The following is a 55,249-nucleotide window of genomic DNA, read 5'->3' as shown; positions in this document are numbered from 1 at the left end:
GCCAGTCTCGCGCACCCGCGCGGAACCTGAAAGGGGCGCAGTGCAAGGATCGACTGACGCGGTGTACTGGACGTACACGAGAAAGGAGAGGCGCCGCAATGCGCCCCTTTCAGGCTCCGCCCTTCGGGTTGTTCCGGGAAGAACGCCATGCGGCGTTGCTCTGGGCTTGCTTGCAATCAGCAAGCCGCGCCCCTCGCGCCTGGCCTGGCGTACTTTCCGGAACAACGCGGGTGCGCGAGACTGGTTCAGAGGTTCCCCAGGCGCTCGACCGGCACCGCCAGCAGATAGCCGCCGTTGCGCACCGTCTTGACGATTTGCGGATGAGCCGGATCGGCCTCGATCTTGCGCCGCAGCCGCGACAGCGCGACATCGATCGATCGATCGAAAGCTTCCCAGCTGCGGCCGCGCGTGAGATCCATCAACTGGTCGCGATTGAGCACGCGCTGCGGATGACGCACCAGCACCGAGAGCAGGTCGTAGTCGCCGGCCGAGATTTCGATTTCGCTGCCGTCTTCGCGCTTGAGCTGGCGCGACGACAGGTCGAACTCGAAACCGGCGAAGCGCACGCGCTCGGCCGGCATCGCGCTGGCCGCGGCGGCACTAGCCGGCGCGGTACGGCGCAGCACCGCGCGGATGCGCGCCAGCAGTTCGCGCGGATTGAACGGCTTGGGCAAGTAATCGTCGGCGCCCATTTCCAGGCCGATGATGCGGTCCAGATCGTCGGCCTTGGCGGTCAGCATCAGGATCGGAATGCCACTGCCGGCGCTCAGCCGCCGGCAGATCGACAGGCCGTCTTCACCGGGCAGCATCAGGTCGAGCACCAGCAGATCGGCGCGACGCTCGCTCAGCGACTGGTCCATCTGCAAGGCCGAGCGCACCCACACCACGTCGTAGCCTTCGCGCTGCAGCAGGCCCTGCACCAGCGGCCCGATTTCACGGTCGTCCTCGACGATCAGGATGCGGCTGGCGAGCATGACGGTCCCTTGTGTGATCAACAGCAGTTTTATAAGTGCATTTCGCGCGATCACGCGCGTCGGTTACATCGTGTCACACGAAACAACTCCGCAACCACCGCAACGGCAGGAGCGGGCTTGCCCGCGATTGAGGCCATCAGCAGCACAGTCGCGGGCAAGCCCGCTCCTACAGCTTGGCTTGAATGCGCAGATCAATCTCGACGCGAACACTATCCGGTTCGTCATACGGTCCGCGCAGCACGAAGCCGAGGCTGCGCGCCAGGCCCAGCATCGGGGTGTTCTGGCGCAGCACGTCGCCGTGGATGCTGTGCAGACCCTGACGTCGTCCATGCGCCAGCAGCTGCTGCATCAGCAGCCGGCCGAGGCCGGAGCCGGCGTGATCGTGATGCACCAGCAGCGCGAACTCGCCGCTGTCGCCATAGGCATCGATGACCAGATGCGCGACCGCGCTGATCAGGCCTGGCTCGGCTTCGGCCTCGGCCACCAGCACCAGCTCGCGGTCGTAGTCGATCTGGGTCATGCGCGCGGCCATTTCGTGCGAGAAATAACGGATCGCGGCGAAGAAGCGCATGCGCACGTCGTCGGGCCGCAGGCGCTGCAGCAGGGTCAGCAGCGCCGGCTCGTCTTCGGGACGGATGGCACGCAGCCGGTAGCTGCCGCGCCGCGACACGACGACGCAGCTCAGGTCCTCAGGATACGGCGCCAGAATCAGGCGCTGCCGCTCGGGCGGCGGCTGCGCATCGACTTGCACCGCGCCACTGCCGACACGATGCAAGGCGCCGTCGGCGTCGAAAGCCAGCACGATGCGCAGCTGCGCCAGCATCGGCAGATCCAGCGCCATTTGCGACAGCGCGGACAGCGCCTGCAGCAGAGGCGGCCGCATCGCGGCCGGTAGCGTCAGCTCCAGGGCCTCGAGCATGCGCTGCGCCAGCAGACCATCCAGCGGCGGGAACGCACGGCCAGTCGTCGACTGCAGCAGGCCGCTGACCGCGGTGATGGTCAGATGCGTGCCGATCTCGGTGTGACGCTCGATGCTCAGCACGAAGCGCTGCGCCAGCACCACGGCTGCCGATGAAGGCGGCAGCCGGTACAGCTGCAGCAGCGCGTCGGCGCCATCGGCATCCAGCACGCCGTGCTCGCGCGCGATCGCCGCGGCCAGCAAGGCGCGCGCCGCTTCGCAGTCGACAGCAGCGCGCTCCGACGGCGGCGGCGTCTGCATCAGCAGCTCGCGGGTGCGGCCGTGCAGCCAGCGATAACGCAGGGCCCGCGCCGCCTGGCCGGCGGTGACGAAGGTCGCCAGCCCGGCCTCGGTGCTGCGGCGCCGCGCGTCGATCGCGGTCTTCATGCCCAGCCACACCGTGACCAGTTTCGAGCCGAGTTGCGCGGCCAGCAGCGCGTCGACATGCAGCCGGTGCGCGGCGTCCAGCTGCGGGCTGTGCACCAGCAGCACGTAGTCCGATCGACCATCGGCGAGCAGCGCGCGACACAGCTCGGTCAGCGCCTGCGGATCGGCCGGGCCGGCGTCGATGGCGCCCTCGAGCCGGCGCGCGCGCGGCGCATGCTGAGCAATCTGCGCGAAGGTTTCGTCACTGCAGCTGCCGAGCGCAAGCTGGTACCGCAGCACCGCATCGACGCCGAGCGCGCACAGGCCGGCGCCGTTGCCGATGGTGATCACGCGCACCGGCTCGCCGCCGCGGTCGACGGCGGGAATGCGCGCCAGCGCGGTCAGCGCGTCGAACATGCCGTCGAGCGTCAGGCATTCGACCAGGCCGGCACGCTCGAACGCCGCGCTGCGCACCGGATCGGCGCCGCTGAGCGCTTCGCGGCCGCCGAGGCGGCTCTGCAACACCACAACCGGTTTCAGACGCGCGCAGGCGCGCGCGGCCGACATGAACTTGCGGCCGCCGCGCACCGCGCCGACCTGCAGGATCACCGCGCGCGTATTCGGATCCAGCGCGGCGACGTCGAGAAAATCGGCGATATCGGCGTCGGCTTCGGCACCGGTGGTGACCGCGAACGAGAAGCCGATGCGGCGGCCGTTGGCCCAGTCGATCGCCGCCGCCGCGATCGAGCCGGACTGCGTGATCAGCGCCAGCGAACCCGCCGCCATGTCCGGCGGAAATTCGCCGGCCGACAGGCCATTGCCCTGAAAAAAACCACCGGAACGCGGGCCGAGAAAACGCAGGCGATGCGGGCGCGCCGCCTGCAGCACCAACTCCGGAATCGGATCGGCGCTGGGCCAGACCAGACCACGACAGCCGGACTCGGCCAGGGCCGCGATCACGCGCGGACCGATCAGCCTGGCATCGAACACCACGACCAGACGCTGCAGCGCGGCGAGCTTGAGCTGCGCATGCAGCTGCGCCTTGGAATGCACCTGCTCCAGCGATTCCGCGGTCGCGCCGAGGCGCCGCAACAGGCTCTGCTCCTGCGGCGTGCCGGGCTCGCCGACCGCCAGGACCGCACGACTGCGCAACAGCCTTTCGAGGTTCTGCGCGCTCATGGGCGGCTCACCGGCTCACGCGCCGACGAAGGGCCGCACGAAAGCCTCGACGCAACGCGCCAGCGCGTGGCCGTCGTAGCCGCCTTCGAGCATCGCGACGACGCGGCCCTTGCAGCGGCGCTCGGCAAAGTCGCGGATCAGGGTCGCGGTCCAGTAATAGTCCTCGTCGGTCAGGCACAGGCCGGCCATCGGGTCGCGCACATGCGCGTCGAAACCGGCGGAGACGAAGAGCATCTGCGGATCGAATTCCTCCAGCGCCGGCAGCCAGTGGTTCTGCAGCGCGTCGCGATACGCCTTGCTGCCGTCGCCTTCATGCAACGGCGAATCGATCAGGCCCGGCGCGTCCGGATCGCCGGCCCAGTCCGGATACAGCGGATGCTGGTAGGTCGAGCACAACAGCACGCGCGGCTCGTTGCGGAAGATATCCGCGGTGCCGTTGCCGTAATGCACGTCGAAATCCAGCACCGCGACGCGCTCGATGCCGCGCGCCAGCGCCTCGGCCGCGGCGACTGCGATGTTATTGAAGAAGCAGAAGCCCATCGCGCGATCACGCTCGGCGTGATGCCCCGGCGGCCGCACGTTGCAGAACACGAAGCCGGCGCGCTTCGATAGCGCCAGCTCCACCGCGAGCACGCCGGCACCGGCCGCGTGCAGCGCCGCATCCGCGGTATGCGCGTTCATCGACGTATCCGGATCGATGTGCACCAGGCCTTCGAGTGGCCGCGTCCCCAGCACCGCCTCGACGTGCGCGGCGGTGTGTACGCGCAGCAGCGCCTCGGCGCTGGCGGCGGGCGCGTCGGCGCGGTGCAGGAACAGGTCCAGGCCGGTGGCCAGCAGCCGGTCCTCGATCGCGGCGAGACGCTCGGGACATTCCGGGTGCCCGTCTTCCATCCGGTGCAGACGGCAGCTGGCATGCGTAATCCAGAAGCTGGGCAGTACGGCAGCCATGTAGTCGCAGGTTTCTCAGTAGGCGGACCGGCGCAGACTGCGCCGCCACCGCCAGATCAGCAACAGGCCGCCGACCAGGCCGCCCAGATGTGCGAAATGGGCGACGCCGGCGAAAGTGCCGGTGACGCCGGAATACAGCTCCACGGCCGCGTACAGCACGACGAACACCGGTGCCGGCATCGGGATCGGCGGAATCAGCAGGATCACCTTGCGCCGCGGAAAAAGCCAGGCGAACGCGGCGAGCACGCCGAACAGGCCGCCGGATGCGCCGACGGTCGGCACCGGATCGCTTGCGAAAAACGACGAGAACGCGAGCTGTGCCAGGCCCGCGGTCAGCACGCTGGCACCGTAGAGCTGCGCAAAACGCGCCGAGCCGGTCGCGCGCTCGACATCGCGGCCGAACATCCACAGGCCGAACATGTTGGTCGCCAGATGCATCGGGCTGCCATGCAGGAACGCGCACGTCACGAGTTGCCACGGCACGAAGCCATGCTGCAGCGGCCACAAAGCGAAGCGCTGCAGCATGACGTCACCTAACAGCAGCTGCAGGCCGAAGATCAGCAGGTTGGAAACGAGCAGAACGTAGGTGACGGGGGTCATCGGGCTGGATGGTGGAGACGCGACGAGTAGAACAAACCCCGGTTCGATGAACAGGGGGCAGTTGATGCGGGATGGAACCGCATCTTAACCGCAGCCGACTATTTCGATCCGTCGGCCTTATCGTCCACGCCCTTGTCCTTGCTCTCTTCCAGGTGCTCGAAGTTGGGTTTATAGGCCTTAATGAAGGCATTTTTCAGGATCGACAGAATCGCCTCGACCGGATGGGTTTCGGTGGCGCCGATGTCGCCGCTGATTTCGATGCGCGTCGCGAACTGGTCTTCGCGATGATTCTTGAACAGCTGCGTGAACAGGCCGGCCGTTGCCTCCCAGGCCAGGCGCAGCGGATTCTCCTTCTCCTGCTCGACATCCTGCTTCCAGCTGAAGACTTTCAGATCCTTGAACAGCGGCTTGGCGTAGCCGCGCAGATGGCCATCCTTGGCGTCGAGCTCGGTGACGAATTCGCCGTGGCCGGAGGCGAAATCGAGCTTGGCGTAGGCGCGCGCGAAGTCGTTGGCGTCGACGACATCGAAGTCGAGAATGCGCAGCCGCAGGCTGAAATCGCGCGACTCGTTGAATGGATCGAACTCGGCGTGCGCCTCCGCCGGCGCATCGCCCAGCATCTGTGCATGCGCGTCGAACACCGCGACACGCTCACCGTTGGCGTCCTCGACATTGGTCAGGTTGCGCACGTAGCCGTTGACCTGGGTCGCGCGCAGGTCCACCGGCGGATCGGAGACGAAATTGCGGAACACCAGCGTGCCGTCGATGAACTGGATCTCATCGATCTGCACCGGCATCAGCTTCTCCAGCTGCGCGCGCCAGTCGACGCCCTTGCCGCTCTGGCCATCGGCTTCGCCGCGGCCGTCGACGAAGTTCAGCTCGGTGTCGTAGAACTCGATCGTCGCCACGACCTTGCCTCGCGCCAGATCGGCCCAGCGTATCGCCAGCTCAGTGCGCGGCGCCTTCAGCAGCGGCAGCGGCACCTTGCCGGTGTTCTTGACCACCTGCAGCTGGTGGATCGTGTAAGCGCCGCGCCACAGATGCAGATCCACCTCGGCGACCTGGCCGTGATAGCTGCCCATCGTCGCCAGCCGGGCATTCAGATAATTCGTCACCCAATGCGGCAGCGCCATGCGCAGCAGCACCAACAGCGCCACGACGACGGCGAGGACCAGCAAGGGCAGGCGCATCCTGCGGACCATAAAAGCGGGACTCCCAGACCAAAACGGCTAGGCCGTAGCCGTGTCGTCGTTCTTCCTCACGCCGCGAACGTTCATCACCGCCAGGCCGATCTGCAGCGCGAGCAGCGCATAGGCCCGATCATGCACGGCCCAGGCCACCCACAGCACATTGCTGCCCAGATAAACCCAGAAGCCCCAGCTGCGCTTGCGCGACTGTTGCGATGCCACCAGCCAGGCGGCGCCCAGCGTGGCCAGCATCGCCGGCCACTGCAACGCATCCATCCATTGCATCAGCCGATCGCTTCAAAGCATTGCAGGCTGAACAGGTCGCCATCGTCGATCCACAGCTCGCGGCGGCCCCAGCCGGCGCTCAGCGCCAGCTCGGCGAAATCCGCCGGCGTGTACTTGTAGGAGTTCTCGGTGTGCAGGGTTTCGCCGGCGGCGAACACGAAACTGCGACTGCCGATGCGCACGCGCTGCGGGCGCTTGCTGACCAGATGCATCTCGATACGACTGAGTTCGTCGTTGAAGATCGCGCGATGCGCGAAGCCATCGAGATTGAAGTTGGCGCCGAAGTCGCGGTTCAGATGCTCGAGCATGTTGAGATTGAATGCCGCGGTGACGCCGGCCTCGTCGTCATAAGCGCGTTCCAGAATCGCCCGCGGCTTGCGCAGATCCACGCCGATGATCAAGGCGCCGTGCGGGCCGGCCAGCGCCTGCCATTCGGCGAGCAGGCGGCGCGCCATCAGCGGCTCGAAGTTCCCGATGGTCGAGCCGGGCACGAACACCACGCGGCGCCGCCAGTGCGCGTTCTCGATGCGCGGCAGACCGAACGGCCGGGTGAAATCCGCACATACCGGATGCACCCGCAACCCCGGCATCAGGCTGGCGAGATTGTTCACGCAGATGTCCAGCGCGGTTTCGGAAATTTCGATCGGCATGTAGGCCGCCGGCTGGTCCAGCGCACCGAGCAGGATCGGGGTTTTCTCCGCCGTGCCGGCGCCGGGTTCGAGCACGACGCAGCGCGGCCCGCAGAACGCGGCGAGATCGGCCGCGTGGGCGCGCAGCAGCGCGGTCTCGGTTGCCGGGATGTAGTACTCGGGCTGCTCGCAGATGAGCTCGAACAGGCGTGAGCCGCGCTCGTCGTAAAACAGTTTCGGCGGCAGCGCTTTCTGCGGCCGCGACAGGCCTTCGAGCACTTCGCTCATCAGCGCCGGATCGACGGACGGGATATCGAAGGCGGAGGTGCCGGCGTCACGTGCCATGTTCAAAGCTCCTGGGCCAGGCGCAGGCCGCTGAACTGCCAGCGCGCATCGGCGGGAAAGAAATTGCGATAGGTCGAACGTAGATGAGAGCGCGACGACGCACACGAGCCACCGCGCAATACCCACTGGTTACTCATGAATTTGCCGTTGTATTCACCGACGGTGCCCGGGTCCGGCCGATAGCCCGGATAGGCAACGTAGGGGCTCGCAGTCCAGCACCAGACCGAACCATAGAGCGGCACCGATGAATGCTCGGTGACGATGCGCGGATGGATTTCGCCGTCGGGCTGCTCGGCGAACTGGCCGCTGACTCTCTGGTCGGCGGCGGCGTGTTCCCATTCGAATTCGGTCGGCAGCCGCGCGCCGGCCCAGCGTGCATAGGCATCGGCTTCGAAGAACCCGATATGGCAGACCGGACGGTTCGGATCGATCGCGTGCACGCCATGCAAGGTGTATTCGGCGTCGCCGGCTTCGCTCCAGTACAAAGGCCGCTGCCAGCGCTGCGCCTCGACCTGCGCCCAGCCTTCGGACAACCACAGCCGCGCATCGCGATAGCCGCCGTCGCGTATGAAGTCGGCGTACTCGGCGTTGGTGACCACGCGCGACGCCAGCGCGTAAGGCCGCAGCAGCACCTGATGGCGCGGGCCTTCATTGTCGAAGGCGAAGCCGCGGCCGCCGTGACCGATGTCGACGATGCCGCCATCGAAACGCATCCACTGCAGCGCCGGCGCCTCCGCCGCCATCAGGTTCTGCGGCCGGTATTCCGGCATCAGCGGGTTCATCGAAAACAGATGCTTGATGTCGGTCAACAGCAGTTCCTGATGCTGCTGCTCGTGATGCAGGCCGAGTTCCAGCAGATCGAGCGCGGCCTCCGGCAAGGCATCGCGCAACAGCGCGTCGAGCAGCAGCCGGTCGACATGCGTGCGATACGCCATCACCTCGTGCACCGAAGGCCGCGTCAACAGGCCGCGCTGATGGCGCGGATGCAACTCGCCCACGCCACGGTAATACGAGTTGAACAGGTACTCGAAGCTCGGATGGAATACCTCGTAGCCGGCGCGATGCGGCTTGAGGACGAAGGTTTCGAAAAACCAGGTCGTATGCGCCAGGTGCCATTTCGCCGGGCTGGCGTCGGCCATGCTCTGCGCGCTGGCATCTTCGCTGGACAGAGGCGCCGCGAGCTCGCGGGTATACGAGCGCACTGCAGCAAAGCGCGCGGCCAGCGCCTCGTCGCGTGCGGCGAAGTCGACGCGATCGACCGCGGCCGCCGACACCGGCGACATCAGCGCGCGCTCCGCGATCGGCAGATAGGCGGCGTCGATTCCGGCACTTTGCACGGCCTGGCCCCGGCGATCGTTTGAATTACCTGCCTGCGCATTGTCGCTCTCCTCATCAACGCGTATTTGCTTATTCGCGTTCGACGAGACGAGCAACCAGCATGCCGACATCGGCCTTAGCTTGCGGCCGCAGCCTGCGCGTGCGTGCGCCATGTTTCGTTAGGCTTACGTTTGGATTGGTTCGCTACTGTGTAACCGGAGCCGGCAGCATTGTTGCGGTGCAAGGTGGCATTGCGGCAACGGCAGGCAAGCTTGAGTACGCTGTCCGGACTTCGCTACGCCGACACTGCACACGCAGGCCGGTAAATCACTACAAGCCACAGGAGAGTCCCCATGAAGAATCCAGCCTCCAGCATCGATGTCGGCGCGGCGCGCGAAACCCTGACCAGCGATTTCCAGTCGCTCGTCAGCCACGCCGAAGACCTGCTGCACGCGACCACCTCGCTGTCCAACGAAGGCGTCGACATTGCGCGGCAGAAACTGGGCGACAGCCTGCGTCAGGTCAAGGCACAGATCGGTCCGGTGCGCGATGCGGCGCTTGAACGCGGCAAGCTCGCGGTCGACACCGCGGTGACATTCGCACGCGACAAACCCTGGCAGACCGCGGCGGTGGTGTGCCTGGCCGCGCTGACCATCGGCTTCATCGCCAGCCTCGGCAGCAGCAAGAAGTAATGCCGCAGGCGCAGGTGCCTCACGATCAGGCGCAGGTGTCGGGAAAACTGCAGGGCCTGGCGCAAGCCTTCCTGCAGTACGTGCGCGCGCGCGTCGACCTTTTGCAGCACGAGTGGCGTCAGGAACAGGCGCGCGTGCTTGCCAAGCTGGCGCGCGCCGGCATTTTCGCCATCGGTGCGCTGATCACGCTGCAGCTGATCTGCGCTTTCGTGCTGATCGCGTTCTGGGATACGCCGTATCGGCTGTGGTCGGCCGGCGTGCTGGTACTGCTGTTCAGCGGCGTCACCTGGTTCGCCTGGCGCGGCATGCAAGGCAAGGATGATCGCGACGAGAAAGCGTTCAACAGCACCATCGCCGAGTTCGACAAGGATCGCGAGATCTTCGAGCGGCTCGCTGAGTTGCGTGAAGAAGCCAAGCACACCGATGCACACGGTGCCGCGTCCGCCGCGAAGCCGATTCCGCAGCCGCAGCGTCACTCCGACACCGGCAGCCTGCATGCGCCCAAAGCCGTGCCGCCGGTTGCGCGCAGCAACGGCGCCGCGCCGCCACGGCCGTCCAATTAACGAGAGGACATCATGAATCCCGCAGCTTCGGACACAAAGCAGCACAGCAACGGCGCGGCCAAGCCCAATAGCGACGCCGAACTGATCGCGCGGCTGGATCGCAGCCGCACCGAATTGATGGACGCGGCCGGCGTGCTGCAGAAACCCTTGCATGCGGTACAGCGCGTCGAGAACGTGATGCGCACGGTGTTGCCGGTGCTGCCCTACGCCATCGCCGCGATCACCGTCGTCGGTGTCGCCAGCTCGCTGTTGTCGGGCCGCAAGGTGCGCCCGGCGCTGCTGATCGCGACCGGCCTGGACGTGTGGCGGCTTTGGAAGAGCTACAAGCTGACCGCGAGCCTGCCGTCGCCGCAGCGCGTCAGTACTCCAGTCACGCGCCGGCCGCCGGCCGCCGCACCGCATGGCACCGGCCATCCCTGAGGAGATCGAGCGATGAGCTTCTGGACCCCAATCAAGACCACGTTGGCGCTGGCGTCGATCGGCATTCTGGCGACGCCGTGGCTGCGAAAGCTCGGCGTGCTGCCTGGCGCGCAACCGGCGGCGACCAATGACGGCGGCGACATCGGCGCAACCGGTGCCACGGCCGACAACGCGCCGCCGGAGATGACGCTGCCTTATGGCAGCAACGGCGGCGGCGAGAGCTTCTCCCGGCATTGAACGTAGCCCGGGCGAAACCCGGCTGCCGGTAGCGACGCAATCCCGGGTTTCACCCGGGCTACGTCAAACTTCGCCGTTGTCGAAAGCCTTGCGCTTGCGATACAAGGTGGAGCTGTCGATCTTCAGCAGTTTCGCCGCGGCCTCGAGACTCGCGGTATTGGCGACGACGGCCTCGATATGCGCACGCTCCAGCTCTTCCAGGCTCACCGGATCGCCAGCGCGCAAACCGTGGCCGACGCTGGGCGCGACGCGGCCGAACGGCAGATGCTCGGGACCGATCGCCTCGCCTTCGCAAATGATGACCGCGCGCTCGACCGCGTTGCGCAACTCGCGCAGATTGCCGGGCCAGCCGTGCAGCGCCATCAGTGATGCCGCGTCCTTGCTGAAACGGCGCGACGGCCGGTCGTAGCGCGCCGCCAGCTGCAACAGGATTTTCTCGGCGATGCTGAGCACGTCCTCGCGACGGTCGCGCAGGGCCGGCAAGGTCAGCGTCACCACGTTCAAACGGTAATAAAGGTCTTCGCGGAAACGGCCTTCCGCGACCATCTTCTTCAGGTCCTGATTGGTCGCGGCAATCACGCGCACATTGGCAGTGCGGGTATGCGGGTCGCCGACGCGCTCGTATTCGCGGTCCTGCAGGAAGCGCAGCAGTTTGGGCTGGAGCGCCATCGGCAGATCGCCGATTTCGTCGAGGAACAGCGTGCCGCCTTCGGCGATCTGCACCCGGCCCTGGCGATTGTCGGTGGCGCCGGTGAAAGCGCCGCGCACATGGCCGAACAGCTCGCTGGCGAGCAGCTCGGCGGACAGCGACGGACAGCTCACCGTCGCGAACGCGGCGTCGCGGCGCGGGCTCATGTCGTGAATCGCGCGCGCCAGCACGGTCTTGCCGGTGCCGCTTTCGCCGAGCAGCAGGATCGTTGCATCGGTGTCGGCGACCCTGCGGCCCATTTCCAAAGTCGCGGACAGAGCCGGATTGGCGGTGCGCAGGTCGAGCTGGCCTTCGCGGCCACCGCGATCGTTTTCCAGTGCGAGCACGCGCTGCTCCAGCCGCCGCGCCTCGACCTGCTGCGCGACCGCATGCGACAGCTGGCTGGGATCGCAAGGCTTGACCAGATAGTCGGCGGCGCCGACACGGATCGCGGACAAGGCGGTGGCGACATCGTCGGTCGCGGTGGCCATGATCACGCGCATCCACGGCGCCCATTCGCGCAGCTTCGGCAGCAACTCCAGGCCGGAGTCCTCACCCAAATCCAGGTCGAGCACGCAGGCGTCGAATACGTTGCGGCCCAAGGCGGCTTCGGCCTCGGCGGCGGACCGGGCGGTGCTGATGCGATGGCCGTCGCCTTCCAGGCAGCGGCGGAACAGCCGCAGGATGCCGCCGTCGTCATCGACCAACAGGATATTGGCGCCCCCAACCTCGACACTCATCGTTCTGCGACTCCCTGGTTACGCTGCCGGCATTATGTCATTGGCCGGGAGCGGTCCCGCCTTCCCCCCGGCGCTGCAAATCAGCTTGCGCTCAATTGTGACCCTGCAAGCTGCACGCCGGATGAAGCCGCGCGAAAACAGCACCCGAACAACAACAAGCACTTAGTGAATGCATCGGGCTGGCACAAAGCGTGAAACATGGAAGGCGTAGTTTCTCCCCCAGGTCGTGTCCCCCGACCCGTGCACGACCTACCCCGCTAAGGGGCAGAGCCCGCTCTCTGCCCCTCTTTTTTTGCCTGCGGAAACGGGCCCGGCATCCCGGGCTTTGCCCGGGCTACGGCAAGCGCGTAGCAGTAGCCCGGGTGGCAACCCGGGACTGGGTCAATGCCCGACGGCCAACGTCGGCTGCGCGGCCTTGGCCGCCTGCAGCTTGGCGTAGTCGCGGCCGATGTAGAGATAGGCCGCGGGCACGATATACAGCGTGAACAAAGTGCCGATGAACATGCCGGCCGCGATCACCAGGCCGATGCAGAAGCGCGAGGCCGCACCGGGGCCGCTCGCGGTCAGCAGCGGCACCATGCCGATCACCAGCGCGGCGGTGGTCATCAGCACCGGGCGCAAGCGGATCGACGCCGCCTCCTCGATCGCCTCACGCTTGGCCATGCCCCGTTCCTGCAGCTTGTTGGCGAACTCGACGATCAGGATGCCGTGCTTGGAGATCACGCCGATCAGCGTCACCAGTCCGACTTCGGTGTAGATGTTCAAGGTCATGCCGGGAAAATTCGTCAACTGCATGCCATTGGTGACCGAGAAGATATTGATCAGCAGCAGCGCGCCGCAGATCGACATCGGCACCGTCACCAGCATGATCAGTGGATCGGTGAAGGACTCGAACTGCGCCGCCAGCACCAGGTAAATCACGATCAGCGCGAACACGAAAGTCAGCGCCAGCGCCGAGCCTTCCTGCTTGAACTGGCGCGAGGCGCCGGCGAAGTCGACCTGGTAGGTCGCCGGCATGATTTCCCTGGCGGTCTTCTCCAGATAATCCAGCGCCTCGCCCTGGGTCACGTCGGGCCGCGGCACGGCGATGATGTTGACTGAGTTCAGCTGCTGCGAATGCTCGATCGAGCGTGGCACCACGTGCTCACCGACTTTGACCAGCGTCGAAATCGGCACCAGGTCGCCATTGGCGGCGCGCGTGTAGAAGCCGTCGATCTGGTTGGGGCTGAGGCGACCGGCGCGCTCGACCTGCTGGATCACCTTGTACGAGCGGTTGGCATACGAGAAGCGGTTGACTTCACCACCGGCGAACAACGCCTGCAGGTCGGCACTCAGCTGCTGCATGCTGACGCCCATCAGCGCAGCCTTGTCACGATCGATCTGCAGCAGCGCTTCGGGCTTGTCGATGCGCAGGTTCGGCGCGGCGTAGAAGAACTTCTTCGACGCCATCGCGCGCGCCACCAGGTCGTCGGCGATGCGCGACATCTCGATCGGGTCGGCGGTGGACTTGAGCACGAATTCCACCGGATAACCCTGGCCCGGCGTCGGCAGCGGCGGCGGCTGGATCGTGGCGACGCGTACGCCGGAAATCTGCTCGAGCTTCGGCGACAGATCGGCGATCACGCCGCTGGTGGATTGCGGCTTCTGCGTCCACGGTTTCATCACCATGCCCATGAACGATTGGTTGGAGTTGCCGGCGCTGCCGACCGCGAACGTGAACAGATGATCGACCGCCGGGATCGACTTGGCGGCTTTCTGCACCGCGATGAAATAGCGGTCCATGTATTCCGAAGTCGAGAAGCCATCGGTCTCGACGATGCTGAAGGCGATGCCGAGATCTTCCTGCGGCGCCAGTTCCGATGGCGTCGAGCGTGCCAGGAAGAAGCACGAAACCAGCACGATCAGGCCGAACGCGCCGATCACGTGCACGGTGTCGAGCGAGCTGTGCAGGCGCTGCTTGTAGGACTGGCGCCAGCCTTCGAACTTGGCGTCCAGATACAGCGCCAGGCGATTCGGTTTGACGCCGTTGCCGCCATGCGTGGAGCGCAGCAGCTTGGCGCACATCATCGGCGTCAGGGTCAGCGCGATCACGCCGGAGATGAACACGCTCGCCGCCAGCGTGAACGCGAACTCCGAGAACAGCTTGCCGGTGATGCCGGTCAGAAAGCCGATCGGCGCGTACACCGAGATCAGCGTGATGGTCATCGCGATCACCGGGCCAACCAGTTCGCGCGCGCCCTTGATGCTGGCGTCCAGCGGCGTCAGGCCGTCTTCGATATGCCGGTGGATGTTTTCCATGACGATGATCGCGTCGTCGACGACCATGCCGATCGCCAGCACCATCGCCAGCAGCGTCAGCAGGTTGAAGCTGTAGCCGAGCACCAGCATGAAAAACACGCCGCCCATCAGCGACAACGGTACCGTCACCGCCGGAATCATCGAATTGCGCATCGAGCCGAGGAACAGGAAGATCACGACGATGACGATGATCATCGCCTCGACCAGGGTCTTCTGTACTTCCTTGACCGCATCGCGCACATAGTCGGTGGCGTCGTAGCCGATCTTGCCTTCCAGGCCCTGCGGCAGGCCGGCGAGCATGGTCGGCCAGGCATCGCGCACCGCCTTGGTCACATCCAGCAAGTTCGCATCAGGACGCGCCTTGATTGCAACGAACACCGCTTTCTGCAAGTCCCAGCCGGCGCCGCCGTCGTAGCTTTCGGCGCCGAGCTGCACTTCGGCGATATCGGACAGGCGCACCACGCCACTGCCGTCGGTCTTGACCACGAGCTGCTTGAAGTCTTCGGGCTTGCGCAGGTCGGTGCGCGCCGAAATGCCCATGCGCACGTCGGCGCCCTTGGTCTCGCCAACCGCCGCGAGCACGTTCTGCGAGCGCAGCTGCGTCACCACTTCGCCGGCGGTGAGGTTATGCGCGGCCAGGCGATCGCCTTTCAGCCAGACGCGCAGCGCGTAGTCGTAACCGCCCTGCAGGTCGGCGCGCTGAATGCCCGGAATCGACGCCAGCTGCGGCTCGATGACGCGGTGAAAGTAATCGGTGATCTGGCTGGAATCGAGCACCTGCGAGAAGAACACCAGATACATCGACGCGGTGCCGGTGGCCTCGTTGAGCTCCACCACCGGGTCGAGCGCATCCTGTGGCAACTGGCTGCGCAGCTTGTTGACCTTGGCCGAGATCTCGGTGATCGCCTCGTTCGGATTCTTGCTCAGGCGCAGGTTGGCGGTGATCACGCTCGAGCCCTGGCCGGTGCTCGAAGTCAGGAAGTCGATGCCGTCGGCAGTGGCAATTTCCTTTTCCAGCGGCGTCGTGATGAAGCCTTCCATCAGCGAGGCATCGGCGCCGGGATAGGCGACCGACACCAGGATCTGCGCGTTCTGCAGATAAGGATATTCGCGCACGGTCAGCGTCGTCGCCGCGCGCAGGCCGAGCAGCAGGATCGTCAGGCTGATGACCGATGCGAGCACCGGCCGCTTGATAAAGATATCGGTGAAATGCATTCAGGAGCCTCTGATCATGTCCTGCGCGTTCGCGCCGGCAGCAAAACGGGCGCTGTGCAAGGAAGGAGTGACGATGTGTATTGGATATACATGAGGAACGACTGACGCCGCACAGCGCCCGTTTTGCTGCCGGCCCTTCGGGTTGACAACGCGGGCGCGCAGGACATGATCAGAGGCTCCTTAGCTCTCCGCCGGCTTCGGATTCAGATCCTGCCCCGGCTGTATCGAGTTATCGATGACCACCGGCTGCTCGTTGCGCAGTTTCAGCAGGCCGGAAGTGGCAACCTGCTCGCCAGGCTTGAGGCCGTCGAGCACCGCGACGAAGTCGCCGCGCACTTCGCCGAGCTTGACGAAGCGCTGGGCCACCATCAGATCGGTCTTGGTCATCGGCGGCATGCCCGGCATCGGCTTGCTCTCCGCTTCCGGCTCGCTGCCCGCCGCCGGCGGCGGCTTCTTGACGATGACGAACACGGCGCTGCCATAGGAGCTGTAGCTGATCGCGGTGCGCGGCACCACCAGCAGATGGCGCTCGCCCGGCAGCTCCAGCTTGACGCGGCCAAACTGGCCCGGCGTCAGCTTGCGATCGGGGTTGGGCATGCGCGCGCGCAGCTTGAAATTGCGCGTCGCCACATCCACGCGCGGCTCGATCGCGAGCACCGCGCCGTCGAAGGCGATATCCGGATAAGAATCCACCGACACCGCGACCTTGAAACCCGGCTGCACCACGCCGACGTACTGCTCGGGAAGATCGAAATCGAATTCGATCGGATCGACCGACTGCAGGGTGACGATCGCGGTGCCCGGCTGCAGGTACTGGCCGACGGTGACTTTGCGAATACCCAGCTGACCGGCGAACGGCGCGCGAATGTCCTTCTTGGCCAGCAGCGCGGCCTGCGACTGGATCGCGGCCTTGGCGGCATTGGATTCGGAGACCGCGGCGTCGTAGTCGGACTTGGCGATCGCCTCGAGCTTGAACAGTTTCTCCCGGCGCTGCCGGTTCAATTCACTGAGTTCGGCGGTCGCCTTGAGCCGGTTCAGCTCGCCGAGTTCGCTGGCGGAATCCAAGGTCACCAGCGGCGCGCCCTTGTCGACTTTCTGCCCGGACTCGAACATCAAGCGGGTGACGATGCCGCCGACTTCGGCGGTGACGTCGGCGCCGTTGACCGGCACCAGGGTGCCGATCGCCTCGAGCTTGTTGTCCCAGGTCATCTCGCGCACGGCGCTGGCCGAGACCGTTGCCGGCGGCACCGGCATCGCGTCGACGAACTTGTTCATCTGCACGTTCATGAAGGCCTTGCCGCCGAACACGGCGCCGAAGACCAGCACGCACAGCGCCAGCACGATGATCATTCTCTTGGTCATATCCGCTTTCCAGCCCTTGGTTCTTGAGTCGCTACTAACTAGTTCTTCAGATCGTCTTTCTGCTGCGACGACGGCGACAGCAGCAGCGCGTCGATCTCGACGAAATCGCGCTCGCTGAGGCGGCCGACGGTTTGCTTGAGCTGCAGCAGGTTCAGCAGCAGGTTGTAGCGCGTGGTCGACAGATCCAGCTTCGACTGCACCAGCCGGCTGCGCGCATCGAGCACGTCGGTGATGGTGCGCGTGCCAGCCTCGTAGCCATAGCGCGTCGCCGCTTCCGCGGCCTCGGCCGACACCACCGCGCGCTCGTAGGCGCGGTTCTGGATGTAGGCGGTCTCGACGGTGCGGAACAGCTGTTTGGTTTCGCGCTCGGTTTCGAGCTTGATGCGCTCGAAGTCCGCCTGGGCAACGCGCTGCTGCGCGTCGGCCTGGCGCAGGCCGGCCAGGATCGCGCCGCCGCCGTACAGCGGGATGTTCAGCTCGACACCGATGCGCGCGTCGTCGGTGCGCTGGCCGAACACGTAGTGGCTGGTGTCGTCGCGGCCGGCGCTGCCGACCAGATCCAGCGTCGGATAAGCCTGCGCGCGCGAGCTCTGGGCACGAGTGCGCGCAATGTCGTAGCTCACCTGCGCGCTGGCGATGCGCGGGCTCGCGGCGCGTGCGGCGGCAACCCACTCCTCGGCGGTCGCCGGGTTGAGCGCCGGAAAGCTCACGTCCGGCGGCAGCGACGGCAGCACGGCCTGGCCGTCGCCGGTGGTTTCCTGCAGCTCATCGCGCGCGTTTTCCAGATTGCGCCGCGCGGTCACCAGTTGCGCCTGCGACAGATCCTGGCGAGCCTGCGCCTCTTTCAGATCGGTACCCGGCACCAGCTCGACTTCGTAACGCTTGCGCGTATCGTCCAGCGACTGCGACACCAGCCGCGACTCGGCCTCGGCGCGATCCAGCTGCGCCTGCGCGATCAGCACGTTGAAATAACGCTCGGCGACGCGACGCTGCAGATCCAGCCGCGCGGTGCGCAGGTTCAGATCGGCCTGGCTCTCCAGCGCGCTGGCGCGGTCGCCGATCGCAAACCAGTCCAGCCGGAACAGCGGCTGACGCCCCTGCACGGTCGCGCTCCAGCCCGGATAGTCGTCCTGGCTGTCGCCGAACACACCGCTGGACTTGGTGTTGGCGTAGGTGCCCTTGCCCTGCAGGCCGATGTTCGGACGGATGCTGGCGCGCTCGATGATGCCGCTCTCGCGGTCGGCGTCGAACTGCGCCTGGAATACCGCGGCGGTCGGGTCATGCGATTGCGCGGCGACGTAGGCCTCGCTCAGGCTCATCGCGCCGGCCTGCGCGCTGGCACACAAGGCGGCGGCGGCGATCGCGCGGCGCATCAGTCGCCGCAAGGCCTCAGGCCTCGCTGCATTGTTCATTGAACACCTCGGTGAATATTTTTTGAATCAGCGCATCGAGCGCGGCGTCGTCGGACGTGTCGACGTGCGGCGTCCAGCCCTGGCCATTCAATAGCGACTGCAGATGACGGCACATCAGGCGGTAGGGATCGGGCACCGAGAACGCCGACATCACGCCCTCGGCATGCACCATGTCGTGCATGCCGATCACCAGCGCCCACAGGCCCAGGCACAGCTGCTCGGGCGGCATGCCCTTCAGATCGAGTGAGCCGCTGGCGACGGCGTCGTTGACGATGCCGACCGCGGCGGCCGCGATCGGCGCCTGGGCGTCGATCACCGCCTGACGGCGTACCGCGGAGGCGGCGTTCCAGACCACCTCGCAGAACACGTACTGCGAGATGCGGAAGTGATCGGGGCTGCGGCGCACGAACATGATGTCTGCAACTGCCAGGCCGAAGATGCGATCGCGAGGCGAGCCCGGCCATTGCGCGACGCGCTGGATCAGCTCGGCATGCTCGACCACGTCCTGCCGGGTGATCTCCAGCAGCAGGTCTTCCTTGGACGAGAAATGCTGGTACAGCGTGCCGACCGCGTACTCGCACTTCTCGGCCAGCCGCGCCATCTGCAGGTTGAGCAGGCCCTCCGCGCGGATCAGCTCGCGCGCGTTGTCCAGGATCAACTGCTCCCGGTTGCCCAGCTCCCTCTGGCGACGCTCCCTGGTGCCCACGACCCTACCCGTTCTTTTTTTGAATTATGTTCATAAATAGAGCGCGAATCAAGACGACGTTCATCTGCCGTGAACAACACCAGGGCTGCCAGAACGAAGCACGGTCGCGCTCGCCTGGAACGGCCGATAGCCCCGGCGACCAGGGATTCCAAGCATGCGTTGACCGCGAACCCCTCACGATGCAAGGATTCGGCCCAATAGCCGACTAGGGTTCCGGCCGCAGCAGCATGCGGCGCAGCGACCGAGAGTCGGCGACCTCGAGCAGCATGGCCAGGCCATCGGCAACCGAACGGGGTTACACGGCGGGATAAAAGCCCGGGAGATCACGTTCGATTCTTGCGTGAAGTCTGCCGCCCGCCGTTGTATCGCTGCCGAGGTTCCCATGCACTGCATCATCCTGACTGCCATTGCCCGCGGGCTTCCGCCATGCGGCTGATCAACCGCGTGCCGACGCCCGGCCTGCGCATCGGCCTGGCGCTGTTGCCGCTGCTGCTGATGGCGCTGATCTATCTGGGCGCGTCCGGCCAGCGCCACGCGATCAATCCCGACGACAAACTGCTGCCCAGCGCCTCGCAGATGGTCGCGGCCGTACATCACATGGCGTTCGAGCAGGACGCGCGCAGCGGCCGCTATCTGCTGTGGGCCGACACCGGCGCCAGCCTGCGGCGGCTTGCGCTGGGACTGGGTCTGTCGGCCGCGATCGGCCTGGTGCTGGGCATCGCCGCCGGCACCCTGCCGCTGTTCGCGGCGCCGGTGTCGCCGCTGGTGGCGGTGCTGTCGATGATTCCGCCGCTGGCGGTGCTGCCGATCCTGTTCATCGTCTTCGGCCTCGACGAGCTGAGCAAGGTCATGTTGATCACCATCGGCGTCGCGCCGATGCTGGTGCGCGATCTGGAGCATCAGGCGCTGCAGATGCCGCGCGAACTGCTGATCAAGGCGCAGACCTTGGGCGCCAACACCTGGACGACGATCACGCGCGTGGTGCTGCCCCAGCTGCTGCCGCGGCTGCTGATCGCGCTGCGCCTGCAGCTCGGCTGCGCCTGGCTGTTCCTGATTTCCGCGGAAGCCATCGCCTCCACCGACGGCCTCGGCTATCGCATTTTTTTGATGCGCCGCTATCTGGCGATGGACGTGATCCTGCCCTATGTCGCCTGGATCACGCTGCTCGCGTATTCGATGGACTGGGCGCTGCGCCGGCTGACCACGCGCGCGTTCCCGTGGTTTGCGGAGAGCGGCAAATGAGCGCGCCGGAAAAAGACGCCGACAAGGCCACGGCGTTTCTGCAGTTCCGCAACATCTGGCAGGAATACGGCGCGCACGTGGTGCTGGAGAACGTGTCGCTGAGTGTCGGTCGCGGCGAATTCTGCACGCTGGTCGGCGCGTCCGGCTGCGGCAAGTCCACGTTTCTGCGCCTGCTGCTGGGCCAGGAAGCACCGAGCCGCGGCCGCATCCTGCTCGATGGCGCGGCGTTGTCGCCCGAGCCGGACGCGACGCGCGGCATCGTGTTCCAGCGCTACTCGGTGTTCCCGCATCTGAGCGTGCGCGACAACGTGATGCTCGGCCTGGAGCTGCAAGGCTCGCGCATCGGCGGCCGGCTATTCGGCAGCGCCAAACGCCGGGCGCGCGAAACCGCAGAACAGATGCTGACCTCGGTGGGCCTCGCGCATTCGATGAACCTGTATCCGTCGCGGCTCTCCGGCGGCATGCAGCAGCGTCTGGCGCTGGCGCAGGCGCTGGTGATGCGGCCGCGCGTGCTGCTGCTCGACGAGCCTTTCGGCGCGCTCGACCCGGGCATCCGCCGCGACATGCACGCGCTGTTGCTGGATCTGTGGAAACAGACCGGCGTCACCGTATTCATGGTCACGCACGACCTGAGCGAAGGCTTCCGCCTCGGCACGCGGCTGCTGGTGTTCGACAAGCTGCGCGTCGATCCGCAGCACCCGCAGGCCTACGGCGCGCGCATCACTTACGACATACCGCTGAACCAGGACCGGCGCGCCGCGGTGCTCGACGCGCTGCCGCCGGCCCTGGTCACGCAACTCAGCACACGCGAGGTTTCCATTTCATGAGCACGCAGCTTTATAGCGATCTGCTGCCCGGCGGCGCGCATTGGTCGGCGATCATCAGGCGCGGCCAGAGCCTGCGGATCAGCGACATCGACGGCGGCGCCAATGTCGCGCTGCTGGCCTACGCGGCGAGTGAGAAAACCGAGCGGCTGAATCTGCCGGACACGCTCAAGTGCCAGCACACCGCCAGGCTCGGCGCCGGGCATTGCCTGTACTCGGACATGGGCCACGTGCTGCTGTGCATCGTAGAGGACACGCTGGGCTGGCACGACGCGATCGGCGGCGTCAGCAACGCGGCCGAAGTGCTCACGCAATTCGGCGCCGGCGATTTTCAGGATCTGCGCAACGGCTTTCACCGCAACGGCCAGGACAACCTGCTGGTCGAGATCGGCAAATGGGGGCTGGGCCCGCGCGACCTGGCGATGAACGTGAATTTCTTCTCCAAAGTCGTTGCCGACGACGCGGGCCGCTTCGCGTTCGTCACGCCGCATTCCAGGGCCGGCGACAGCGTCGAACTGGTCGCGCCGATGGACACGCTGGTGGTGCTGACCGCGATCCAGCATCCGCTCGATTCGTCCACCGCCTACGCACCCAAGCCGGTGAAGCTGAGCGTGTCGCGCGTCGACGATCTGGACGCCGCGATTTCGCTGTGTCGCACATCGCGCGCCGAGAATGCGCGTGGCCTGGAACTGACCGCGAGGCTGGCACTGTGATGATCCACTACGTCGAAAGTCCGCTGAAAGCCGAGCAGGCAGTGCGCCGCGACATCGTCCGCGCCGGCGAGCCGCACCTGAGCGAGATCCGCGCAGGACAGACCCTGCGCATTCTCGATCTGGCCGGCAACCAGGCCGTCGATACCTTGTTCTACAACGCCCACGATCCCAGCGAACGCTACGACGCACAGGCGACGTTGCGCGCTCAGCGGCAGGTATATCTGAGCACCGGCTCGAAACTGATATCGACTCTCGGCCGCACCATGCTGACGATCACCGCCGACACCTGCGGCCGTCACGACACGCTCGGCGGCGCCTGCGCGCAGGAGTCGAACATGGTGCGCTACGCCCTCGACAAGCGGCACATGCACAGTTGCCGCGACAGCTTCCTGCGCGCGATCGCGCACGACGGTCGACTGAGCAAGCGCGATCTGACCGCCAACATCAACTTCTTCATGAACGTGCCGGTCACGGCGCAAGGCGGGCTGACGTTTGCCGACGGCGTGTCCGCGCCTGGCAAATACGTGGAGATGCGCGCCGAGATCGACGTGCTGCTGCTGATCTCGAACTGCCCGCAGTTGAACAATCCCTGCAATGCCTACGACCCGACACCGATCGAGGTGCTGGTGTGGGATTGATTTCGCCAAAGACCCTCTCCCGGCGCTGGCGCGCCACCCTCTCCCGCACGCGGGAGAGGGGACCAACCAGCGTGCTCCGCGCTTCCCCTCTCCCCCGTGCGGGAGAGGGTGGTCCGAAGGACCGGGAGAGGGCCTTTGCAGCGAGGACGACCTCGCGAATTTTTCTGGAACCGGGACGACCCGGCCTCTGCAAGGCTCGCCCATGTTCGACACCGTCCTGATCGCCAACCGCGGCGCCATCGCCACGCGCATCCTGCGCACCCTGAAAACACTGGAGGTACGCGGCGTCGCCGTCTACAGCGAAGCCGATTACGCCAGCCTGCATGTCGAGCGCGCCGATGTCGCGATCAGCCTGGGCGACGGTCCGGCGGCCGCGACGTATCTCGATGTCGACAAGATTCTCGCCGCCGCGAAAGCCAGCGGCGCGCAGGCCATCCACCCCGGCTACGGCTTTTTGTCCGAGAACGCGGCCTTCGCCGAAGCCTGCGAAGCCGCCGGCATCGCCTTCATCGGCCCGACACCGCAGCAGATGCGCGCGTTCGGCCTGAAGCACACGGCGCGCGCGCTGGCCAAGGCCAACGGCCTGCCCTTGCTCGAAGGCACCGAGCTGCTCGAATCGCTGGAGCATGCACAACGCGAAGCCGGGCGAGTCGGCTATCCAGTGATGCTGAAAAGTACCGCCGGCGGTGGTGGCATCGGTATGCGCGTGTGTCGCGGCGATGATGAACTCGCGGCGCAGTTCGACGCGGTCAAGCGGCTTGGCGAAAACAATTTCCGCGATGCCGGTGTATTCCTGGAACGGTACATCGAGCGCGCCCGGCATATCGAGGTGCAGGTCTTCGGCGATGGCGCCGGCGGCGTGATCGCGCTGGGCGAGCGCGACTGCTCGGTGCAGCGACGCAACCAGAAAGTCATCGAGGAAACGCCGGCGCCGGGATTGAGCGATGCCTTGCGCGCCGAGTTGCAGGCCGCCGCGATCAGGCTGTGCGCGGCGGTGCAGTACCGCAACGCCGGAACCGTCGAATTCGTCTACGACGATCAGGCGCAGCGTTTTTATTTTCTGGAAGTGAACACGCGCCTGCAGGTCGAGCACGGCGTCACCGAGCAGGTTTATGGCGTCGATCTGGTCGCGTGGATGCTGCAGCTCGCGGCCGGCGATCTGCCGCCGCTGACGCAGCTCGCTTCTGCACTGAAACCACGCGGGCACGCGATGCAGGCGCGCGTCTACGCCGAAGATCCGGGCCGCGACTTCCGGCCGAGTCCGGGGCGCTTGAGCCAGGTGCGCTTTCCGGCTGCCGATGGCGCCGCGCTGCGCATCGACACCTGGGTGCGCAGCGGCAGCGAGGTGCCGCCGTGGTTCGATCCGATGATCGCCAAAGTCATCGTGCACGCGGATACACGCGAGCAGGCGCGCGTCGCGCTGGACGCGGCGCTGGCGCAGACCGAGTTGTACGGCGTCGAAACCAATCTCGACTATCTGCAGCGGATACTCGCGTTCACGCCGTATGTCGAAGGCCGCGCGTGGACGCGCTGCCTGGAGACGCTGAGCTACCGGCCGCACACGCTGGAAGTGCTCACGCCGGGCACGCAGACCACGGTGCAGGACTGGCCCGGCCGCCTGCGCTACTGGGACGTCGGCATTCCGCCTTCGGGGCCGATGGACGATCGCGCGCTGCGTCTGGGCAATGCGCTGCTCGGCAATGCCGCCGATGTGGCGGCGCTGGAAATCACGCTGGCCGGGCCGACGCTGCGCTTCAACACCGACGCGGTGATCGCCATCACCGGCGCCAGCCTGCCGGTGACGATCGACGGCGCCGCCGCGGCGATGAACACCAGCCTGCTGATCGCAGCCGGCTCGAGCCTGAGCCTGGGCCGCATCGCCGGCGCCGGCGCGCGCGCCTATCTGTGCGTGCGCGGCGGCCTGCAACTGCCGCCCTATCTGGGATCGCGCAGCACGTTTACCCTCGGACAGTTCGGCGGCCACGGCGGCCGCGCGCTGGCCGCCGGCGACGTGCTGCATCTGCTGCCGCTGCAGGATCGCCGCAGCGGCGCACAACTGGCGCTGGAGCATGAGCTGCCCGCGATTCGCGAGCTGCGCGTGCTCTACGGCCCGCATGCGGCGCCGGAATATTTCACGCCGGCCTACATGCAGCGCTTCTTCGACGCCGACTGGGAAGTGCATTTCAACTCCTCGCGCACCGGCGTGCGCCTGATCGGGCCCAAGCCGGAATGGGTGCGCGACGACGGCGGCGAGGCCGGCCTGCATCCGTCCAACATTCACGACAACGCCTACGCCATCGGCGCGGTCGACTTCACCGGCGACATGCCGGTGATCCTCGGCCCCGACGGCCCCAGCCTCGGCGGCTTCGTCTGCCCGGTGACGGTGATCGAGGCGGACCTGTGGCAGCTCGGGCAGTTGAAGGCGGGGGACAAACTGCGCTTCGTCGAAGTGGCTTACGACGAGGCGCGGCGGCTTTCTGCGCAGCGCTTGAGCGAGATCGAAAGTATTGCCCCCTCCCCCGCGAGCGGGGGAGGGCTGGGGTGGGGGCGCGAAGATCAGAGCGGTGCCGCGACGAACGCCCCCACCCTGCCCCTCCCCCGCTCGCGGGGGAGGGAATCCAATCGGCAATCGCCGATCCTGCTCGAAACCGGCACGGGTACGGCGCGACTGGTCGCGCGGCTGTCCGGCGACACGCATCTGCTGCTGGAATTCGGCGACGCCGAACTCGATGTGGCGCTGCGCTTTCGCGTCGATGCGCTGATGACCGCGTTCATCGATCGCAAGCTCGATGGCGTCGTCGACGTGACGCCGGGCGTACGCAGCCTGCAGATTCACTATCAGCCGTCGATGCTCGCACTGAAGACGCTGCTCGATGAAGTCGCCGCGCTATGGGAGCGATTCCAACACGCGCGCGACATCAAACTGCCGTCGCGCATCGTCCATCTGCCGCTGAGCTGGGACGATCCGGCGACCAGGCTGGCGATCGAAAAATACATGACGACGGTGCGGCCGAACGCGCCCTGGTGCCCGTCGAACCTGGAGTTCATCCGCCGCGTCAACGGCCTCGCGTCGATCGACGAGGTCAAGCGCATCGTGTTCGATGCGAGCTATCTGGTGCTCGGCCTGGGCGATGTGTATCTGGGCGCGCCGGTGGCGACGCCGCTGGACCCGCGCCATCGGCTGGTCACCACCAAGTACAACCCGGCGCGCACCTGGACGCCGGAAAACGCGGTCGGCATCGGCGGTGCTTATCTGTGCGTCTACGGCATGGAAGGCCCCGGCGGCTACCAGTTCGTCGGCCGCACCCTGCAGATGTGGAATCGCCACGATCCGCTGCCGTCTTTCGACGGACAGCCGTACCTGCTGCGCTTCTTCGACCAGATCAAATTCTTCCAGGTCGGCGCCGAAGAACTGCTGGATATTCGTCGGCGTTTTCCGCTGGGCCGCTATCCGCTGCGCATCGAGGACACCACGCTGGACCTGGCCGAATACGAGGCATTCCTGCAGAACCATGCGGCGTCGATTTCCGGCTTCCGTGATCGCCAGCGGGCCGCTTTCGGCGACGAGCGCGCACACTGGGCCGCGACCGGCCTCGCTGACTTCGAGAGCCAGGAAGCGCAGGCGGCGCCGGCCGCGGCGCTCGAGCTCGATGCCGGCGAGCAGGGCGTGTATTCGCCGGTCGCCGGCAACCTGTGGCAGCTGCAGGCGCGGCCCGGCCAACAGGTCGCGGCCGGCGATGTCGTCGCCGTGCTCGAGGCGATGAAGATGGAAATACAAGTGGTCGCGCCCTGCGCCGGCGTGCTGCGGCGCTGCTTCGTCCAACCCGGCTCGTCGCTGCAGGCCGGAACGCTGATGCTGACCATCGAGGAAGCGGCATGAACGAAATCGATCTGTCTTTCGACGCGCTGCGCGCCGCGTATCGCCAGCAGCGGCTGACGCCGCGCGCGCTGATGGCGCAGCTGCGCGAGCGCGCCGCTGCGCTGGCCGATTACCACCTCTACATCCATCTGCTCGACGAGGCCGAACTCGAGCCGCTGCTGCTGGCGCTGGAACAACGCAAACCCGAAGAACTGCCGCTGTACGGCCTGCCGTTCGCGATCAAGGACAACATCGATCTGGCCGGCATACCGACCACCGCGGCCTGCCCGGCTTACGCGTACACCCCGGGCGAATCGGCGAGCGTGGTCGCGAGGCTGATTTCACTCGGCGCGCTGCCGACCGGCAAGACCAATCTCGACCAGTTCGCGACCGGCCTCAACGGCACGCGCTCGCCCTATGGCGTGTGCCGCAACTCGCGCGTCGATGAATATCCCAGCGGCGGTTCCAGTTCCGGCTCGGCGCTGGCGGTTGCACTGGGTCTTGCGAGCTTCGCGCTCGGCACCGACACCGCCGGCTCCGGCCGCATTCCGGCGGCGCTGAATCATCTGGTCGGCACCAAGCCGACGCGCGGCATCGTGTCCACGCACGGCGTGCTGCCGGCCTGCCGCAGTCTCGACTGCGTGGCGCTGCTGACGCGGCATGCGCGCGAAGCCGCCGAGCTGCTGGCCCTGACCGCGCGCGTCGATGAAGCCGACGCCTACAGCCGGCGCAATCCGGCATGGAATGCGGCGCCGGTCGCCGGCGCTGGCGGCGCATTTCGCTTCGGCGTGCCGGCCGCGCCGGAATGGCTGGGCTGTGCCGAAGCGCCGCTGTTGTTCGCGCGCGCACGCGCCGCACTGGAAGCCCTCGGCGGCACCGCGGTGGCGATCGACTTCGCGCCGTTCATGGCCGCGGCGCGGCTGTTGTACGAAGCGCCGTTCACCGCCGAGCGCTACGCCGCGTTCGGCGACATGCTGGAACGCGATCCGCAGGCGGTGCTGCCGGTGATCCATCAGATCGTCGGCAAGGGCCGCGACGTCAGCGCGGCCGCGCTGTACCAGACGCAGCATCGTCTGCAGGCGCTGAAAGCCGAGTGCGATCGCGCGATCGAGGGCCTCGATCTGGTGATGACGCCGACTTATGCGCGCGCACCGACACTCGCTGAACTGGAAGCCGAGCCCATCCTGCGCAACAGCGAGCTGGGCCTGTACACCAATTTCATGAACTTGCTGGACTACGCCGCGGTGGCGACGCCGGCCGGGTTTCTGGCCAACGGCTTGCCCTGGGGCGTGACCCTGTTCGGACGCGCCTTCACCGATCAGTACCTGCTCGGCAGCGCGGCGTCGTTGCATGCGGCCTTGTTCGGCCCGATGCCGGCGGCAACGACCACGGCGATCGCCAGCGACCGCGCACGCATCGTCGTCTGCGGCGCGCATCTGCAGGGTTTGCCGCTGAATCATCAGCTGCTGACGCGCGGCGCGACGCTGATCGAGAAGACCCGCTCGTCGCCGGACTATCGGCTGTATGCGCTCGCCGGCGGCGCGATCAGGCGGCCCGGCATGGTGCGCGTTGACCAGGGCGGTGCGGCGATCGAAGTCGAAGTCTGGGAATTGGCCAGCGCCGAAATCGGCTCGTTCCTGACCGGCATAGCGGCACCGCTGGGCCTGGGCAAAGTGCAGCTTGCCGACGGGCGTTGGGAGACCGGCTTCATCTGCGAGGGTGTGGGATTGAACGGCGCCGAAGACATCACCGCATTCGGTGGCTGGCGCGGGTGGATGGCGGCGAAATAGCGCCTGGAAATGGCGCCTGGAAATGGCGCGTATTGGAGCCAGGGCGGCGCGTCCTCGCCTACCGCCTTTCAGTGTCCGCTAGCGTCGCCGCAGCTCATTCAGCTGCTGCGAAAACTCGCGCATGCTCGCCGGCTGCGAGACCACGCTGGCGCCACTGAGTGCGAGCGACACGCCGCTGTGGAAAATCGCGGGCGAAGGGCCCAGTGCGGAACGCAGCGCCGTCAGGGCCGACTCGATCGCACTGCTGTCGGCACCCGCTGCCGAACTCAACAGCACCGCGTTGGCGGCGCGCTGCTGCACGATGAAGGCGAGTTCCGCGATCGGCATCGCCGGGCCGGCATAGATCACGTCCCAGCCGGTGCGGCTGGCGGTGACCGCGGCCATCATCGCGCCGAGTTCCTGCAACTCGCCCGGGGGCGTGGACACGACGATGCTCGACGACCACGGCGCCGCGCCGCTGCTGGCGAGCAGATCGCCCAGATAACTGCGCAGATAAGCCGAGGCGAAGCGCTCGTGGGCGACGCGTAGCGTCTTGGCCCGTACCTGAGAGCTGATCTCGGCGGCCAGCACAGAAACCAAATCATCGAACAGGTCCGGCACGGTCAAGGTGCGTGTTGCCTGCAACAGCGACTGCGCGAAACCGGCGCCGTCGAGCGCTCGCACCGCATCCAGCGTGACTTCGACCAGACGCGCGCGCGGGAGCGGAATGCGCGGTGAAGCTTCGACGCCGGGAACGGTGTCGCGGCCGACCAGGGCCCGTAGCTCTTCCATCGGCAGCCGCGCGATCTCGCCGATGCGATGGCCGAGTTCGACCGCCTGGCGCAACAGCACCAGGCGCCGCACTTCCCAGTCCGAATACAGGCGGCGCGATTTGGAGGTGCGGTCCGGCACGATCGCCGAATAGCGACGCTCCCAGGCGCGAATGACGTGCGCCGACAGGCCCGAGCGCCGCGCCGCGACATTGATCGGGCAACGCGGCACTTCGGTCGGCAGCTGCGCCATCAGCCCTCTGTGTTTATCGTCGTCCAATGGAACCTCGTGTCTAACTTCTGGACAGAGTCTGACAAGGCAAGCTGAACCTAATTTGAGTCGGAAACGTCGAAGCTCTGGGCCGCGATCGGTACGTAGCGCACGCTCAAACGGATGCACTGCGATCGCTGCGCAGCGTGCCGGTTTGGCCGGGCTTCAGCTGCCTGACACGAGATGCGGCGGCGGCTATGCTCGCGCGCTGTCCTGCTTCACCTGCCTCACCAGCTCCCGCGAGGGAAAGGCTTGCCGATGGCATCGAGCGCTGCCGAATCGCGACTGACCCGCCTGCGCGAGGCGCTCGAGGCCGGTCGTCTGCTGCCGGTCAAGCGCTCGCTGGCGGCGCTCAATCCCGCCGAAATCGCCGACCTGCTCGCCGCGCTGCCCTGGGCCGAACGCAAGCTGGTCTGGGACATGGTCGACCCGGAAGACGACGGCGAGGTGCTGCTGCACCTGCCCGAGGGCGTGCGCGACAACCTGATCCGCGACATGGACACGGCCGAGCTGGTCGCGGCCGCCGGCGAGCTCGACATCGACGATCTCGCCGACTTCGTCGAGCACCTGCCGGAGACCGTCGCGCAGCAGGTGATGCTGGCGCTGGACGCCGACGATCGCACGCGGCTGGAATCGGTGCTGGCGTTCGAGCCGGATACCGCCGGCGGCCTGATGAACACCGACACGGTGACGGTGCGGCCCGACGTCGCGCTGGAAGTGGTGCAGCGCTATCTGCGCCGCCGCGGCGATCTGCCGCCGCACACCGACGCGCTGTTCGTCGTCGACCGCTACGGCGGCTATCTCGGCACGCTGAGTCTGGACAAGCTGCTGACCCGGCCCGAGGACCATCTGGTGGCGCAGGTCATGGATCGTTCGCGCGAAGCCTTGCCGGTGTCGATGAGCGACAAGGAAGTGTCGCAGCGTTTCCAGAATTCCGACCTGGTGTCGGCGCCGGTGGTCACGCCCGGCGACGGCCGCCTGGTCGGCCGCATCACCATCGACGACGTCGTCGACGTGATCCGTGCCGGCGCGCAGCACGACTGGCTGTCGATGGCTGGTGTCAGCGAAGAGGAAGATCTGTTCGCACCGGCGCGCCCGGCGGCCAAGCGTCGCGCGGTGTGGCTGGGCATCAACCTGATCACCGCGTTCGCGGCGTCCTACGTCGTCGGCCAGTTCGAGGCGACGATCACGCAGATCGTCGCGCTCGCGGTGCTGATGCCGGTGGTCGCCAGCATGGGCGGCATCGCCGGTAGCCAGACGCTGACGCTGATGGTTCGCGGCTATGCGCTCAACCAGATCGGTCGCGGCAATACGATGTGGCTGCTGCGCAAGGAGATCCGCGTGGCGCTGATGAACGGCGTACTGTGGGCCGCGGTGGTGGCGGTGATCGCCTACTTCTGGTTCCACAGCTTCATGCTGTCGGTGGTGGTCGGCCTGGCGATGCTGGCGAATCAGGCGATCGCAGCGCTGGTCGGCGTATTCGTGCCGGTGACGCTGAAAAAGCTGGGGGTCGACCCGGCACTGGCCGGCAGCGTGGTGCTGACCACGTTCACCGACGTCTGCGGGTTTTTCTGCCTGCTGGGATTGGGGACGCTGATCCTGATGTGAGCGCGGGCTCGCGGGCGCCACCCGCGCGACGCTACCCTTGTAGCCCGGGTGCAACCCGGGGCTTTGCCCGGCTACTCGCCCGCCAGCTGCAAGCCGTCGATCAGCACCGAGCCGCAGCGGATGTTCGATCGCGTATCCACGTCCGCGCCCATCGCGCGAATGCGCTGGTACATCTCCAGCAGATTGCCGGCGATGGTCGCGTTCTCGACCGGATAGGCGATCTCGCCGTTCTCCACCCAGAAACCGGCGGCGCCGCGCGAATAGTCGCCGGTGACGCCGTTGACGCCCTGGCCCATCAGCTCGGTGACGATCAGGCCCTCGCCCATTTCCCTGATCAGCTGTTCGTAGCCGAGCGCGCCGTGACTGGCGACCAGGTTGTAGACGCCGCCGGCATTGCCGGTGGTTTCCAGGCCGAGCTTGCGCGCCGAATAACTGCCGAGCAGCCAGCTGCGCAGCACGCCTTTCTCGACCAGATGCCGCTGCGCCGTGGCCACGCCTTCCTGATCGAATGCGCTGCTCGACGAGGCGCCGGGAATGAACGGCTGCTGCTCCAGCGTGACGATGTCGGAGAACACCGGCTTGTCCATGTGATCGAGCAGGAAGCTGGCCTTGCGATACAGCACGCCGCCGGAAATCGCGCCGATGAAATGGCCGAACAGGCCGCGCGCCTGCTGCGGCACGAACAGCACCGGGCAACTGCGCGTCGACAGGCGCCGCGATCCCAGCCGCGCGATGGTGCGCTCGCCGGCGCGGCGGCCGATCGCCTCGGAGGTATCGAGCAGGGCAGCGTTGCGCCCGCCGTCGTACCAGTAGTCGCGCTGCATGTTGCCGTCCGGGTCGGACGCGATGACCGCGCAGCTCAGCGAATGCTGCGTGCCGCTGCGGCGTCCGATGAAGCCGTGGCTGTTGGCGTAGATCGACACGCCGCGCTGCGTCGACAGGCCAGCGCCTTCGCTCTGCGTGATGCGCGCATCGACGCTCATCGCCGCGGCCTCGCAGGCACGCGCCATCTCGATCGCCTGGTCCGGCGTCACGTCCCAGGGATGATCCAGCTGCAGGTCGGGGAACCGCGTCGCCAGTCGATCGCGATCGGCCAGGCCGGAGAACGGATCTTCTTCGGTGACCGTGGCGATCGCGCAGGCGGCTTCCATTGCCTGCCTGATGCCGGAGTCCGACAGATCGCCGGTCGAGGCGCTGCCCTTGCGATGGCCGAAATAAACCGTCAGCGACAAGCCGCGGTCGCGCTGGAATTCCAGGCTCTCGACCTCGCTCTTGCGCACGCTGACCGACAGCCCGCGCGAATGCGACAAGCTGGCTTCCGCCTGCGTCGCACCGGCAGCCTTGGCCGCATCGAGCACGCGCAACACCAGCGGCTCCAGATCGGTGGAAAGCGGCAGGCCATCGGAGTGCTTGGGAGCGGGCGACATGTTCGGCGGTTTCTCTAAGGAGCAGCGGGCCAGGTCGCAGCTTATCACCGGCGCCGGTTCAGCCTTCAGCAAGCATGGCGGTCCATCTTGTGGCGGCGCCCCGGTCTGCACCGATCGGGCCTTGTCGCGCCACCTTCCCAACAGGAGCACTCACATGAAACATCGCAGCGCTATCACCCTTGCCGTTCTGAGCCTGATGGCCGTATCCGCCGGCTCCGCGTTTGCCGGCGACGACCGCGCCGAAAACCAGGCCGAAGCGCGCAAGGATCTGCGCGATCAGCAGCAGCAGAATCGTAAGGATCTGAGCCAGAAGATCCAGGAAGAAAAGAAGAACGATCCGAACTTCGGCCATGAAGACGCCGTCGCCGCCAAGCGCGCGCAGGACGAGCGCATGCAGGACAAGCGCCAGGACCTGAAAGAAAAGCAGAAGGACGCGCGCCACAAGGATCACCAGGAAGCCAAGGACAAGAACTGATAGCCGCCGGCTGGCCCGGGGTTCAGGCCCAGGCCAGCCGCGCAGTTCAAGGTGGACCAGTGCCGAGGACAAGGCACAGCCGGCACCGTAAACCACCGGCACAACCCCAAGGAAAGGAGATTCCATGAACAAACCCCTCAACGTCGCCGCAATCACCGCGATGATGATCGCCGCCTCTGCCGCCGCTACCGTCGCGCGCGCCGAAACGCCGCTGGAGCACCAGGCCGACGTGCGCCAGGACGTACGCCAGGATCAGCGCGAAGACCGCAAGGACCAGCGCCACGACGCACGCGATTCGCGTGAAGACAATCGCCGCGACACGCGTGACGACCGCCAGGATTCGGCCCGCGACAAGCAGGATCTGCGTCAGGATCAGAAGGACAAGCGCGAGAACGTCCGCGACAAGCAGAAGGACGCTCGCGAGGACCGCCGCGACAACAACTAGTCGCGAAACTCAGTTTCGATCGTCAGACAGGGCAGGCCACGAGCCTGCCTTTTTTTGCGCTATTTCTTGTAGAACTGCTTCTGCCAGTTCTTGTGCCGCGTGCCGGCGCGACGCATCAGCGGCAGCAGCGCGCCGGCGCCGACGAAGGCGCGGTTCATCGCGTGAAACGGCTGCTTCAGCGGCCGCGCAAAATCGACGAACAGCACCACGCGCCAGCCGTCGGTGCAGTTCCAGGCCTCGTGATTGAAGCTATCGTCGAAGATCAGGCTACGGCCTTCTTCCCAGTTGCAGATGCGGTCGGCAATGCGGATGCCGGCCATCCAGTTCGGCTCCGGCACTTTGACGCCGAGGTGATAACGCAGGATGCCGTTGTAGGCGCCGCGATGCGCCGGGATGATCTTGCCGGGCGCGAGAATGCTGAAAAACGCATTGATCACGCCGGGAATCTCGGCCAGCGCCTTCATCGTTTGCGGGCAGCGCTGCGCGTTCTCACGCGTGTCCAGCCCGGCGCCGACCAGCCAGTAGGTCTTCCACTGATCGTCGGTGGTGATGGTGCGCACTTCGTCGAGAATTTCGTGAAAGCTCGGCAAGCGGCTGCGCTCGGCGAGTACCGCTTCGAGTTCGCCGCGAATCTGTGGCCAGTAGGCTTCCACTGCCGGCGTCCACGCGAAATCGGCGTTGTCGTATACCGGCGTATCGTCAATGCGCGAGACTTTCGCGATCGCGGTCTCGAGCAGCGTCTGCGCCCGAATCGCAAGCTTGCCGAACGCGGTCGGCGTGGTGCCGAGCCGGTGCGCACGGCCGATCTCGTAACCGGGCGCGGGCGTGTACGGCGGCAGTGAAGGATGCGGCTGGTTCATCGCCGGATATTTCCTCTTGTGTTTGACGATGCGGCTAGCAGGTTTTTTGCCGCGACCTTGAAGGCCACGCGGTGAATCATCGATGAACATTGAAGCAGGCGAATCAGGTGATGCGCTACGACGCGGCGAGCGCATCCAGCAGCCGTGCATGCACGCCGCCGAAATCACCGTTGCTCATGACCAGCAAACGGTCGCCGGGTTCCGCCTGCGCGACCAGCGCACTCACCAGGCTGTCGATCTGCGCATGCACCGACACCGGCGCGCGCGCCGCGGCCAGCGCGGTCTGCGCGTCCCACTGCAGATCGGGCCGCGCGTAGACGTAGACCGCGTCGGCACCGTCGAGGCTGTGCGCGAGTTCTTCGGCGTGATGGCCGAGGCGCATCGTGTTCGAGCGCGGTTCGAGCACGGCGATGATGCGGCCACCGCGCTGGCTGCGCAGCGCGGCTATGGTCACGCGGATCGCGGTCGGGTGATGCGCGAAGTCGTCGTAGACCTGAACGCCGCGCACTTCGCCGCGCAGCTCCAGCCGGCGACGCACCGAGACGAAAGCCGGCAGCGCGGCAATGCTGGTCGCGATCGGCACGCCGACATCGGCGGCAGCGGCGAAGGCGGCGAGCGTGTTCGAACGATTGTGCGCGCCGGCCAGCGGCGTGCCGACGATGCCCTGCGATGCGCCATCGACGAACAGTTCGAAAGCGTCCAGCGCCCCGCACGGGTCTCGCGCTTCGGCGCGCCAGCCGTCGTCGGCATCGAACTTGATCACGCGGCTCCAGCAACCCATCTTCAGCGTGCGTTGCAGATTCGCGTCCGCACCGTTGACGATCAGCGCGCCGCTGCGCGGCACCGTGCGGATCAGGTGATGAAACTGGCGCTCGATCGCGGCCAGGTCCGGAAAAATATCGGCGTGATCGAACTCGAGATTGTTCAGGATCGCGGTGCGCGGCCGGTAGTGCACGAACTTGCTGCGCTTGTCGAAGAACGCGGTGTCGTATTCGTCGGCTTCGATGACGAAATGCTGGCCCTTGCCCAGGCGCGCCGACACGCCGAAATTCAGCGGCACGCCGCCGACCAGAAAGCCGGGCGCAAGGCCCGCGGATTCCAGCAACCAGGCCAGCAGCGACGTCGTCGAGGTCTTGCCGTGCGTGCCGGCGACCGCGATCACGTGGCGTCCCTGCAGCACGTTTTCGGCCAGCCACTGCGGGCCGGATACATAGGGCAGGCCGACGTCCAGCACATACTCCATCGCCGCGTTGCCGCGCGTGACGACATTGCCGACGACGACGATGTCGGGCGCCGGATTCTGCAGATGCGCGGGCTCGTAGCCCTGCATCAGCTCGATGCCGAGCGCCTCCAGCTGCGTCGACATCGGCGGCCAGGCGTTGGCATCCGAGCCGGTGACCTTGTGCCCGGCTTCGCGCGCGATCGCGGCGATGCCGGCCATGAAAGTGCCGCAGATGCCGAGGATATGGAGATGCATGACCTGCGCCTCAGCCGCCGACCGCGGGCACGCCGCTGCTGCCCGCCAGCGGCAGCAGGCCGAGCAGGCTGCCGAACACCGAGGTCGTGGCGCTGACGAACAGCTGCAGCGCCACCGATATCAGCATCGCCACCGCGATCGAGGCGAAGCTGCTGAGCTCGGCCGCCTGGCGGTAGATATGCGCGCTGACGACGAAATTCCACAGCATCAGCATGCCCAGCAGAAACATTGTGCCGGACGGCAGATCCAGCGACTCGGGTTTCTGCTCCAGCAGTTCCGGATGCTGGAACAGCTTGATCATGTCCGGCATCACCTCGGACAAGGGCGCGATCGTCGCCAGCGAGGCCACCGCGCCGGTCAGCAGCAGCGCATGAAAGGTCTGCAGGTACCGATTTTCCATCTTGCGCAGACGCAGCAGCGTGCGCGACGACAGGGCCAGGCCGAGCACGCCCATCGCCGACGACAGCGCCGCCAGCGGCGGCGGCAGGCTGACCGCGGCCAAGGCGAAATTCGCCAACAGCGCGAGCGGGATCAGCAGCCGGGTCAGCGTCGGTGCATAAGGCAGATCCTGCGGGCCGGCGCGGAACAGCAGGATGCGCAGGGTGACGGTCGCCACGGTTGTCAGCATGCGGGGGCGCTAAGCCGGTATGAGAGAGCGGCTATTCTAAGCGCTGACGCCCACCGCCGGTTCCCAAAGACCCGAATGCCCTACCCGACCGCCGCATGCTGATCGACACCGACGCCGCGCTGCGCTCCGCCGTCGACGGTTTTGCCGACCGCCCCTGGCTCACCGTCGATACCGAGTTCGTCCGCGAGGAGACCTACTGGCCGCAGCTGTGCCTGATCCAGGTCGGCGACGGCCGCAGCGAGGTCGCGGTCGACACCACGCGGATCAAGGATCTGGCGCCGCTGCTGGACCTGCTGCAGAACCCGGCCACGGTCAGCGTATTCCACGCGGCGAGCCAGGACCTGGAGATTTTCGTGCGCTTGCGCGGCGTCGCGCCGACGCCGGTGTTCGACACCCAGATCGCCGCCAGCCTGCTCGGCATCGGCGACCAGCTCGGCTACGCGGCGCTGGTCGAGAAGCGCCTCGGCATCGTCGTCGACAAGTCGCTGTCGCGCACCAACTGGGCGCGGCGGCCGCTGACCGCGGCCGAGCTGACCTACGCCGAGGACGACGTGCGCCATCTGGCGGTGATCTACCCGACGCTGCGCGAGGAGCTGATCGCGCGCGGTCGCCTGGCCTGGCTGGAAGAGGACTGCGCGCGGCTGTCGCGGCCCGAGCGTTACCAGCCGCAGCCCGACACCGCCTGGGAGCGGCTCAAGGGACTGGCACGGTTGCCGGCGAAGGCTCAGCACGTCGCGGCGGCGCTGGCGGCCTGGCGCGAGCGCCTCGCGGAGGCGCGCGACCGCCCGCGCAAATGGATCCTGGCCGACGACGCGCTGTACCGGATCGCCGAGCGCCAGCCCACCGATGCCGACCAGCTCGCCGGCCTGCAGGTGCTGCCGCCGAAGACGCTGGAGCGTCACACCGCCGAGTTGCTGCGTGTCGTCGCCGGCTCGCGCGACAGCGGCGCGCCGGCGCTGGCGCTGGATCAGCTGCCGAGCGAGGCGCAGAAAGCGCGTACGCAGAAATTGCTCGCGCGGGTACGCGAGATCGCGCTGGAGCTGGGCATACCGTCATCGCTGCTGGCGCCGCGCGCCGATGTCGAGGCGGTGGCGCTGCTGGGAGCCGAGGCGGACGTGCCGCTGTTGAGCGGCTGGCGGCGCGAGGTTGCCGGAGAGGTGTTGCTGAAACTCTGAACGAGGTCGCGGGCAAGCCCGCTCCTACAGCTGTTTTTGTAGGAGCGGGCTTGCCCGCGACCGCTGCTGCTAGCCCAGCACCTTGACGACGCTGTCGAAGATCGCGTCGACGCTGCCGACGCCTTCCAGCGTCACCAGCTTGCCCTGCGCCTTGTAGTAGTCCAGCAGCGGATGCGTCTCGGCGTTGTAGACGGCGATGCGCTTGCGGATCACGTCTTCCTTGTCGTCCTCGCGGCCTTCCTTGATCGCGCGATCGAGCAGGCGCTTGACGATCTCCTCGTCCGACACGTGCAAATGAACAGCCTTGTCGATTCCGGGCTGGCCGAGGCGCTTGAGCATCTCGTCCAGCACCTGCGCCTGCGCGGTGTTGCGCGGAAAGCCATCGAGAATGCAGCCCTTCTGCGCATCGGCTTCGCCCAGACGCTCCTCGACGATGCCGATGACGATTTCGTTGGCGACCAGGCCGCCGGCGTCCATCGTCGCCTTGGCTTTTTTGCCGAGATCGGTGCCGGCCTTCACGGCCGCGCGCAGCGCGTCGCCGGTGGAAATCTTCGGGATGCCGTAGTGCGCGACCAGTTTTTCGCCCTGGGTACCCTTACCGGAGCCGGGCGCGCCCAGCAAAACGATTCTCATCGAGATTGTCCTACTTCCTTGGTCGTGGTTGCGCGCGCCGGCGAGGAGCTGCGGAGCGGCGGCAGGTGGAAACGGTAACGGCTGGGCCCGGACCCGTCAACGCGACCATCGTATGGGGTGCCACGCCGTCGCCATTCTCCCGTAAACTTCGGCTCGCTAAACCACAAACCACCTCACCACGCTGTGCATGGCCAGCCGCCATGGCGCGCCGTCTGCACGACCTCATCAAAGGCAAGACCATCATGGGTATCGAAGCACTGGGTCCGGGCGACAAGGCCCCGAAAGAATTTTATGTCGTCATCGAAATCCCGGCATACGGCCCGCCGGTCAAGTACGAAGTCGACAAGGACACCGGCCTGCTGATGGTCGACCGCTTCATGAACGTGGCGATGTCCTACCCGGCCAACTACGGCTACGTGCCCAAGACTCTGGCCGGCGACGGCGATCCGGTCGACGTGCTGGTGATGACGCCGCATCCGGTCGTGGCCGGCTCGGTGATCAAGTGCCGCGCGCTTTGCGTGCTCGACACCGAAGACGAGAAAGGCACCGACGCCAAGCTGCTCGCCGTACCGGTGGACAAGGTCAGCAACGGCGCCTATGACCATCTGCAGGATCTGGCCGACGTGCCGGAGCGCGTCAAGAACGAAATCCACCACTTCTACAGCAGCTACAAGCTGCTCGAGAAGGGCAAGTGGGTGAAGATCTCCGGCTGGCGCGACGCCGCCGCCGCGCGTGCCGAAATCGAAAAAGGCATCGCCGACTACAAGGGCTGAGCAGGCGAGCGCAAAGCTCCGACCCATAAAAAAGGCCGCGAAAGCGGCCTTTTTTATGGGGGCTCTTACGCCTGCAAGTGCGCGCCGCTCACTGCACCTGATTGCGCACCGGCGTCAGCACCGCACCGTGCACGTACTGGCCACTGGGATGACCATCGCCGGCGGCGACCTCATACCAGCCGCTGCCGGCCGACACCACGCGCAGCGGCTGACCGCAGCGCAGCGACTGCAGCACCGGCGCATCGACGCTGGGCTTGGAACGCAGGCGCGCATTGCAGGCCGCGGTCATCGAGCTGAGGATCCGCTGCGGCGCGCTGAACGTGCCGGCGAGTTCCGAGTAATGCAGGAAGCCGTCGGTGGGATTGCCGCGCGCGTCGGTAAGTCCGTACCAGGTCGGCGTCAGCGAACGCACGTTGATGCGCGTGCCGGCCGGCAGGATTTTCAGCAGTGGCGATTCCGACGTCGCCTGGCGGCGCACGTAGGCCTCGTCGGCGAGCACCACGCTGTGCACCTGGCTGTTGTCCAGGTCGGCACGCCGCTGCGCCTGCAGCAGCAGATCGCTTTCCAGATCGCGGATCAGGCCGTCGGCCGCCGTCTGCGCCTTGGCGCACTGCACCACCTTGCGCGACGACTTCAACAGCCGCGCCTGCTGACTCCAGGGATTGTGGATCGGCTCGTTGTAGCGAACCGCCACCGAGGCCACGCAGTTGCCATTGCCGATCTTGCGAATGTCGCGTGCCACCACCTGGGTGGCGTCGACCGCGAGCGCATTGCCAGTCAAAGCGCACAGCACAGCTCCCCACAACGCCATGGATAAGCGCCCCATGCTCCGTTCCCCCTAGACCCGGATTCAGCGGCCGAATGTAGTGAACCCGCCGTCACTTTCAAAGTCCGCGGCCCGGGAAAACCCTCAGCGGGGATCAAGTTCTTCCCTCAATCACTTGATTTCAGGGGACTTGAAGCGGCGATGGCAAAACCGGCCCCGTGCCCGGATTGCTGCACCGCAGCAGGGATATCGCGGTTCTTCCAGGCGCGCACGATCGCCGCTGCGGCTCGGCGCCACATCAAAATGCAAAAGCGGATAACGTCGGGGCGCGCGCTCGAAAAACTGCGGGAGAAAGCCTGTGAAATGGATGATTTATGGCGCCAACGGCTATACCGGCGAACTGATCGCCCGCGAAGCCACGCGACGCGGCCTGAGGCCGGTGCTGGCGGGCCGCAGCAAGGCCGTCGAGACACTGGCCGGCGAACTTGACCTGGAATCACGTTGTTTCGGCCTTGACGATTCGGCGGCACTGGCGCGCGGCCTCGACGGCATCGCGCTGCTGCTGCACTGCGCCGGGCCGTTCTCGGCGACCAGCCGGCCGATGATCGAAGCCTGTCTGGCGACGCAGACGCATTACCTGGACATCACCGGCGAAATTTCGGTGTTCGAGTACGCGCAGGCCCAGCATGAGCGCGCGCGTCTGGCCGGTACCGTGGTCTGCCCCGGCGTCGGCTTCGACGTGATTCCGACCGACTGCGTCGCCGCCGCGCTGAAAGAAGCGCTGCCGGACGCGACCCATCTGGCGCTGGGTTTCGACTCGCGCTCGGGTTTTTCGCCGGGCACCGCCAAGACCTCGGTCGAAGGTCTGGCGCAGGGCGGCAAGCTGCGCCGCGACGGCAGGATCGTGTCCGTGCCGCTGGCCTATTCGGTGCGCAAGATCGACTTCGGCGGCGGCGAAAAACTGGCGATGACCATCCCCTGGGGCGACGTCTCCACGGCTTGGTACAGCACCGGCATCCCGAACATCGAGGTGTTCATTCCCGGCTCGCCCGGCATGATCGCCAATGCCAGACGCGCGAACTATTTCCGCTGGCTGATCGGCTGGCCGCCGGTGCAGCGCGCGATCAAGAAACGCATCGGCAAAACCGTCAAGGGCCCGGATGAAAACCTGCGGGAAAAGCTCGGGACCTTCGTCTGGGGCGAAGCGCGCAACGCCGCCGGCGTGGTCCGCACCGCGCGCATCAAGACCGCCAACGGCTACAGTCTGACCGTCACCGGCTCGCTGGCGGTGGTCGAACATCTGCTGCGCGAACAGCCGGCCGGCGGCGCTTATACGCCGTCGCGACTGCTCGGTGCGGATCTGGTGACCAGGCTGCCGGGTTCGGGGGAACTGAGCATCACCTGAAGCGTATCCAGCGATCGATCGCGATCCGATCCTCGATACGCCGCAAGCGGCTACTCGGGACCAGCGGAGTGCGTTCTATTTCTGGATGAACTCGATCTTGTAGCCATCCGGATCTTCGACGAAGGCGATCACGGTGCTGCCGTGCTTCATCGGCCCGGCTTCGCGGACCACGCGGCCGCCGCGTTCACGCGCGGCATCGCAGGCGGCGTAAGCGTCGTCGACTTCCAGTGCGATGTGCCCGTAGGCGCTGCCGATGTCGTAGCGCTCGACACCGTGGTTATAGGTCAGCTCGATCGCCGCGGCCTTGCTCTCGTCTTCGTAGCCGACGAAGGCCAGCGTGAATTTGCCCTCCGGAAAATCCGCCTTGCGCAGCAGGCGCATGCCGAGCACGCCGGTGTAGAAATCGATGGAGCGCTGCAGGTCGCCGACGCGAAGCATGGTGTGGAGGATACGCATTGGGTGTGGAGCCTGGTGCGAGGACAGCGCGGATTTTACCTGCAAGCGGCGCCAGCGCCTTAAGCTTGCGCGATGCGCTCCCCGATCACCGCACCCAAAAAACCCGTCACCGAACCGCGCAAGCCGCGCCATGGCCTGGCACGCGTGCTGTCCAAGCTCGGTGTGTGTTCGCGCAGCCAGGCCGAGGCGATGTGCATCGCCGGCCGTGTCGCGGTCAACGGCAGGGTCGAGCGCAATCCGGAGCGGCCGACCGATGCCGATCGCGAACGCATCAGCGTCGACGGCGCCGAGGTGCGCGCCGCGCAGAAAATCTACATCGCGTTGAACAAGCCGCGCGGCATCGTCGTCAGCGCCGCCGACGAGCGCGGCCGCGACACGGTGTACGCGCTGCTGCAGAGCGCCGGCCTGCCCTGGCTGGGCCCGGTCGGCCGGCTCGACAAGGCCAGCGAAGGCCTGCTGCTGCTGAGCAACGACACCGCCTGGGCCGCGCACATCACCGAGCCCAGCGGCGCGCTCGACAAGACTTACCACGTGCAGATCAACGGCCTGCCTGACACGGCCGCGCTCGCGGCGATGCAGGCCGGCGTCACCGATGAAGGCCAGCATCTGGCCGCGCGCAGCGCGCGCCTGCTGCGTAGCGGCGACCGGAATGCCTGGCTTGAAGTGGTGCTCGACGAAGGCCGCAATCGCCAGATCCGGCGACTGCTCGCGGCCCTGGGTTTCGACGTGCTGCGGCTGGTGCGAGTCGCGATCGGCCCGCTGCAGCTGGGCGAGCTGGCCAAGGGCGCGCATCGCCATTTGAGCGCGGATGAAGTGCGCGCGCTGTCCGCGCATGCCTGATCGTCGGCAGCATCCGGCCGCTGACGATCCGGCACCCTTCTACAAGACGACGCTACAAAGCGACCAGTGAGCGTGAAATGTCGCTGACCACGCCCGCCTGCAGCAGATGCTCCAGCGCTGCATCGACCGCCGCATAGCGGCCCGACAGCGTCGCGTGATCGTCGTCGACCTGCGCGAGCACCTCGTCGAGCAGCGGCAGCGGCCCGAGCAGGCGGCAGACCGCGAACGCGCGCAGTTCGGGCGACGACGCCGGCAGCATGCGCAGCTGGTGCACGTGATGCAGCCGCGCCAGCACCTGCTCGACCAGCTGCTGCTGGCGCGGCGTGCCTTCGAACACCACCAGAATGCGCGGCGATTTGCGCCCGGTGTCGGCGACCAGCGCGTGCATCGACAGGCCGCGATGCGCGAACACCGCGGCGACCGAATGCATGATGCCGGGCCGGTCGGCGACCTCGAGTACGTAGACCACCTGGCGATCGGCGCTCATGGCGCACTCCATGACGCCAACCGCGCGCGGATCACGTCGGCAGCCGACAGCAGGCAGGCGCGCTCGTCGTCGTCCATCTCCAGATCGATTACCTGCGACCAGCCGCGCAGGCCGCAGATCACCGGCACGCCGATCACGCCGGCCGGACCGAACCAGTCGCTTTTGTCCAGGCTCACCTGCGCCGGAATCACGCTCTGGCCGCCGCTGAGTATCTGCTCGGCCAGCTCGGCCGTGACCGCGGCGGTCGACGTCGCGGTCTTGGCGCCGGAGATATGCGTGATCAGCGGCAGCAGCACCGCGCGCAGATCCGGCGGCTGCGCCTCGGCGTGGCGGAAAGCCTGCTCGACATGGTTGTCGCGAATCAGCGCGGCCAGAGCGGCTTTTTCTGCAGCCAGCGTGCCGGCGAACGCCGAGGCGACGCGCGTGCCGCGCAGACGCTGCAGCGCGGCGGCATTCTCGGTCTCGTCGAAACCATAGATCCAGAACCGCGACAGGATCGGCACCAGCGCGTCGCCGTGCTCGCCGAGCATGTAGCCATGCACGCGCTGGCGGCGCACGCCGAAGTCCGCCGCGATTTCGCGGCGCAGCCGCATCGTGTCCTGATAGGCGCCCATGCCGAACACGCGGTGCGGATCCAGATAGCGCGAGAACACCTCGACGCCGAGTTCCACCGGGTTGGTGACGATCACCACCAGTTCCTCGCCGTGGCCACGTTGGGCGATCGACTTCGCATACGACTCGAACACCGCGCGATTGCCCATCGCCAGTTCGTGGCGGCTGACCATCGGGCCGGCACCGGTCGGCGCGGTGCGGCCGGCGCAGAACAGGATCAGGTCGGCGGCGACTTCCTCGGGCGCGAAGGCGACGTCGATCTCCGGCGTGATTTCGGCGAAGGCGTCGTACAGGTCGGCGCGCAGTCCATACAGGGCACTGGCGCTGCCGCCGTCGCGGCGACCGACCAGTTGCAGGCGCTGCCGCGGCGTCAGGATCTGGCGGCTGATGATCTGCGCGGCCAGGGATCGGCCGACGTCGCCATTGGCGCCGATGATCGCGATATCCATCAGCAGCCGGCCTCGCCATGGCGGTGGTCAAATGCGCCAGCGCTTGGCGAAGCCCGCCGCTCGAATTCAGAACCCATATTGCAAGTCATTGATTTTATAGCACCACAATAATGGAACGAGGCTTGCCATTGCCTGAGGAAATCCCGACCGTTCCGAGTTCGACCATGCGCATCAAAGCCCTGCTGCCCATCGCCACCCTGATGCTGTGCGGCCTGAGCCTGCCGGCCCGGGCCGGCAACGCCTCGACCTCGCAGCTCTGCGACTACCGGATGCGTTACGACATCGACATCGACGGCGACAGTGCCCATTTGCGCAACGCCAGAAGCGCGCCAGATATCGATATCGTCGGTGAGCGGCTGTGGGTCGGCGGCAGCGAGCGCGCGCTGACGGCGATCGAGCGCCAGCGCCTGTCGGACTATCGCAAGGAGCTGAGCGGCTTCACCCGCAACGTCAGCCATGTGGCGCTGGAAGGCGCGCAGCTCGGCATCGAAAGTGCGGTGCTGGCCATCAGCGCGCTGACCGGCGACGACGACAACGGCAAGAATTTGCTGAGCCGCTTCGACGGCGTGCGCGCCAGGCTCGAGCAGCAGCTCGACGGCAAGCACCTGCCGGCGAAGATGCTCGGCAAGGACTATGACGAGGAACTCGACAGCGCCATCGACCAGATCGCCGCAGAGGCGGCGGTGCAGATCAGCGGCGGCGTCGCCAAGCTGGTGGCGATGTCCCTGTTCGCGCCTTCGCTTATCGAAGCGCGCGCCGATCGGGTCGAGAAACTGGTCGACACCCACGTCGAGCAGCGCGGCAATCAGCTCGAGCGCGACGCCGACGCCTTATGCGGGCAGGTGCGCCGGCTCGATGCGCTGGAGAACGCGCTGAACTACTTCGACGCTTTCGATCGCGACGCGCCGTCGATCTGATCGGCTTTTTTCTCGCGCCTAAGCCGGCAAGCCTTCATCGCGGCGAGCCTGCTGCACCGCCGGACGCGCCGCGACTCGGGCGAAGAAATCCTGCAGCGCCGGGAACGGCGACAGGTCGAACTTGAGCATCGGCGCCCAGCTCAGCACCACGTACAGATAAATGTCGGCGACGCTGAACGCCTCGCCCATCAGCCAGGGTTGCTGGCGCAGCGCGCTCGCGGCGAATTCGAGACGGCGGTTGGCGTTGGCGATCAGCGCCTCGCGGCCATCCGGCGCCGCGCGGAACAGGCCGCCGACGTTCTTGTGGATTTCGCCGGCGATGTAAGCCAGCCATTCCTGCAGACGATAACGCTCGACGCTGCCGGCTTTCGGCGCCAGGCCCGCTTCCGGCCTGAGATCGGCGAGGTACTGCACGATCACCTGGGTCTCGGTGAGCAGGCTGCCGTCGTCCATCTGCAGCGCCGGCACGTAGCCCTTGGCATTGACGCTGTTGTAGTCCACGCCGGCCTCGGTCTGCTTCACGCGCAGGTCGACTTTGACGATGTCGAGCTTCAGCCCGCACTCTTCGGCGGTGATATGCGGCGCCAGCGAACAGGCGCCCTGCGCGTAATAGAGTTTCATCGTCGTGCTCTCCGCTGTCGGTCGAAAGGAGCGCTACTTTAAACGGCCTCGGCGAGCAGCGCGGATTCCGTTGCTTCGCGCGGCGCCACTGCAACCCGCCAGCCGTAAGGATCTTCGCCCGCGCCGTCCTGCAACTCGGCAAGACGCTGCGACAGGCGCGCGGCCAGATCGCCGCCGTGCGGCCGCACGCCGGTGTTCTCCCAGACGATCTCCGACACCGGTGCGACACGCGCCGCGGTGCCGACACCGAAGATTTCGCGCAGGCCGCCGGAGCGCTGCCAGCGCTGCAGATCGTCCAGGGAAATCGCCGTCTCCTCAAAGCGCACGCCGAACTCGCCGAGCAGCTGCATGATCGAAGCGCGGGTGATGCCGGCGAGGATGGTGCCGTCCAGCGGCGGAGTCAGCACGCGGCCCGGCAGGGCGACGAACACGTTCATCGTGCCGGCCTCGCCCAGATACTGGTGCTCGGCTGCGTCCAGCCACAAGGCGTCGTCGCAGCCTCTAAGTCGCGCACGCTGCGCGCCGTAAAGGCTCGCGGCGTAGTTCGCCGCCGTCTTCGCCGCGCCGAGCCCGCCGATGGCGGCACGCACCAGTTCGCGCTCGGCCCACAGGCGCTTCGGCACCGAGGTATCCGGCGACGAGCACGGCGTCGCGACGATGCTCAGCGCATGCCGGGCGGCGCGGCGCAGTCCCAGCGACTCCTCGCAGGCATACAGAGTCGGCCGCAGGTACAGCGAGCCGCGACCATGCGGCGGCACCCAGTCGCGATGCACTTCGACGGCGCGCAAGGCCATCTTCATCAGCAGTTCCTCGCTGATCGCCGGCAGGCTCAGGCGCTCCGCGCTGCGCTGCAGGCGGCGGATGTGATCGCGCGGCCGGAACAGATGCAGCTCATCGGCGGCATCACGAAAAGCCTTCAGCCCCTCGAACACCGACAGGCCGTATTGCAGCGCGCCGCTGGCGACGTCGAGTTGCACCGCTTCGCGCGGCCTCACCTGCGGCGCGGACCAACCGCCGTGCTCGTCGTGCTCGGCGACGACGATGAACGGCGCGACGTAGCGGCCGAAACCGAGCGCTTCCGGCTCGGGCAGCGATTGCGGCCAACGCGCGCCACGCTTGGCAGCTTGGCTCGGATTCTGGGAATGCAGGCTGGAGAGACTCATGACGGGATCACCTCGATGTTGGAACGGCCAGGCGCGACCATCGGCATCACTTGCCGGTCGGCGGAAACGGGAACGCGGATCAGCGCCGGACCCGGCACTGCGAAGGCTTCGCTGAGAATCAGCATCGGATCGCTGGCGGCGCCCAGATCCAGCGCGGGCACGCCGAAGGCGCGCGCCACCGCGCAGAAATCGGTCGGACGTTCGAAGCTCGAGCCGATATAACGGTGACGATGAAACAGCTTCTGCTGCTGGCGCACCATGCCCAGCGCGCCGTTGTCGATCAGCACGATCTTGACGTTGCACTGCAGCTCGGCCAGCGTCGCCAGCTCCTGGATGTTCATCAGCAGGCTGCCGTCGCCGGTGAAGCAGACCACGGGTTCTTCCGGCAGCGCCAGCGCGGCGCCGATCGCAGCCGGCAGGCCGAAGCCCATCGTGCCCAGACCGCCGGACGTCAGCCAGCGATCCGGCCGCATGAACGGATAAGCCTGCGCCACCCACATCTGATGCTGGCCGACATCGGTGGTGACCGCCGCATTCGGGCCAGCCAGTTCGGCGACCGCGCGAATCACGCCGAACGGCGTGCGCGCCTCGACGCTCGGCTGCGTGGTCGCCGACGGATAAGCGCGTTGCAACTCAGAGACGCGCGCGCGCCAGGTGGCGCGCGAACGCGGCGGCATCGCGCGCACCAGCGCTTCCAGCGCCAGCCGCGCATCGGCCTCGATCGCCAGGGTCGGCTTGCGGATCTTGCCGAACTCGCGCCGGTCGGCGTCGATATGGATCACGCGCGCATTCGGCGCGAAAGTGTCGGCGCGGCCGGTGGCGCGATCGTCGAAGCGCGCGCCGACCGCGATCAGCAGATCGCATTCGTCGATCGCCCGATTGGTCGCCTGCGCGCCGTGCATGCCGAGCATGCCTAAGTTCAGCGGATGCGCCGGCGGCAGGCTGCCGAGCGCCATCAGGGTGCTGGTCGTCGGCAGATCGCCGGCCTCGGCCAACGCACGCGCCGCATAAGCGCCGCGGCTCTTCACCACGCCGCCACCGAGGTAGAGCAAGGGCTTTTCGGCGCGCGCGATCATCCCGGCGGCGAGGCGGATCGCATCCATGTCCGGCGCGACGACCGCGCGCTCGCGGCGCTGCGGGAGCTTGTGCAGCTCCACTTCGATGACTTCGCGCTGCACGTCTTTCGGCACGTCGAGCAGCACCGGGCCGGGACGTCCGGTCTCGGCGATGCGGAAGGCTTCGGGCAGCAGGTCGATCAGCTCGGCGGCCGAGCGCGCCATGAAATTGGCCTTGGTGATCGTGTCGACGATGTGGCCGGTCTTCACTTCCTGGAATGCGTCGGTGCCGATCAGCGCCTGCGGCACCTGTCCGGTGATGCAGACCAGCGGCACCGAGTCGAGCTTGGCGTCGGCGATCGCGGTGACCAGGTTGGTCGCGCCCGGGCCGGACGTGGCCAGGCACACGCCGGCACGACCGCTGATGCGGGCGATGCCCTGCGCGACAAAGCCGGCACCCTGCTCGTGACGCGTCAGCACGTGACGCAGCCGGGCGGCGCCGTCGAGCGCCTCGTACAGCGGCAGCAGGGCGCCGCCGGGAATGCCGGCGACGAGCTCGACACCCTGCCGTTCCAGCAATTGGACGATGAGCTGTGCGCCGTTGAGTCTGATGGTCATTTCACGAATCCCTGCTGCGATGGACCCGTCGAAAAAACCGGCGCGGATAACAAAAAACCCCCGCCGGTTTTGCCGGCGGGGGTTTTTTCAAGCGTGCAACACCCCTACGGCGCGTCCATTACGACGAGCACTACTACGAGGGCGGCTTTAATAATCAGCTTCATTTTTGCTTGGCGTTCTTTTGCTTTTGATGGGCCCGCAACGCGGGCCGGTTTCAGCGATGGCGCGGAGTCTAGCCAAAGCCGCACAGGACTTACAAGAGGCGCGGCCCTACACTCGCGCAACATCGCCGCCGAGAACGCACATGAGCCAGACCGAGACTCAACTACCCGCTATCGAAGCGCCGTCGTGGAAGCTGCTGGCGATGGAAACACGCGCGCTGTTCGAAGCCGCCGACTTCGTGCTGCGCGGCGCTGGCACCCGCAAGCTGCCGCGCGGCGACGGCCATCCGGTGATGGTGGTGCCGGGTTTCGGCGCCAACGATCGCGTCACCGCGCCGCTGCGCAAAGCCCTGGAGAAACTCGGTTACGCCACGCATGGCTGGGACTGCGGCACCAACCTCGGCATGCGACCCAAGCTGAAGCACGCGCTGACCTTGCGGCTCGAGCAAATGCACGAGCGTTACGAGACCCCGGTAAGCCTGATCGGCTGGTCGCTCGGCGGTGTGTTCGTGCGCGAAATGGCGCGCCATCAGAGCGCGCTGGTGCGCAGAGTGATCACTTTGGGCAGTCCGTTCAACGGAAATCCGGACGCCAACAACATGGTCACGCTGTTCAAAATCGCCAACCGCGGACGCGCGGTGAAGACCGACGTCGAAGGATTTCTGAAACGAAAAAATCCGCCGCCAGTGCCTTGCACTTCGATCTACACACGCAGCGACGGAATCGTCGCCTGGCCCTGTTCTGTCGAGGAAAAAACGCGATTTACCGAAAACGTCGAGGTCGCCGGATCGCATATGGGCCTGGTGTTCAACCGCGAGGTCCTGCGCGTGATTGCCGAGCGTCTGGCGCTGCCGCCGGGCGAGTGAAGCGAATGTTTTAGACGGACCTCGGTTTTCGTATTGACTTTTGTCCGGCCACTACATCTTGTGTTTTGAAATAGCTAATGACACGATAGGACGTGGCTAAGGATGATTGCGGTTGTCGTAATCGACTGGTCTCGATGTCTTTGCAAGGAGGTTGTCATGGCTGTTGCGAAGAAGGCTGCGGCGAAGAAGGCCCCGGCCAAGAAGGCCGCGGCGAAGAAGGCTCCGGCGAAGAAGGCTCCGGCGAAAAAGACCGCCAAGAAGGCCGTTAAAAAGGCCGTCAAGAAGGTCGCGAAGAAGGCAACGAAAGCTGCCAAGAAAGTCGCAAAGAAAGTCGCAAAGAAGAAAGCCTGAAGATAGTTTGGTTGTAGCTGAGGCGCGTCGGGCTGACCGATGCGCCTTTTTTTTGCGCCGGGTATATCTGGCCGCGCAAGCAAAAACGCCGGAGCCATCGGGCCCCGGCGCGGGTCAGCCCAAAGGGATCAGACCGCGTACTGCTCGGTGAACGCCTTGGCGAAGGCCTCGAACTGAGATGCCGGCAGATCGTTGATGCCGGCCGCTGCGGCGCGACCACCACCGCTAGGGAACTTGCGGCACAGCTCATCCGCACCCTTCTTGCGGTTGAGCGGCGCGCGCACGCTGATCAGGTAATGGCCATTGCTCTTTTCGGTGAGCACCGCGTGGGCGCGATCCGGATACAGGTTGGTCAGGTCGTTGCTGTAGACGCCGCTGACGCGCCGCGCCCAGGCCGCGTCCGGCAGGATCAGCAGCGCCGCGTGCTCGGTCGACACCGATTCCGGCCGGGTCGATTCGGCCTTGGCCATGTCGGTGTTGTAGCCGTCGGCGAGTTTCTGGAAATGCGCCTTGCCGTCGCTGAGGAAACCGAACGGCGTGGCATGCACGCTGACCAGCCGGAACAAGTCCTCCGGCGAAAAATGCAGATCCTCGATGCGCTCGCCGTAGCCGTTGTAGTTCATGTACGTGCCCAGATCCTCGAGCTGGCGCGTCTGCGCTTCACTGATGTCCAGGTGCTTTGCCATGATCTCGGCACTCGCCTTCAGGTTGTCGCCGAATGCGCCGACGACTGCCCAGGCCAGGAAACGATTCTTCAGATGCCCGTTGACCAGCAGGCTGGTGCAGACATCCGGCGCCTCGTTGATGATTGCGGTCAGCCTGTCGTCCTGCGGAATTTCGCCGGCGAAATGATGATCGACGTACAGCACCTCGGCGCCGGCCGCGAGCGCGCGTTTCAGCGGCTCGCGGTTCTTGTCCAGCGACACGTCGAGCACGGTGATCCTGTCGCCGGCCTGCGCCGTAACCTGATCGAGCAGTTCGATGTCGCGCTTGACGCCGGTGATCAGGCGCGCGTCCGCACGCGGCTGGTCCAGGTGCAGCTGTGTCAGCGCGCAGATGCCGTCGGCATCGCCGTTGAAGACATCGATGTAGCGCGTGCTCGTGCTCATGACGGCCTCAGGCCTTGCCGGCGTCGACGATCTGGTAGTACTCCATCAGCACCTTGGCCACTTCCGGGCGCGAGAATTCCGGCGGCGGCGCAATGCCGGCACCGAGCATCGCGCGCACCTTGGTGCCGCTCAGCGCGATGAAGTCGTCCGGCACGTGGTCCGGCGCTTCGCGCATCATCACCACGCGGCCGAGCTTCTTGCTGAAGGCGGTATTGTCGGCGCGGAAGATTTCGATCGCCAGTGCACCGGCCGGCACCTGCTCGTCGAAGATCGTCTGCGCGTCGAACGGGCCGTAGTAATCGCCGACGCCGGCGTGATCGCGGCCGACGATCAGGTAATCCGTGCCCATGTTCTGGCGGAACACCGCATGCAGCACCGCTTCGCGCGGGCCGGCGTAGAGCATGTCGAAACCATAGCCGGTGATCATCACCGTGTTCGGCTCGAAGTAGTGCTCGACCATCGTGCGGATGCAGGCGTCGCGCACGTCGGCGGGAATGTCGCCGGCCTTGAGCTTGCCGAGCAGCATGTGAATCACGATGCCGTCGGCGTTGAGGCGCTCCTTGGCCATGCGGCACAGCTCCTCGTGCGCGCGGTGCATCGGGTTGCGCGTCTGGAACGCCACCACTTTCTTCCAGCCACGCTTGCTGATCTCGTCGCGGATCTCGACCGCGGTGCGGAAGGTTTCCGGGAACTCGTCCTTGAAGTAGCTGTAGCTCAGGACCTGGATCGGACCGCTGAGCACGGTGTTGCCCAGATCGGTGAAGGTGGCGACGCCGGGGTGCTTGGCGTCGGTGTTGCCGAAGATCTGCTTGGCCATCGCCTGCAACTGCTCGGCGCTGACGGACTCGATGCCCTGAACGTCCATGATCGCGAGCACCGGATGGCCCTCGACGTTCGGATCGCGCAGAGCGAGCCTGCCCTTCTTGATGCCGCTCTCTTTGGTCACGTTGAGGATCGGCACCGGCCAGAACAGCCCGGAGGTGGTCTTCAACGAGTCGCAGACGCTTAGTGCATCGGCCAGAGTCATGTAGCCGGTCAGCGGATTGAAGTAGCCGGCGGCCAGCATCACCGCGTTGGCGGCGGCAGCGGAATTCAGCAGCAGGCTCGGCAGGGATTCGGCCTCCTTGAGCAACGCGGCGCGCTGGGCGTCGTCGGCGACGTAGAGCGGGTTCAGGGTGTCGGAGCCGTGGGGCTTGATCATGTGGGTTCTCGGTTGCGTATTCGTGGTGAGGTGGCGTCTGCAGCTGAGCGGTCGCGGACAGGGTCCGCTCCTACATCAGCAATGCGGCTGTAGGAGCGGATCCTATCCGCGACTTTTTCTCAGCCCGGCAAAATGCCGCGCGTCTTCAGCAGCGCGATCACCGCCTCGACTTCCTGCTCCAGGCTCATCTCGTGGCTGGGCAGAACCAGCTCCGGCGACTCCGGCGCTTCATAGGGATCGCTGATGCCGGTGAAGTTCTTGATCTCGCCGGCGCGCGCTTTCTTGTACAGGCCCTTGGGGTCACGCTTCTCGGCTTCGGCCAGCGGCACGTCGATATAGACCTCGATGAAGTCCATCTCGCCGGCAGCATGCAGCTTGCGCACGATGTCGCGGTCCGCCTTGTACGGCGAGACGAAGCTCGACAGCACGATCACGCCGGCGTCGACAAAGAGTTTGGCGATCTCGCCGATACGGCGGATGTTCTCGGTGCGGTCTTCGGCGGAGAAGCCGAGGTTCTTGTTGATGCCCATGCGCACGTTGTCGCCGTCGAGGCGATAGACCAGGCGGCCCTGCGCGTGCAGCACTTTTTCGAGCGCGACCGCGACCGTGCTCTTGCCCGAGCCGGACAGGCCGGTGAACCAGATCGTCGCGCCCTTCTGCCCCAGCAGCTGGCCTCGTTCGGCGCGGGTTACTTCACCTTCATGCCAGTGCACGTTGGTGGCTTTCTGTTCGGTCATCGATGGGTCTCGTCTGAGGGCATTGCGGAGGTCGCGGCTGCGGCGAGGGTCGATTGTAGGCCTGCGGCTCGCATGATAAAAATGCAATATAGCCATAGGTTCGTTGAATTTAATTTATATCAACAACCGCCAGCGCTTAGACAAAACCCTCGCACGATCATGAACCTGAACCACCTCGCGATCTTTCAGGCCGTTGCCGCCTCGGGCAGCGTCAGCGCCGGCGCGCGCGACCTGCACATCAGCCAGTCGGCGGTTTCCAAGCAGCTCGGCGAGTTCGAAAAGACCCTGGGCCTGGTGCTGTTCGACCGGCTGCCGCGCGGCGTCCGGCTGACCGAGGCCGGCACGCTGCTGCTGGTCTACGCCAACCGCCTGTTCGCGATCGAGGCCGAGGCCGAAAGCGCGCTCGGCGATCTGCAAAGCCTGGCGCGCGGCCGCATCGCGATCGGCGCCAGCCGCACCATCGGCGCCTATCTGCTGCCGCCGATCCTCGCTGCGTTCCGCCGGCTGCATCCGGACGTGGAACTGTCGCTGAAGGTCGACAACACCAAGGCGATCGAGGCCCAGCTGCTCGCTGGTGAAATCGACATCGGCTTCGCCGAAGGCACGGTCAGCAGCGAGTTCCTCGACTACCGCGTGTTCGCGCAGGACGAACTGGTGGTGATCGCCTCGGCAACGCATCCGGTGCGCGCCCACGCGCCGCTGGCGCTGAGCGCGCTGACGCAGAATCCGCTGCTGATGCACGAAGTCGGCTCGGGCACGCGCGAGATCACCGAGCAGGCCTTGGCCGCAAAAAAAATCCAGGTGCGCCCAGCGATGACGCTCGCCAGCACCGAGGCGATCAAGCAGACGGTGGCGACCGGCATCGGCCTCGGCATCCTCTCGGCGCTGGCGATCCGCACCGAAGTCGAGGCCGGCATTCTCGCGGTGCTGCCGGTCAAGGGCCTGCGGATGCTGCGGCCGCTGTATCGCATGCAGCTGAAAAACGCCTGGATCAGCCCGTCGCTGCGTGCGTTTCTGGATTTGCTGGAGAAGCCGGCGATTTAACCGCTGGCCTTATCTGTAGGAGCGGACCCTGTCCGCGACTGAGGCCTCGCCGTCGCGGACAGGGTCCGCTCCTACAGGAGGCGATCAGGCGGCAGCGGCGGAGCCCAGGGTCTCAGAGAAAAACTCGTCGACTCTCGCGCGCTGCTCGGCCTCGCTGTCGACGCGGTTGATCGAAGCCCAAAACGCGGCTTTCGCCGCGGCATCGCTGTCGCCGGCCTCGCAGTACCACTGGATATGCTTGCGCGCGACTCTCACGCCGCGACGCTCGCCGTAGAACGCGTAGAGCTGATCCAGATGTTCGAGTAGCCAGCGGCGCTTGTCGAAACGCGACGGCGGCGCCAGCAGTTCTCCCGTTGCCAGGTAATGCGCGATCTCGCGGAAAATCCACGGCCGGCCCTGCGCCGCGCGGCCGATCATCACCGCGCTGGCGCCGGTGTGCTCGAGCACCGCGCGCGCTTTCTGCGGGCTGTCGATGTCGCCGTTGGCGATCAGCGGAATACGGATCGCGCGGCGGATGTCGGCGATGGTGTCGTACTCGGCGGCGCCTTCGTAGCGATCCTCGCGCGTGCGGCCATGAACCGCGAGCGCGGCAATGCCGCTGTCTTGGGCGATGTGCGCGATGCGCCCGCCATTGCGATGCGCGCGCGCCCAGCCGGTGCGGATCTTCAAGGTCACCGGCACGTTCACCGCGCGCACCACGGCGTCGAGGATCAGGGCGACGCGCGGCTCGTCGCGCATCAGCGCCGAACCGGCGTCGACCTTGCAGACTTTTTTTGCCGGGCAACCCATGTTGATGTCGATGATCTGGGCGCCGTGATCGACATTGAAACGCGCGGCGTCGGCCATCGCCTGCGGATCGTAGCCGGCGATCTGCACGCTGATCGGCCCGGCCTCACCGGCGTGATCGCGACGCAGCCGCGACTTGTCGGTGTCCCACAGGCTGGCATCGGAGCTGGTCATCTCGGACACCACCAGGCCGGCGCCGAGGCGGCGGCACAGGCTGCGGAACGGCCGGTCGGTGACGCCGGCCATCGGCGCCAGCATGACGGCCGGTTCGATCAGATGAGGTCCAATGCGCATGGGATATTGTCGCCTAAACGCCCTGGCCGATCACCCGAAACGGCCGGAGCCGATGCTAGAGTGCCGTTGCGGCATCCCTTCCCCGAGACCCCATGACCGACGCACCGGCCCCGCTTCCTGTTGCTGCCACCTCCGTCTTGATCATGGACGACTCGCGCAGCGCGCGATTCGCGCTGGGCAAGTTTCTGGAGAGCCTGGGATGCACCGTCGACAGCGTCGGCGATCTGGCCGCGGCGCTGGCTTTTCTGGATCGCAGCCGGCCGCAACTGATCTTCCTCGACCACGACGTCGAAGACAGCACGTTCCAAGCGCTGCGCGCGATCAAGCTGCATGCCGCCGGCCGCATGATGCCGGTGGTGCTGTGCCTGTCCGATGAAATCCCCGACTTCGAAAAAGAAGCGCGCGCGCAGGGCGCCGCCGCGGTGATGGTCAAGCCGCCGACGCGCGAGGGCCTGGCGTCGCTGCTGAGCCAGCTGATGCCCGGCATCGTGCTGGCGCCGCGCAGCGAAATCATTTCCGCGCCGGACAATATTCCTTCGGTGATCGACGACGACAAGCTGCCGGAATACGACCAGGTGACCGCGCCGCTGGACGCCGACACGC

At 66.4% G+C, this 55,249-nt stretch carries 52 protein-coding genes and 1 riboswitch (1 of these 53 cut by a window edge); of the genes, 22 read left to right on the top strand and 30 right to left on the bottom strand.

The window, feature by feature from the left end; genetic code table 11:
• Positions 1 to 245 precede the first annotated feature (245 nt).
• The 8 genes from ACQZF9_RS02685 to egtB all read right to left on the bottom strand — a co-directional run bounded on the left by ACQZF9_RS02685 (position 246) and on the right by egtB (position 8,754).
• Positions 246 to 974, bottom strand: a complete 729-nt coding sequence (locus tag ACQZF9_RS02685; protein ID WP_428311735.1) for a response regulator — start codon at positions 972 to 974, stop codon at positions 246 to 248.
• Positions 975 to 1,140: 166 nt separating this feature from the next.
• Positions 1,141 to 3,477 carry a GNAT family N-acetyltransferase gene (locus ACQZF9_RS02680; protein ID WP_428311734.1) on the bottom strand — a complete coding sequence of 779 codons (2,337 nt, stop codon included), beginning with the start codon at positions 3,475 to 3,477 and terminating at the stop codon, positions 1,141 to 1,143.
• Between the two features lie 15 nt (positions 3,478 to 3,492).
• Positions 3,493 to 4,425, bottom strand: coding sequence for a histone deacetylase family protein (locus ACQZF9_RS02675; RefSeq protein WP_428311733.1), 933 nt, complete (start codon positions 4,423 to 4,425; stop codon positions 3,493 to 3,495).
• A gap of 15 nt (positions 4,426 to 4,440) precedes the next feature.
• The gene (locus ACQZF9_RS02670) at positions 4,441 to 5,025 is read right to left on the bottom strand and encodes a rhomboid family intramembrane serine protease (protein ID WP_428311732.1); all 585 of its coding nucleotides are present in this window, start codon (positions 5,023 to 5,025) and stop codon (positions 4,441 to 4,443) included.
• Positions 5,026 to 5,123: 98 nt separating this feature from the next.
• Entirely contained in the window at positions 5,124 to 6,227 is a 1,104-nt protein-coding gene (locus ACQZF9_RS02665; protein WP_428311731.1) for a DUF748 domain-containing protein, read from the bottom strand.
• Positions 6,228 to 6,254: 27 nt separating this feature from the next.
• Positions 6,255 to 6,497 (bottom strand): hypothetical protein, encoded by a 243-nt coding sequence (locus tag ACQZF9_RS02660; RefSeq protein ID WP_428311730.1) that lies wholly within the window; start codon positions 6,495 to 6,497, stop codon positions 6,255 to 6,257.
• Positions 6,497 to 7,471 carry an L-histidine N(alpha)-methyltransferase gene (gene egtD, locus ACQZF9_RS02655; protein WP_428311729.1) on the bottom strand — a complete coding sequence of 325 codons (975 nt, stop codon included), beginning with the start codon at positions 7,469 to 7,471 and terminating at the stop codon, positions 6,497 to 6,499. Before egtD ends, ACQZF9_RS02660 begins: the two co-directional genes overlap by 1 nt.
• Positions 7,472 to 7,473: 2 nt before the next feature.
• Positions 7,474 to 8,754, bottom strand: a complete 1,281-nt coding sequence (gene egtB / locus ACQZF9_RS02650; RefSeq protein ID WP_428313351.1) for an ergothioneine biosynthesis protein EgtB — start codon at positions 8,752 to 8,754, stop codon at positions 7,474 to 7,476.
• Between the two features lie 387 nt (positions 8,755 to 9,141).
• Here egtB and ACQZF9_RS02645 point away from each other — a divergent pair, with 387 nt between their 5' ends.
• Genes ACQZF9_RS02645 through ACQZF9_RS02630 form a run of 4 tightly spaced genes read left to right on the top strand, consistent with a single transcriptional unit; the run spans position 9,142 to position 10,700 of the window.
• On the top strand, positions 9,142 to 9,480 hold the full coding sequence (locus ACQZF9_RS02645; RefSeq protein ID WP_428311728.1) for a DUF883 family protein: 339 nt from the start codon (positions 9,142 to 9,144) through the stop codon (positions 9,478 to 9,480).
• Positions 9,480 to 10,043 (top strand): phage holin family protein, encoded by a 564-nt coding sequence (locus ACQZF9_RS02640; protein WP_428311727.1) that lies wholly within the window; start codon positions 9,480 to 9,482, stop codon positions 10,041 to 10,043. Before ACQZF9_RS02645 ends, ACQZF9_RS02640 begins: the two co-directional genes overlap by 1 nt.
• A 12-nt stretch (positions 10,044 to 10,055) precedes the next feature.
• Positions 10,056 to 10,463, top strand: coding sequence for a hypothetical protein (locus ACQZF9_RS02635; protein ID WP_428311726.1), 408 nt, complete (start codon positions 10,056 to 10,058; stop codon positions 10,461 to 10,463).
• Between the two features lie 12 nt (positions 10,464 to 10,475).
• The gene (locus ACQZF9_RS02630) at positions 10,476 to 10,700 is read left to right on the top strand and encodes a hypothetical protein (protein ID WP_428311725.1); all 225 of its coding nucleotides are present in this window, start codon (positions 10,476 to 10,478) and stop codon (positions 10,698 to 10,700) included.
• 63 nt (positions 10,701 to 10,763) lie between these two features.
• On the opposite strand, the gene ACQZF9_RS02625 is transcribed toward ACQZF9_RS02630, so the two are convergent.
• The 5 genes from ACQZF9_RS02625 to ACQZF9_RS02605 form a co-directional block, all read right to left on the bottom strand.
• Positions 10,764 to 12,128 (bottom strand): sigma-54-dependent transcriptional regulator, encoded by a 1,365-nt coding sequence (locus ACQZF9_RS02625; protein ID WP_428311724.1) that lies wholly within the window; start codon positions 12,126 to 12,128, stop codon positions 10,764 to 10,766.
• A 381-nt stretch (positions 12,129 to 12,509) separates the two neighbouring features.
• Positions 12,510 to 15,641 carry an efflux RND transporter permease subunit gene (locus tag ACQZF9_RS02620; protein ID WP_428311723.1) on the bottom strand — a complete coding sequence of 1,044 codons (3,132 nt, stop codon included), beginning with the start codon at positions 15,639 to 15,641 and terminating at the stop codon, positions 12,510 to 12,512.
• Between the two features lie 180 nt (positions 15,642 to 15,821).
• On the bottom strand, positions 15,822 to 17,003 hold the full coding sequence (locus tag ACQZF9_RS02615; RefSeq protein WP_428311722.1) for an efflux RND transporter periplasmic adaptor subunit: 1,182 nt from the start codon (positions 17,001 to 17,003) through the stop codon (positions 15,822 to 15,824).
• Positions 17,004 to 17,041: 38 nt separating this feature from the next.
• Entirely contained in the window at positions 17,042 to 18,415 is a 1,374-nt protein-coding gene (locus ACQZF9_RS02610) for a TolC family outer membrane protein (RefSeq protein WP_428311721.1), read from the bottom strand.
• Positions 18,393 to 19,121 (bottom strand): TetR/AcrR family transcriptional regulator, encoded by a 729-nt coding sequence (locus ACQZF9_RS02605; protein ID WP_428311720.1) that lies wholly within the window; start codon positions 19,119 to 19,121, stop codon positions 18,393 to 18,395. The genes ACQZF9_RS02610 and ACQZF9_RS02605 overlap by 23 nt, the downstream gene beginning before the upstream one ends.
• A gap of 194 nt (positions 19,122 to 19,315) precedes the next feature.
• Positions 19,316 to 19,445, top strand: a riboswitch (guanidine-I (ykkC/yxkD leader).
• Positions 19,446 to 19,547: 102 nt separating this feature from the next.
• Here ACQZF9_RS02605 and ACQZF9_RS02600 point away from each other — a divergent pair.
• The 6 genes from ACQZF9_RS02600 to atzF all read left to right on the top strand — a co-directional run bounded on the left by ACQZF9_RS02600 (position 19,548) and on the right by atzF (position 28,187).
• Positions 19,548 to 20,363 (top strand): ABC transporter permease, encoded by an 816-nt coding sequence (locus ACQZF9_RS02600; RefSeq protein ID WP_428311719.1) that lies wholly within the window; start codon positions 19,548 to 19,550, stop codon positions 20,361 to 20,363.
• Positions 20,360 to 21,190 (top strand): ABC transporter ATP-binding protein, encoded by an 831-nt coding sequence (locus ACQZF9_RS02595; RefSeq protein ID WP_428311718.1) that lies wholly within the window; start codon positions 20,360 to 20,362, stop codon positions 21,188 to 21,190. The genes ACQZF9_RS02600 and ACQZF9_RS02595 overlap by 4 nt, the downstream gene beginning before the upstream one ends.
• Positions 21,187 to 21,900 (top strand): urea amidolyase associated protein UAAP1, encoded by a 714-nt coding sequence (locus tag ACQZF9_RS02590; RefSeq protein WP_428311717.1) that lies wholly within the window; start codon positions 21,187 to 21,189, stop codon positions 21,898 to 21,900. The genes ACQZF9_RS02595 and ACQZF9_RS02590 overlap by 4 nt, the downstream gene beginning before the upstream one ends.
• A complete protein-coding gene (locus tag ACQZF9_RS02585; RefSeq protein ID WP_428311716.1) occupies positions 21,900 to 22,538 on the top strand; it encodes an urea amidolyase associated protein UAAP2 in 639 nt (212 codons plus the stop codon). Before ACQZF9_RS02590 ends, ACQZF9_RS02585 begins: the two co-directional genes overlap by 1 nt.
• Before the next feature lie 202 nt (positions 22,539 to 22,740).
• Positions 22,741 to 26,418, top strand: a complete 3,678-nt coding sequence (gene uca / locus ACQZF9_RS02580; RefSeq protein ID WP_428311715.1) for an urea carboxylase — start codon at positions 22,741 to 22,743, stop codon at positions 26,416 to 26,418.
• Positions 26,415 to 28,187 (top strand): allophanate hydrolase, encoded by a 1,773-nt coding sequence (gene atzF, locus ACQZF9_RS02575; RefSeq protein WP_428311714.1) that lies wholly within the window; start codon positions 26,415 to 26,417, stop codon positions 28,185 to 28,187. Before uca ends, atzF begins: the two co-directional genes overlap by 4 nt.
• A gap of 78 nt (positions 28,188 to 28,265) precedes the next feature.
• Here the strand turns inward: atzF and ACQZF9_RS02570 are convergent, their stop codons facing one another.
• On the bottom strand, positions 28,266 to 29,189 hold the full coding sequence (locus ACQZF9_RS02570; protein ID WP_428311713.1) for a MerR family transcriptional regulator: 924 nt from the start codon (positions 29,187 to 29,189) through the stop codon (positions 28,266 to 28,268).
• 276 nt (positions 29,190 to 29,465) lie between these two features.
• Between ACQZF9_RS02570 and mgtE the strand changes: the two genes are divergently transcribed.
• On the top strand, positions 29,466 to 30,815 hold the full coding sequence (gene mgtE, locus ACQZF9_RS02565) for a magnesium transporter (protein ID WP_428311712.1): 1,350 nt from the start codon (positions 29,466 to 29,468) through the stop codon (positions 30,813 to 30,815).
• 71 nt (positions 30,816 to 30,886) lie between these two features.
• Here mgtE and pmbA read toward each other — a convergent pair whose 3' ends face one another.
• Positions 30,887 to 32,242: a metalloprotease PmbA gene (gene pmbA, locus ACQZF9_RS02560; protein ID WP_428311711.1), complete on the bottom strand. Its 1,356-nt coding sequence runs from the start codon at positions 32,240 to 32,242 to the stop codon at positions 30,887 to 30,889.
• 154 nt (positions 32,243 to 32,396) lie between these two features.
• Between pmbA and ACQZF9_RS02555 the strand changes: the two genes are divergently transcribed.
• Complete coding sequence (locus ACQZF9_RS02555; RefSeq protein ID WP_428311710.1) at positions 32,397 to 32,717, top strand: hypothetical protein; 321 nt, start codon at positions 32,397 to 32,399, stop codon at positions 32,715 to 32,717.
• 124 nt (positions 32,718 to 32,841) lie between these two features.
• Positions 32,842 to 33,162 carry a hypothetical protein gene (locus tag ACQZF9_RS02550; protein WP_428311709.1) on the top strand — a complete coding sequence of 107 codons (321 nt, stop codon included), beginning with the start codon at positions 32,842 to 32,844 and terminating at the stop codon, positions 33,160 to 33,162.
• Positions 33,163 to 33,221: 59 nt separating this feature from the next.
• Here ACQZF9_RS02550 and ACQZF9_RS02545 read toward each other — a convergent pair whose 3' ends face one another.
• From ACQZF9_RS02545 to ACQZF9_RS02535, 3 genes are all read right to left on the bottom strand, one after another.
• Positions 33,222 to 34,022 carry an aspartyl/asparaginyl beta-hydroxylase domain-containing protein gene (locus ACQZF9_RS02545; RefSeq protein ID WP_428311708.1) on the bottom strand — a complete coding sequence of 267 codons (801 nt, stop codon included), beginning with the start codon at positions 34,020 to 34,022 and terminating at the stop codon, positions 33,222 to 33,224.
• 115 nt (positions 34,023 to 34,137) lie between these two features.
• The gene (mpl, locus tag ACQZF9_RS02540) at positions 34,138 to 35,499 is read right to left on the bottom strand and encodes a UDP-N-acetylmuramate:L-alanyl-gamma-D-glutamyl-meso-diaminopimelate ligase (protein ID WP_428311707.1); all 1,362 of its coding nucleotides are present in this window, start codon (positions 35,497 to 35,499) and stop codon (positions 34,138 to 34,140) included.
• Positions 35,500 to 35,509: 10 nt separating this feature from the next.
• A complete protein-coding gene (locus tag ACQZF9_RS02535; protein WP_428311706.1) occupies positions 35,510 to 36,127 on the bottom strand; it encodes a hypothetical protein in 618 nt (205 codons plus the stop codon).
• A 95-nt stretch (positions 36,128 to 36,222) separates the two neighbouring features.
• On the opposite strand from ACQZF9_RS02535, the gene rnd reads away from it, so the two are divergent.
• Positions 36,223 to 37,302: a ribonuclease D gene (gene rnd, locus ACQZF9_RS02530; RefSeq protein WP_428311705.1), complete on the top strand. Its 1,080-nt coding sequence runs from the start codon at positions 36,223 to 36,225 to the stop codon at positions 37,300 to 37,302.
• Between the two features lie 69 nt (positions 37,303 to 37,371).
• Here the strand turns inward: rnd and ACQZF9_RS02525 are convergent, their stop codons facing one another.
• Positions 37,372 to 37,935: an adenylate kinase gene (locus ACQZF9_RS02525; RefSeq protein WP_428311704.1), complete on the bottom strand. Its 564-nt coding sequence runs from the start codon at positions 37,933 to 37,935 to the stop codon at positions 37,372 to 37,374.
• A gap of 242 nt (positions 37,936 to 38,177) precedes the next feature.
• On the opposite strand from ACQZF9_RS02525, the gene ppa reads away from it, so the two are divergent.
• Complete coding sequence (ppa, locus tag ACQZF9_RS02520; protein ID WP_428313503.1) at positions 38,178 to 38,708, top strand: inorganic diphosphatase; 531 nt, start codon at positions 38,178 to 38,180, stop codon at positions 38,706 to 38,708.
• 88 nt (positions 38,709 to 38,796) lie between these two features.
• On the opposite strand, the gene ACQZF9_RS02515 is transcribed toward ppa, so the two are convergent.
• Positions 38,797 to 39,534, bottom strand: a complete 738-nt coding sequence (locus ACQZF9_RS02515) for an SH3 domain-containing protein (RefSeq protein WP_428311703.1) — start codon at positions 39,532 to 39,534, stop codon at positions 38,797 to 38,799.
• A 307-nt stretch (positions 39,535 to 39,841) separates the two neighbouring features.
• On the opposite strand from ACQZF9_RS02515, the gene ACQZF9_RS02510 reads away from it, so the two are divergent.
• Positions 39,842 to 40,879 (top strand): saccharopine dehydrogenase family protein, encoded by a 1,038-nt coding sequence (locus tag ACQZF9_RS02510; RefSeq protein ID WP_428313502.1) that lies wholly within the window; start codon positions 39,842 to 39,844, stop codon positions 40,877 to 40,879.
• Between the two features lie 75 nt (positions 40,880 to 40,954).
• On the opposite strand, the gene gloA is transcribed toward ACQZF9_RS02510, so the two are convergent.
• On the bottom strand, positions 40,955 to 41,335 hold the full coding sequence (gene gloA, locus ACQZF9_RS02505; protein WP_428311702.1) for a lactoylglutathione lyase: 381 nt from the start codon (positions 41,333 to 41,335) through the stop codon (positions 40,955 to 40,957).
• 72 nt (positions 41,336 to 41,407) lie between these two features.
• Between gloA and ACQZF9_RS02500 the strand changes: the two genes are divergently transcribed.
• Positions 41,408 to 42,175: a pseudouridine synthase gene (locus ACQZF9_RS02500; RefSeq protein ID WP_428311701.1), complete on the top strand. Its 768-nt coding sequence runs from the start codon at positions 41,408 to 41,410 to the stop codon at positions 42,173 to 42,175.
• Between the two features lie 52 nt (positions 42,176 to 42,227).
• On the opposite strand, the gene ACQZF9_RS02495 is transcribed toward ACQZF9_RS02500, so the two are convergent.
• Together ACQZF9_RS02495 and ACQZF9_RS02490 are read right to left on the bottom strand one after the other, a co-directional pair.
• Entirely contained in the window at positions 42,228 to 42,662 is a 435-nt protein-coding gene (locus ACQZF9_RS02495) for a hypothetical protein (RefSeq protein WP_428311700.1), read from the bottom strand.
• On the bottom strand, positions 42,659 to 43,723 hold the full coding sequence (locus tag ACQZF9_RS02490) for a lactate/malate family dehydrogenase (protein ID WP_428311699.1): 1,065 nt from the start codon (positions 43,721 to 43,723) through the stop codon (positions 42,659 to 42,661). The genes ACQZF9_RS02495 and ACQZF9_RS02490 overlap by 4 nt, the downstream gene beginning before the upstream one ends.
• A 164-nt stretch (positions 43,724 to 43,887) precedes the next feature.
• On the opposite strand from ACQZF9_RS02490, the gene ACQZF9_RS02485 reads away from it, so the two are divergent.
• Entirely contained in the window at positions 43,888 to 44,640 is a 753-nt protein-coding gene (locus ACQZF9_RS02485; RefSeq protein ID WP_428311698.1) for a DUF2884 family protein, read from the top strand.
• A gap of 18 nt (positions 44,641 to 44,658) precedes the next feature.
• Here the strand turns inward: ACQZF9_RS02485 and gstA are convergent, their stop codons facing one another.
• The 3 genes from gstA to ilvB are packed head-to-tail and all read right to left on the bottom strand — an operon-like array spanning position 44,659 to position 48,097.
• Positions 44,659 to 45,261: a glutathione transferase GstA gene (gene gstA / locus ACQZF9_RS02480; protein ID WP_428311697.1), complete on the bottom strand. Its 603-nt coding sequence runs from the start codon at positions 45,259 to 45,261 to the stop codon at positions 44,659 to 44,661.
• A gap of 38 nt (positions 45,262 to 45,299) precedes the next feature.
• A complete protein-coding gene (locus ACQZF9_RS02475; protein WP_428311696.1) occupies positions 45,300 to 46,424 on the bottom strand; it encodes a branched-chain amino acid aminotransferase in 1,125 nt (374 codons plus the stop codon).
• Entirely contained in the window at positions 46,421 to 48,097 is a 1,677-nt protein-coding gene (gene ilvB / locus ACQZF9_RS02470; RefSeq protein ID WP_428311695.1) for a biosynthetic-type acetolactate synthase large subunit, read from the bottom strand. Before ilvB ends, ACQZF9_RS02475 begins: the two co-directional genes overlap by 4 nt.
• 304 nt (positions 48,098 to 48,401) lie before the next feature.
• Here ilvB and ACQZF9_RS02465 point away from each other — a divergent pair, with 304 nt between their 5' ends.
• The gene (locus ACQZF9_RS02465; protein WP_428311694.1) at positions 48,402 to 49,124 is read left to right on the top strand and encodes an alpha/beta hydrolase; all 723 of its coding nucleotides are present in this window, start codon (positions 48,402 to 48,404) and stop codon (positions 49,122 to 49,124) included.
• 156 nt (positions 49,125 to 49,280) lie between these two features.
• The gene (locus ACQZF9_RS02460) at positions 49,281 to 49,475 is read left to right on the top strand and encodes a hypothetical protein (protein WP_428311693.1); all 195 of its coding nucleotides are present in this window, start codon (positions 49,281 to 49,283) and stop codon (positions 49,473 to 49,475) included.
• 128 nt (positions 49,476 to 49,603) lie between these two features.
• Here ACQZF9_RS02460 and ACQZF9_RS02455 read toward each other — a convergent pair whose 3' ends face one another.
• The 3 genes from ACQZF9_RS02455 to cysC form a co-directional block, all read right to left on the bottom strand.
• Complete coding sequence (locus tag ACQZF9_RS02455; RefSeq protein ID WP_428311692.1) at positions 49,604 to 50,584, bottom strand: DHH family phosphoesterase; 981 nt, start codon at positions 50,582 to 50,584, stop codon at positions 49,604 to 49,606.
• A 7-nt stretch (positions 50,585 to 50,591) separates the two neighbouring features.
• Positions 50,592 to 51,785: a sulfate adenylyltransferase gene (gene sat, locus ACQZF9_RS02450; RefSeq protein ID WP_428311691.1), complete on the bottom strand. Its 1,194-nt coding sequence runs from the start codon at positions 51,783 to 51,785 to the stop codon at positions 50,592 to 50,594.
• A 119-nt stretch (positions 51,786 to 51,904) separates the two neighbouring features.
• Entirely contained in the window at positions 51,905 to 52,522 is a 618-nt protein-coding gene (cysC, locus tag ACQZF9_RS02445) for an adenylyl-sulfate kinase (protein WP_428311690.1), read from the bottom strand.
• A gap of 159 nt (positions 52,523 to 52,681) precedes the next feature.
• Here cysC and ACQZF9_RS02440 point away from each other — a divergent pair, with 159 nt between their 5' ends.
• Positions 52,682 to 53,566, top strand: coding sequence for a LysR substrate-binding domain-containing protein (locus ACQZF9_RS02440; protein WP_428311689.1), 885 nt, complete (start codon positions 52,682 to 52,684; stop codon positions 53,564 to 53,566).
• 84 nt (positions 53,567 to 53,650) lie between these two features.
• Here the strand turns inward: ACQZF9_RS02440 and dusB are convergent, their stop codons facing one another.
• Complete coding sequence (gene dusB / locus ACQZF9_RS02435) at positions 53,651 to 54,646, bottom strand: tRNA dihydrouridine synthase DusB (protein ID WP_428311688.1); 996 nt, start codon at positions 54,644 to 54,646, stop codon at positions 53,651 to 53,653.
• A gap of 143 nt (positions 54,647 to 54,789) precedes the next feature.
• On the opposite strand from dusB, the gene ACQZF9_RS02430 reads away from it, so the two are divergent.
• Positions 54,790 to 55,249, top strand: partial view of a response regulator gene (locus ACQZF9_RS02430; protein WP_428311687.1) — the 5' portion only. Its footprint extends 419 nt past the window's final position; only the first 460 of its 879 coding nucleotides appear in the window; its start codon is at positions 54,790 to 54,792; its stop codon lies beyond the right edge, outside the window.

Source organism: Hydrocarboniphaga sp. (assembly GCF_965279055.1).
GTDB lineage: Bacteria > Pseudomonadota > Gammaproteobacteria > Nevskiales > Nevskiaceae > Hydrocarboniphaga.
This window is presented reverse-complemented; position numbering and strand designations above follow the sequence as displayed.

Excerpts from the sequence above, each read along its gene's own strand:
- ACQZF9_RS02685 (WP_428311735.1), bottom strand. The coding sequence starts at position 974 with ATGCTCGCCAGCCGCATCCTGATCGTCGAGGACGACCGTGAAATCGGG.
- ACQZF9_RS02680 (WP_428311734.1), bottom strand. The coding sequence starts at position 3,477 with ATGAGCGCGCAGAACCTCGAAAGGCTGTTGCGCAGTCGTGCGGTCCTG.
- ACQZF9_RS02675 (WP_428311733.1), bottom strand. The coding sequence starts at position 4,425 with ATGGCTGCCGTACTGCCCAGCTTCTGGATTACGCATGCCAGCTGCCGT.
- ACQZF9_RS02670 (WP_428311732.1), bottom strand. The coding sequence starts at position 5,025 with ATGACCCCCGTCACCTACGTTCTGCTCGTTTCCAACCTGCTGATCTTC.
- ACQZF9_RS02665 (WP_428311731.1), bottom strand. The coding sequence starts at position 6,227 with ATGGTCCGCAGGATGCGCCTGCCCTTGCTGGTCCTCGCCGTCGTCGTG.
- ACQZF9_RS02660 (WP_428311730.1), bottom strand. The coding sequence starts at position 6,497 with ATGCAATGGATGGATGCGTTGCAGTGGCCGGCGATGCTGGCCACGCTG.
- egtD (WP_428311729.1), bottom strand. The coding sequence starts at position 7,471 with ATGGCACGTGACGCCGGCACCTCCGCCTTCGATATCCCGTCCGTCGAT.
- egtB (WP_428313351.1), bottom strand. The coding sequence starts at position 8,754 with ATGTCGCCGGTGTCGGCGGCCGCGGTCGATCGCGTCGACTTCGCCGCA.
- ACQZF9_RS02645 (WP_428311728.1), top strand. The coding sequence starts at position 9,142 with ATGAAGAATCCAGCCTCCAGCATCGATGTCGGCGCGGCGCGCGAAACC.
- ACQZF9_RS02640 (WP_428311727.1), top strand. The coding sequence starts at position 9,480 with ATGCCGCAGGCGCAGGTGCCTCACGATCAGGCGCAGGTGTCGGGAAAA.
- ACQZF9_RS02635 (WP_428311726.1), top strand. The coding sequence starts at position 10,056 with ATGAATCCCGCAGCTTCGGACACAAAGCAGCACAGCAACGGCGCGGCC.
- ACQZF9_RS02630 (WP_428311725.1), top strand. The coding sequence starts at position 10,476 with ATGAGCTTCTGGACCCCAATCAAGACCACGTTGGCGCTGGCGTCGATC.
- ACQZF9_RS02625 (WP_428311724.1), bottom strand. The coding sequence starts at position 12,128 with ATGAGTGTCGAGGTTGGGGGCGCCAATATCCTGTTGGTCGATGACGAC.
- ACQZF9_RS02620 (WP_428311723.1), bottom strand. The coding sequence starts at position 15,641 with ATGCATTTCACCGATATCTTTATCAAGCGGCCGGTGCTCGCATCGGTC.
- ACQZF9_RS02615 (WP_428311722.1), bottom strand. The coding sequence starts at position 17,003 with ATGACCAAGAGAATGATCATCGTGCTGGCGCTGTGCGTGCTGGTCTTC.
- ACQZF9_RS02610 (WP_428311721.1), bottom strand. The coding sequence starts at position 18,415 with ATGAACAATGCAGCGAGGCCTGAGGCCTTGCGGCGACTGATGCGCCGC.
- ACQZF9_RS02600 (WP_428311719.1), top strand. The coding sequence starts at position 19,548 with ATGCGGCTGATCAACCGCGTGCCGACGCCCGGCCTGCGCATCGGCCTG.
- ACQZF9_RS02595 (WP_428311718.1), top strand. The coding sequence starts at position 20,360 with ATGAGCGCGCCGGAAAAAGACGCCGACAAGGCCACGGCGTTTCTGCAG.
- ACQZF9_RS02590 (WP_428311717.1), top strand. The coding sequence starts at position 21,187 with ATGAGCACGCAGCTTTATAGCGATCTGCTGCCCGGCGGCGCGCATTGG.
- ACQZF9_RS02585 (WP_428311716.1), top strand. The coding sequence starts at position 21,900 with ATGATCCACTACGTCGAAAGTCCGCTGAAAGCCGAGCAGGCAGTGCGC.
- uca (WP_428311715.1), top strand. The coding sequence starts at position 22,741 with ATGTTCGACACCGTCCTGATCGCCAACCGCGGCGCCATCGCCACGCGC.
- atzF (WP_428311714.1), top strand. The coding sequence starts at position 26,415 with ATGAACGAAATCGATCTGTCTTTCGACGCGCTGCGCGCCGCGTATCGC.
- ACQZF9_RS02570 (WP_428311713.1), bottom strand. The coding sequence starts at position 29,189 with ATGGCGCAGCTGCCGACCGAAGTGCCGCGTTGCCCGATCAATGTCGCG.
- mgtE (WP_428311712.1), top strand. The coding sequence starts at position 29,466 with ATGGCATCGAGCGCTGCCGAATCGCGACTGACCCGCCTGCGCGAGGCG.
- pmbA (WP_428311711.1), bottom strand. The coding sequence starts at position 32,242 with ATGTCGCCCGCTCCCAAGCACTCCGATGGCCTGCCGCTTTCCACCGAT.
- ACQZF9_RS02555 (WP_428311710.1), top strand. The coding sequence starts at position 32,397 with ATGAAACATCGCAGCGCTATCACCCTTGCCGTTCTGAGCCTGATGGCC.
- ACQZF9_RS02550 (WP_428311709.1), top strand. The coding sequence starts at position 32,842 with ATGAACAAACCCCTCAACGTCGCCGCAATCACCGCGATGATGATCGCC.
- ACQZF9_RS02545 (WP_428311708.1), bottom strand. The coding sequence starts at position 34,022 with ATGAACCAGCCGCATCCTTCACTGCCGCCGTACACGCCCGCGCCCGGT.
- mpl (WP_428311707.1), bottom strand. The coding sequence starts at position 35,499 with ATGCATCTCCATATCCTCGGCATCTGCGGCACTTTCATGGCCGGCATC.
- ACQZF9_RS02535 (WP_428311706.1), bottom strand. The coding sequence starts at position 36,127 with ATGCTGACAACCGTGGCGACCGTCACCCTGCGCATCCTGCTGTTCCGC.
- rnd (WP_428311705.1), top strand. The coding sequence starts at position 36,223 with ATGCTGATCGACACCGACGCCGCGCTGCGCTCCGCCGTCGACGGTTTT.
- ACQZF9_RS02525 (WP_428311704.1), bottom strand. The coding sequence starts at position 37,935 with ATGAGAATCGTTTTGCTGGGCGCGCCCGGCTCCGGTAAGGGTACCCAG.
- ppa (WP_428313503.1), top strand. The coding sequence starts at position 38,178 with ATGGGTATCGAAGCACTGGGTCCGGGCGACAAGGCCCCGAAAGAATTT.
- ACQZF9_RS02515 (WP_428311703.1), bottom strand. The coding sequence starts at position 39,534 with ATGGGGCGCTTATCCATGGCGTTGTGGGGAGCTGTGCTGTGCGCTTTG.
- ACQZF9_RS02510 (WP_428313502.1), top strand. The coding sequence starts at position 39,842 with ATGATTTATGGCGCCAACGGCTATACCGGCGAACTGATCGCCCGCGAA.
- gloA (WP_428311702.1), bottom strand. The coding sequence starts at position 41,335 with ATGCGTATCCTCCACACCATGCTTCGCGTCGGCGACCTGCAGCGCTCC.
- ACQZF9_RS02500 (WP_428311701.1), top strand. The coding sequence starts at position 41,408 with ATGCGCTCCCCGATCACCGCACCCAAAAAACCCGTCACCGAACCGCGC.
- ACQZF9_RS02495 (WP_428311700.1), bottom strand. The coding sequence starts at position 42,662 with ATGAGCGCCGATCGCCAGGTGGTCTACGTACTCGAGGTCGCCGACCGG.
- ACQZF9_RS02490 (WP_428311699.1), bottom strand. The coding sequence starts at position 43,723 with ATGGATATCGCGATCATCGGCGCCAATGGCGACGTCGGCCGATCCCTG.
- ACQZF9_RS02485 (WP_428311698.1), top strand. The coding sequence starts at position 43,888 with ATGCGCATCAAAGCCCTGCTGCCCATCGCCACCCTGATGCTGTGCGGC.
- gstA (WP_428311697.1), bottom strand. The coding sequence starts at position 45,261 with ATGAAACTCTATTACGCGCAGGGCGCCTGTTCGCTGGCGCCGCATATC.
- ACQZF9_RS02475 (WP_428311696.1), bottom strand. The coding sequence starts at position 46,424 with ATGAGTCTCTCCAGCCTGCATTCCCAGAATCCGAGCCAAGCTGCCAAG.
- ilvB (WP_428311695.1), bottom strand. The coding sequence starts at position 48,097 with ATGACCATCAGACTCAACGGCGCACAGCTCATCGTCCAATTGCTGGAA.
- ACQZF9_RS02465 (WP_428311694.1), top strand. The coding sequence starts at position 48,402 with ATGAGCCAGACCGAGACTCAACTACCCGCTATCGAAGCGCCGTCGTGG.
- ACQZF9_RS02460 (WP_428311693.1), top strand. The coding sequence starts at position 49,281 with ATGGCTGTTGCGAAGAAGGCTGCGGCGAAGAAGGCCCCGGCCAAGAAG.
- ACQZF9_RS02455 (WP_428311692.1), bottom strand. The coding sequence starts at position 50,584 with ATGAGCACGAGCACGCGCTACATCGATGTCTTCAACGGCGATGCCGAC.
- sat (WP_428311691.1), bottom strand. The coding sequence starts at position 51,785 with ATGATCAAGCCCCACGGCTCCGACACCCTGAACCCGCTCTACGTCGCC.
- cysC (WP_428311690.1), bottom strand. The coding sequence starts at position 52,522 with ATGACCGAACAGAAAGCCACCAACGTGCACTGGCATGAAGGTGAAGTA.
- ACQZF9_RS02440 (WP_428311689.1), top strand. The coding sequence starts at position 52,682 with ATGAACCTGAACCACCTCGCGATCTTTCAGGCCGTTGCCGCCTCGGGC.
- dusB (WP_428311688.1), bottom strand. The coding sequence starts at position 54,646 with ATGCGCATTGGACCTCATCTGATCGAACCGGCCGTCATGCTGGCGCCG.